The organism is Streptomyces sp. HUAS 31 (assembly GCF_028198125.1).
Classification (GTDB): Bacteria; Actinomycetota; Actinomycetes; order Streptomycetales; family Streptomycetaceae; genus Streptomyces; species Streptomyces chartreusis.
Window position 1 is genome coordinate 689,703 of record NZ_CP116353.1, and the last position, 54,929, is coordinate 744,631.

56 protein-coding genes (2 of these 56 cut by a window edge) are annotated in these 54,929 nt (G+C 72.4%); 21 read left to right on the forward strand and 35 right to left on the reverse strand.

Going from position 1 to position 54,929, the window contains the following annotated elements; all coding sequences use genetic code 11:
• Positions 1-1,104, reverse strand: the 5' portion of a protein-coding gene (locus PGH47_RS02815; RefSeq protein WP_271662050.1) for a DUF6777 domain-containing protein. The gene continues 39 nt to the left of window position 1, outside the view; 1,104 of the gene's 1,143 nt are visible here — the first part of the coding sequence; it begins with the start codon at positions 1,102-1,104; its stop codon lies beyond the left edge, outside the window.
• A gap of 222 nt (positions 1,105-1,326) precedes the next feature.
• Here PGH47_RS02815 and PGH47_RS02820 point away from each other — a divergent pair, with 222 nt between their 5' ends.
• A complete protein-coding gene (locus PGH47_RS02820) occupies positions 1,327-2,613 on the forward strand; it encodes a streptophobe family protein (protein ID WP_271662051.1) in 1,287 nt (428 codons plus the stop codon).
• 12 nt (positions 2,614-2,625) lie between these two features.
• Here PGH47_RS02820 and PGH47_RS02825 read toward each other — a convergent pair whose 3' ends face one another.
• The 4 genes from PGH47_RS02825 to PGH47_RS02840 form a co-directional block, all read right to left on the reverse strand.
• Positions 2,626-3,753, reverse strand: a complete 1,128-nt coding sequence (locus PGH47_RS02825) for a serine/threonine-protein kinase (protein WP_271662052.1) — start codon at positions 3,751-3,753, stop codon at positions 2,626-2,628.
• The gene (locus PGH47_RS02830) at positions 3,743-4,288 is read right to left on the reverse strand and encodes a hypothetical protein (RefSeq protein ID WP_271662053.1); all 546 of its coding nucleotides are present in this window, start codon (positions 4,286-4,288) and stop codon (positions 3,743-3,745) included. The genes PGH47_RS02825 and PGH47_RS02830 overlap by 11 nt, the downstream gene beginning before the upstream one ends.
• Positions 4,289-4,297: 9 nt before the next feature.
• On the reverse strand, positions 4,298-6,646 hold the full coding sequence (locus PGH47_RS02835) for an FHA domain-containing protein (RefSeq protein ID WP_271662054.1): 2,349 nt from the start codon (positions 6,644-6,646) through the stop codon (positions 4,298-4,300).
• An 82-nt stretch (positions 6,647-6,728) separates the two neighbouring features.
• Positions 6,729-7,139, reverse strand: a complete 411-nt coding sequence (locus PGH47_RS02840; RefSeq protein ID WP_126901473.1) for a hypothetical protein — start codon at positions 7,137-7,139, stop codon at positions 6,729-6,731.
• Positions 7,140-7,485: 346 nt separating this feature from the next.
• On the opposite strand from PGH47_RS02840, the gene PGH47_RS02845 reads away from it, so the two are divergent.
• Positions 7,486-7,869, forward strand: coding sequence for a nuclear transport factor 2 family protein (locus tag PGH47_RS02845; RefSeq protein ID WP_271662055.1), 384 nt, complete (start codon positions 7,486-7,488; stop codon positions 7,867-7,869).
• A gap of 73 nt (positions 7,870-7,942) precedes the next feature.
• Positions 7,943-8,230, forward strand: a complete 288-nt coding sequence (locus PGH47_RS02850; RefSeq protein WP_271662056.1) for a DUF1905 domain-containing protein — start codon at positions 7,943-7,945, stop codon at positions 8,228-8,230.
• Here the strand turns inward: PGH47_RS02850 and mgrA are convergent.
• Positions 8,220-9,212 (reverse strand): L-glyceraldehyde 3-phosphate reductase, encoded by a 993-nt coding sequence (gene mgrA, locus PGH47_RS02855; protein WP_030952354.1) that lies wholly within the window; start codon positions 9,210-9,212, stop codon positions 8,220-8,222. The two genes, PGH47_RS02850 and mgrA, sit on opposite strands and share 11 nt — an antisense overlap.
• Positions 9,213-9,349: 137 nt before the next feature.
• Between mgrA and PGH47_RS02860 the strand changes: the two genes are divergently transcribed.
• Positions 9,350-10,237 (forward strand): LysR substrate-binding domain-containing protein, encoded by an 888-nt coding sequence (locus PGH47_RS02860; protein WP_269643564.1) that lies wholly within the window; start codon positions 9,350-9,352, stop codon positions 10,235-10,237.
• A gap of 25 nt (positions 10,238-10,262) precedes the next feature.
• Positions 10,263-10,772, forward strand: coding sequence for a mycothiol transferase (locus tag PGH47_RS02865; RefSeq protein WP_271662057.1), 510 nt, complete (start codon positions 10,263-10,265; stop codon positions 10,770-10,772).
• A gap of 30 nt (positions 10,773-10,802) precedes the next feature.
• Here PGH47_RS02865 and PGH47_RS02870 read toward each other — a convergent pair whose 3' ends face one another.
• Entirely contained in the window at positions 10,803-11,873 is a 1,071-nt protein-coding gene (locus PGH47_RS02870) for an adenosine deaminase (protein ID WP_271662058.1), read from the reverse strand.
• 56 nt (positions 11,874-11,929) lie between these two features.
• Positions 11,930-12,316 carry a VOC family protein gene (locus PGH47_RS02875; protein ID WP_093867453.1) on the reverse strand — a complete coding sequence of 129 codons (387 nt, stop codon included), beginning with the start codon at positions 12,314-12,316 and terminating at the stop codon, positions 11,930-11,932.
• A gap of 134 nt (positions 12,317-12,450) precedes the next feature.
• Between PGH47_RS02875 and PGH47_RS02880 the strand changes: the two genes are divergently transcribed.
• Positions 12,451-12,909 (forward strand): pyridoxamine 5'-phosphate oxidase family protein, encoded by a 459-nt coding sequence (locus PGH47_RS02880; RefSeq protein ID WP_271662059.1) that lies wholly within the window; start codon positions 12,451-12,453, stop codon positions 12,907-12,909.
• A 121-nt stretch (positions 12,910-13,030) separates the two neighbouring features.
• Positions 13,031-14,017, forward strand: a complete 987-nt coding sequence (gene sph / locus PGH47_RS02885) for a sphingomyelin phosphodiesterase (RefSeq protein WP_271662060.1) — start codon at positions 13,031-13,033, stop codon at positions 14,015-14,017.
• Between the two features lie 19 nt (positions 14,018-14,036).
• Here the strand turns inward: sph and PGH47_RS02890 are convergent, their stop codons facing one another.
• From PGH47_RS02890 to PGH47_RS02935, 10 genes are all read right to left on the reverse strand, one after another.
• Positions 14,037-14,942 (reverse strand): oxidoreductase, encoded by a 906-nt coding sequence (locus tag PGH47_RS02890; RefSeq protein WP_271662061.1) that lies wholly within the window; start codon positions 14,940-14,942, stop codon positions 14,037-14,039.
• A gap of 37 nt (positions 14,943-14,979) precedes the next feature.
• On the reverse strand, positions 14,980-15,690 hold the full coding sequence (locus tag PGH47_RS02895; RefSeq protein ID WP_030961923.1) for a chitinase: 711 nt from the start codon (positions 15,688-15,690) through the stop codon (positions 14,980-14,982).
• Positions 15,691-15,920: 230 nt separating this feature from the next.
• A complete protein-coding gene (locus PGH47_RS02900; RefSeq protein ID WP_271662062.1) occupies positions 15,921-18,668 on the reverse strand; it encodes a fumarate reductase/succinate dehydrogenase flavoprotein subunit in 2,748 nt (915 codons plus the stop codon).
• A 253-nt stretch (positions 18,669-18,921) separates the two neighbouring features.
• Positions 18,922-19,716, reverse strand: coding sequence for an ABC transporter ATP-binding protein (locus PGH47_RS02905; protein WP_271662063.1), 795 nt, complete (start codon positions 19,714-19,716; stop codon positions 18,922-18,924).
• Positions 19,713-20,555, reverse strand: coding sequence for an ABC transporter permease (locus PGH47_RS02910; RefSeq protein ID WP_271662064.1), 843 nt, complete (start codon positions 20,553-20,555; stop codon positions 19,713-19,715). Before PGH47_RS02910 ends, PGH47_RS02905 begins: the two co-directional genes overlap by 4 nt.
• Positions 20,552-21,925 (reverse strand): ABC transporter substrate-binding protein, encoded by a 1,374-nt coding sequence (locus PGH47_RS02915; RefSeq protein ID WP_271662065.1) that lies wholly within the window; start codon positions 21,923-21,925, stop codon positions 20,552-20,554. The genes PGH47_RS02910 and PGH47_RS02915 overlap by 4 nt, the downstream gene beginning before the upstream one ends.
• Positions 21,926-21,938: 13 nt before the next feature.
• Positions 21,939-22,166 carry a 4Fe-4S dicluster domain-containing protein gene (locus tag PGH47_RS02920; RefSeq protein ID WP_031480193.1) on the reverse strand — a complete coding sequence of 76 codons (228 nt, stop codon included), beginning with the start codon at positions 22,164-22,166 and terminating at the stop codon, positions 21,939-21,941.
• Between the two features lie 87 nt (positions 22,167-22,253).
• On the reverse strand, positions 22,254-23,024 hold the full coding sequence (locus tag PGH47_RS02925) for a GntR family transcriptional regulator (protein ID WP_271662066.1): 771 nt from the start codon (positions 23,022-23,024) through the stop codon (positions 22,254-22,256).
• 131 nt (positions 23,025-23,155) lie between these two features.
• The gene (locus tag PGH47_RS02930; protein ID WP_271662067.1) at positions 23,156-24,349 is read right to left on the reverse strand and encodes an RNA polymerase sigma factor; all 1,194 of its coding nucleotides are present in this window, start codon (positions 24,347-24,349) and stop codon (positions 23,156-23,158) included.
• Positions 24,349-24,717: a YciI family protein gene (locus PGH47_RS02935; protein ID WP_107909841.1), complete on the reverse strand. Its 369-nt coding sequence runs from the start codon at positions 24,715-24,717 to the stop codon at positions 24,349-24,351. The genes PGH47_RS02930 and PGH47_RS02935 overlap by 1 nt, the downstream gene beginning before the upstream one ends.
• Before the next feature lie 99 nt (positions 24,718-24,816).
• On the opposite strand from PGH47_RS02935, the gene PGH47_RS02940 reads away from it, so the two are divergent.
• On the forward strand, positions 24,817-25,857 hold the full coding sequence (locus PGH47_RS02940) for an acyl-CoA dehydrogenase family protein (RefSeq protein WP_271662068.1): 1,041 nt from the start codon (positions 24,817-24,819) through the stop codon (positions 25,855-25,857).
• A 60-nt stretch (positions 25,858-25,917) separates the two neighbouring features.
• Here the strand turns inward: PGH47_RS02940 and PGH47_RS02945 are convergent, their stop codons facing one another.
• The 3 genes from PGH47_RS02945 to PGH47_RS02955 form a co-directional block, all read right to left on the reverse strand.
• The gene (locus PGH47_RS02945) at positions 25,918-26,085 is read right to left on the reverse strand and encodes a hypothetical protein (protein ID WP_271662069.1); all 168 of its coding nucleotides are present in this window, start codon (positions 26,083-26,085) and stop codon (positions 25,918-25,920) included.
• Between the two features lie 90 nt (positions 26,086-26,175).
• Complete coding sequence (locus tag PGH47_RS02950; protein ID WP_271662070.1) at positions 26,176-28,251, reverse strand: MMPL family transporter; 2,076 nt, start codon at positions 28,249-28,251, stop codon at positions 26,176-26,178.
• Between the two features lie 162 nt (positions 28,252-28,413).
• On the reverse strand, positions 28,414-28,920 hold the full coding sequence (locus tag PGH47_RS02955; RefSeq protein WP_271662071.1) for a MarR family winged helix-turn-helix transcriptional regulator: 507 nt from the start codon (positions 28,918-28,920) through the stop codon (positions 28,414-28,416).
• A 115-nt stretch (positions 28,921-29,035) separates the two neighbouring features.
• Here PGH47_RS02955 and PGH47_RS02960 point away from each other — a divergent pair, with 115 nt between their 5' ends.
• Positions 29,036-30,562: an SDR family oxidoreductase gene (locus PGH47_RS02960; RefSeq protein ID WP_271662072.1), complete on the forward strand. Its 1,527-nt coding sequence runs from the start codon at positions 29,036-29,038 to the stop codon at positions 30,560-30,562.
• 69 nt (positions 30,563-30,631) lie between these two features.
• Complete coding sequence (locus PGH47_RS02965) at positions 30,632-32,002, forward strand: cryptochrome/photolyase family protein (protein ID WP_271662073.1); 1,371 nt, start codon at positions 30,632-30,634, stop codon at positions 32,000-32,002.
• Positions 32,003-32,020: 18 nt separating this feature from the next.
• On the opposite strand, the gene PGH47_RS02970 is transcribed toward PGH47_RS02965, so the two are convergent.
• Positions 32,021-33,064, reverse strand: coding sequence for a MerR family transcriptional regulator (locus PGH47_RS02970; protein ID WP_271662074.1), 1,044 nt, complete (start codon positions 33,062-33,064; stop codon positions 32,021-32,023).
• Positions 33,065-33,244: 180 nt separating this feature from the next.
• Here PGH47_RS02970 and PGH47_RS02975 point away from each other — a divergent pair, with 180 nt between their 5' ends.
• The 3 genes from PGH47_RS02975 (at position 33,245) to PGH47_RS02985 (ending at position 35,440) form a co-directional block, all read left to right on the forward strand.
• Positions 33,245-33,862, forward strand: coding sequence for a sigma-70 family RNA polymerase sigma factor (locus tag PGH47_RS02975; protein ID WP_271662075.1), 618 nt, complete (start codon positions 33,245-33,247; stop codon positions 33,860-33,862).
• Positions 33,863-34,109: 247 nt separating this feature from the next.
• Complete coding sequence (locus PGH47_RS02980; RefSeq protein ID WP_271662076.1) at positions 34,110-34,694, forward strand: sigma-70 family RNA polymerase sigma factor; 585 nt, start codon at positions 34,110-34,112, stop codon at positions 34,692-34,694.
• Complete coding sequence (locus tag PGH47_RS02985; protein WP_271662077.1) at positions 34,691-35,440, forward strand: anti-sigma factor; 750 nt, start codon at positions 34,691-34,693, stop codon at positions 35,438-35,440. The genes PGH47_RS02980 and PGH47_RS02985 overlap by 4 nt, the downstream gene beginning before the upstream one ends.
• A 25-nt stretch (positions 35,441-35,465) precedes the next feature.
• Here PGH47_RS02985 and PGH47_RS02990 read toward each other — a convergent pair whose 3' ends face one another.
• From PGH47_RS02990 to PGH47_RS03010, 5 genes are read right to left on the reverse strand one after another with little or no spacing between them, the layout of a single operon-like run.
• Entirely contained in the window at positions 35,466-36,272 is an 807-nt protein-coding gene (locus tag PGH47_RS02990) for a DUF1295 domain-containing protein (protein WP_271662078.1), read from the reverse strand.
• Positions 36,269-37,630, reverse strand: coding sequence for an SAM-dependent methyltransferase (locus PGH47_RS02995; protein WP_271662079.1), 1,362 nt, complete (start codon positions 37,628-37,630; stop codon positions 36,269-36,271). Before PGH47_RS02995 ends, PGH47_RS02990 begins: the two co-directional genes overlap by 4 nt.
• A complete protein-coding gene (locus tag PGH47_RS03000; RefSeq protein WP_271662080.1) occupies positions 37,627-38,961 on the reverse strand; it encodes a class I SAM-dependent methyltransferase in 1,335 nt (444 codons plus the stop codon). Before PGH47_RS03000 ends, PGH47_RS02995 begins: the two co-directional genes overlap by 4 nt.
• Positions 38,958-39,692 (reverse strand): DUF1365 domain-containing protein, encoded by a 735-nt coding sequence (locus PGH47_RS03005; RefSeq protein ID WP_271662081.1) that lies wholly within the window; start codon positions 39,690-39,692, stop codon positions 38,958-38,960. Before PGH47_RS03005 ends, PGH47_RS03000 begins: the two co-directional genes overlap by 4 nt.
• Positions 39,686-40,993, reverse strand: coding sequence for an NAD(P)/FAD-dependent oxidoreductase (locus tag PGH47_RS03010; RefSeq protein WP_271662082.1), 1,308 nt, complete (start codon positions 40,991-40,993; stop codon positions 39,686-39,688). The genes PGH47_RS03005 and PGH47_RS03010 overlap by 7 nt, the downstream gene beginning before the upstream one ends.
• Before the next feature lie 228 nt (positions 40,994-41,221).
• Between PGH47_RS03010 and PGH47_RS03015 the strand changes: the two genes are divergently transcribed.
• On the forward strand, positions 41,222-41,662 hold the full coding sequence (locus PGH47_RS03015) for an SPW repeat protein (protein ID WP_271662083.1): 441 nt from the start codon (positions 41,222-41,224) through the stop codon (positions 41,660-41,662).
• A 79-nt stretch (positions 41,663-41,741) separates the two neighbouring features.
• Here the strand turns inward: PGH47_RS03015 and PGH47_RS03020 are convergent, their stop codons facing one another.
• Positions 41,742-42,509, reverse strand: a complete 768-nt coding sequence (locus PGH47_RS03020; protein ID WP_271667965.1) for an ArsR/SmtB family transcription factor — start codon at positions 42,507-42,509, stop codon at positions 41,742-41,744.
• A gap of 188 nt (positions 42,510-42,697) precedes the next feature.
• On the opposite strand from PGH47_RS03020, the gene PGH47_RS03025 reads away from it, so the two are divergent.
• On the forward strand, positions 42,698-43,285 hold the full coding sequence (locus PGH47_RS03025; protein WP_271662084.1) for a hypothetical protein: 588 nt from the start codon (positions 42,698-42,700) through the stop codon (positions 43,283-43,285).
• Positions 43,286-43,306: 21 nt separating this feature from the next.
• On the opposite strand, the gene PGH47_RS03030 is transcribed toward PGH47_RS03025, so the two are convergent.
• Complete coding sequence (locus tag PGH47_RS03030) at positions 43,307-44,047, reverse strand: phosphotransferase family protein (protein ID WP_271662085.1); 741 nt, start codon at positions 44,045-44,047, stop codon at positions 43,307-43,309.
• 79 nt (positions 44,048-44,126) lie between these two features.
• Here PGH47_RS03030 and PGH47_RS03035 point away from each other — a divergent pair, with 79 nt between their 5' ends.
• Positions 44,127-44,702, forward strand: a complete 576-nt coding sequence (locus PGH47_RS03035; RefSeq protein WP_271662086.1) for a hypothetical protein — start codon at positions 44,127-44,129, stop codon at positions 44,700-44,702.
• A 70-nt stretch (positions 44,703-44,772) separates the two neighbouring features.
• Complete coding sequence (locus PGH47_RS03040; RefSeq protein ID WP_271662087.1) at positions 44,773-45,036, forward strand: GlsB/YeaQ/YmgE family stress response membrane protein; 264 nt, start codon at positions 44,773-44,775, stop codon at positions 45,034-45,036.
• Positions 45,037-45,116: 80 nt separating this feature from the next.
• On the opposite strand, the gene PGH47_RS03045 is transcribed toward PGH47_RS03040, so the two are convergent.
• Together PGH47_RS03045 and PGH47_RS03050 are read right to left on the reverse strand one after the other, a co-directional pair.
• Complete coding sequence (locus PGH47_RS03045; RefSeq protein WP_271662088.1) at positions 45,117-46,061, reverse strand: NAD-dependent epimerase/dehydratase family protein; 945 nt, start codon at positions 46,059-46,061, stop codon at positions 45,117-45,119.
• Positions 46,062-46,171: 110 nt separating this feature from the next.
• Positions 46,172-46,948, reverse strand: coding sequence for a GNAT family N-acetyltransferase (locus PGH47_RS03050; RefSeq protein ID WP_271662089.1), 777 nt, complete (start codon positions 46,946-46,948; stop codon positions 46,172-46,174).
• A gap of 135 nt (positions 46,949-47,083) precedes the next feature.
• Here PGH47_RS03050 and PGH47_RS03055 point away from each other — a divergent pair, with 135 nt between their 5' ends.
• Positions 47,084-47,569, forward strand: coding sequence for a nucleoside deaminase (locus tag PGH47_RS03055; protein WP_271667966.1), 486 nt, complete (start codon positions 47,084-47,086; stop codon positions 47,567-47,569).
• A gap of 37 nt (positions 47,570-47,606) precedes the next feature.
• Here PGH47_RS03055 and PGH47_RS03060 read toward each other — a convergent pair whose 3' ends face one another.
• Together PGH47_RS03060 and PGH47_RS03065 are read right to left on the reverse strand one after the other, a co-directional pair.
• Positions 47,607-48,461 (reverse strand): GNAT family N-acetyltransferase, encoded by an 855-nt coding sequence (locus tag PGH47_RS03060; RefSeq protein WP_271662090.1) that lies wholly within the window; start codon positions 48,459-48,461, stop codon positions 47,607-47,609.
• Between the two features lie 248 nt (positions 48,462-48,709).
• The gene (locus tag PGH47_RS03065) at positions 48,710-49,366 is read right to left on the reverse strand and encodes a chaplin family protein (RefSeq protein WP_271662091.1); all 657 of its coding nucleotides are present in this window, start codon (positions 49,364-49,366) and stop codon (positions 48,710-48,712) included.
• A gap of 270 nt (positions 49,367-49,636) precedes the next feature.
• Here PGH47_RS03065 and PGH47_RS03070 point away from each other — a divergent pair, with 270 nt between their 5' ends.
• Both PGH47_RS03070 and PGH47_RS03075 read left to right on the forward strand, forming a co-directional pair.
• Positions 49,637-51,220: an alpha/beta hydrolase gene (locus tag PGH47_RS03070; RefSeq protein WP_271662092.1), complete on the forward strand. Its 1,584-nt coding sequence runs from the start codon at positions 49,637-49,639 to the stop codon at positions 51,218-51,220.
• A gap of 65 nt (positions 51,221-51,285) precedes the next feature.
• The gene (locus tag PGH47_RS03075) at positions 51,286-52,383 is read left to right on the forward strand and encodes a baeRF3 domain-containing protein (RefSeq protein WP_271662093.1); all 1,098 of its coding nucleotides are present in this window, start codon (positions 51,286-51,288) and stop codon (positions 52,381-52,383) included.
• A gap of 66 nt (positions 52,384-52,449) precedes the next feature.
• On the opposite strand, the gene PGH47_RS03080 is transcribed toward PGH47_RS03075, so the two are convergent.
• Positions 52,450-52,863 carry an SsgA family sporulation/cell division regulator gene (locus PGH47_RS03080; protein ID WP_030951434.1) on the reverse strand — a complete coding sequence of 138 codons (414 nt, stop codon included), beginning with the start codon at positions 52,861-52,863 and terminating at the stop codon, positions 52,450-52,452.
• A 430-nt stretch (positions 52,864-53,293) separates the two neighbouring features.
• On the opposite strand from PGH47_RS03080, the gene PGH47_RS03085 reads away from it, so the two are divergent.
• Positions 53,294-54,691 (forward strand): PP2C family protein-serine/threonine phosphatase, encoded by a 1,398-nt coding sequence (locus tag PGH47_RS03085; protein ID WP_271662094.1) that lies wholly within the window; start codon positions 53,294-53,296, stop codon positions 54,689-54,691.
• An 88-nt stretch (positions 54,692-54,779) separates the two neighbouring features.
• Here PGH47_RS03085 and PGH47_RS03090 read toward each other — a convergent pair whose 3' ends face one another.
• On the reverse strand, positions 54,780-54,929 hold the final stretch of the coding sequence (locus PGH47_RS03090; RefSeq protein WP_271662095.1) for a DNA-binding protein NsdB. 1,344 nt of this gene lie beyond the right edge of the window; the window shows 150 of its 1,494 coding nt (coding positions 1,345-1,494); its start codon lies off the right edge, out of view — the gene reads right to left on this strand; it ends in the stop codon at positions 54,780-54,782.

Genomic DNA, 54,929 nt, shown 5'->3' on the forward strand with positions numbered 1-54,929 from the left:
CGACTGCGAGGTGGTGGTCGTGTCTTCTTCCGGAGGGGGCGGCGGGGTGGACGTGTCGGGCGTTTCGGGCTCGGTGGTCGGGGGTTCGCTCGTGGTGGGCTCGCTGGTCGCGGTCTCGGGCGTGGAGGTCTCCGCAGTGGTCGGCGTGGTCGGCGTCGAGGCGCTCACCGACGGGGTGGGCTTCGCCGGGCGGTGGGTCCTGCGGTCCTTGTCGCCGTCGTCGCCCCGGTGGCGGGCGACCCACTCGTCGCCGGCGGCGTCGTAGATGACGAACACGTTGATGATCGTCTGCGAGGGGGTCACGACCACGACGTCCGAGGAGCGGTACGACGGCCAGGAGTCGCCGGTCCGCTTCAGCGTGCCCTGCTGGGGGACGGGCTGGGTCAGCGGATTGCCGCAGGCGCACCGGACCCGGGGCTCCCCTCGGTCGTCGACCAGGACCGCGGTGCCCGCCTGGAGGACGGCCTGGTAGCTGGTGGCGGCTCCGTCGACGTAGCCGTGGTTGGTGACGCGGGTGTCCAGGCGGAGCTGGACGGGGGTGAGCGAGCGCAGGTAGGCGGGGACGTCGGCGGCTTCCACTCGGGCGACCGAGGCGAACGCCTTGTTCTTGTCCGGGGCCGAGCGGAGGTAGTCGACCTGCTTCTCCACGTCGCAGGCGGAGGTGTTGCGGGTGCCGCCGTACAGGCCGGGGGCACCGCCTTCGACGCCGCGCAGCTCGTTCGAAGACGTCGACCCGGTGGGCGGGGACGGGGTGGCGGGCGGGGCGGAGCTGTCGTTGGCGGTGGAGTCCGTGAAGGGATCGGGGCCCGGCTTGTCCGCGGCCTGGAGGAAGACCTCGCCGCTCCGTCCGGTGCCGCCGTCGCCGTCGCCGCGGGAGAGGACGACGGCGAGGACCACGCCTGCCACGGCCACGGCGGTGAGTGCCGCGATGCGGGGCGCCGACTGCCACCAGGGGCGTCGCGGTCCGGGGCCGCCGGGCGCCGGCGTACCGCCGCCGCCGGACGGGGGCTGCGAGGGCGGACCGGACGGCGGCTGGGAGGGGCCCGACAGAGGGCCCGAGGGCGGTCCTGTGGGCCGGTCGGACGACGGAGGTTCGACGCTCACGAAGCCTTCTTCCCGACGGGGGGCTCCTGCGAGTCCCCTGCTGCGGGAACCACTTCCGCTGTACGGAGCTCCCGCGACGCCTGATCCGATTTCTCCGCGTATGCGACTTCTACGGCATTCGCGACGCTCCCATTCTGTGTTCCGATCCCGCGCCGCCCGCAAGCCGACGCATACGGACCTTCCGGCGGGCGCACCGCGCAGGCGCTGCTTAGCGTGGGCAGGGTGAGTGTCGCGCCCCCTTCCCGTCCGGCCGTGGCCGCCCACGGCTGGGTGCAGGCCCTCGCCGTGGTGCTGGCCGGGCTGCTCGCGATGGCGGTCGTCGCGGCGCTCGGCCTGTGGGCGGCCGGCGCGACGGACCTCCCCGACGGCGCCTTCCCCCGGGTCGTCGCGGCGACCGTGGTCACGGCGGTGGGCGGCACGGTCGAGCTCACGGGGAACGCGGGAGGGCTCGCGGAGTCCGATGCCGGGCTGACCGTGATGCCGCTGTCCGTCACCCTCACCGGCGCTCTCGTGCTGGCCGCCGGTTTCCTGTGGCCGCTGCGGCACCGGGCGGTCGCCGGTGCCCGGGAGCTGGCGGGGTGGGCCGCCCGGATCGCCGTACTGTGGCTGGTCGCCCTGCTGGTGCTGGCCTTCACCGCCCGCCAGACCTTCACCCTGTCCCTCAGCGACCTCGGGCAGGACGTGCTCGGCGACCTCGGTGACCTGTTCGGCATCTCGCCCGAGATCGGCTTCACCACGGACGTCGTGGCGACCGTGTTCTTCGGGCTGCTGTGGCTGGCGGGCGTGCTGGTGCTGGCCCTGCTCGTCTCACGCGGGGCGCCGTTGCCGGGGCGGCTGCTGCGCTTCCAGGAGTCGGTGCGGCCGGCCGCGTACGCCATGGTGGTGCTGTTGCTGGTGTACGTCGGGCTGGGCGTGGTGATCGGGCTGGTCGTCGCGGCGACGCGCGGGCACGCGGCCGAGACGTTCGCGGTGATCCTGCTCGGGATGCCGAACCTGGTGTGGTTCGCCCTCACGATCGGGCTCGGCGCGACCTGGAACGGACGGGTGGACGGGCCCTTCGGGCTGCCCATGCCGCATGTGCTGGACGAGGTGCTGCGCGGCAAGGAGGTGGCCGAGGTGAACCTCGGGACGCTCGCCGAGCAGGACGGGCGGGTGTGGTGGCTGATCGTCGTGGACGCGGTGCTGCTGCTGGCCGCCGCGTTCGTGATGGCGCGGCGTTCACCGGCCCGGATCCGTGCCTGGCAGCACGCCGTGCACATGGCGGTCGCGCTGGCGCTGACGGTGCTGATGATCTGCCTCGTCGGCCGGATCTCCGCGCACTACGGCCTGTCGGTTCTCGGCATCGGCGACCTCGGCGGTGATCTGGCCGGCGAGCTGTTCCTGAAGCCCGAGGTGTGGGGCGCCTTCGGGCTGGCGCTGCTGTGGGGGCTGGTCACCGGGTTCCTCGGCGGGCTGCTGGCGCGGCCGCTGCGGCACCGGGGCGAGGTCGCGGCGCGGACCGAGGGCTGAACGGGTCGCCGTTCAGCGCCGGAAGACCGGCTCGGCCCAGCGGGGCGGCGGCTTCGGCTCGTACCGCCCTGACCCCCTTGACGGCTCCGCGGTGGCCCGTCCCGCCGACTCCTTCGACGACGGCTCCGCGGTGGCACGCCCCTTCGACCCCTTCGACGGCTGTGCGGCGGCACGTCCCCTCGGCTCCCCCGCGTCGGCGGGCTCCACCCGCGCTCCCGCGACCCGGAGGTCCACCTCCGTCGGGGCGTGTCCCGCCCCGGTGCCACCGGCGACGGCGGCACGCAGTTCGGCGACGAAGGCGAGGCAGGAGTCCTGCCGCCGGTCGGGGCTCTTGGCCAGCGCGTCGGCGAACACGGCGTCGACCGCCGCGGCGAGGTCCGGGCGGGCCTGGGTCAGGGGCGGCGGCTCGTCGTACTGGTGGGCCCACAGCAGGGCCATGTCGTCGTCGCGACGGAACGGCGGATGGCCCGCCAGGCACTCGTAGACCACACAGGCGAACCCGTAGACGTCGCAGCGTGCGTCGACGGGCTTGCCGGAGATCTGCTCGGGGGCCACGTAGTCGAGGGTGCCGACGAACTGGCCGACGGTGGTGAAGCCGGTCAGGGACAGCGACTTCTTCGTCAGGCCGAAGTCGGTGAGGTAGACGTGCTCGGGGTGGTCGCTGTCGGTGCCGCGCGCGACGAGGATGTTGCCGGGTTTGACGTCCCGGTGGACCAGCCCGTGCTCGTGCGCCGCGTCGAGGGCGGAGGCGACCTGGGCGGCGATGCGCAGGGCGGTCCCGGGCGGCAGCGGGCCCTCGCGGTCCAGGAGGTGGCGCAGGTCGCTGCCGGCGACGTAGCGCATGGCGATGTACAGGACGCCGTCGGTCTCGCCCGCCTCGAAGACGGGCACGATGTGCGGGTGGTCGATCGCGGCGGCGGCCCGGGACTCATGGGTGAAGCGGCGGCGGAAGGTGTCGTTGCGGGCGAGCTCGGGGGCGAGCAGCTTCAGCGCGACGGTGCGCTCCAGGCGCAGGTCCCGCGCCCGGTAGACCACCGCCATGCCGCCCCGGCCGATCTCGCGCTCGATGCGGTAGCCGGCGACCTGCCGGCCGATCAGCTCGGAGGGGCGGCCGGAGAACAGGCTCGTGTCACGGGCCATCGGGCGTCACGACCTGGGTCGGGGCGGGGCCGGGCTCCGCTTCGGCGCGGGGCGCGTCCTCCGTCGCGTAGGTGCTCAGCCGGGTGCCGTCCGCGTACACCCACCGCCCGTGCTCGGCGTCGTACAGCCACGCCGACTCACCGTCGACGACGACCCCGACCCGCACGCCGTGCGTACGGCCGTGGAAGGACTCGCCGTCCAGGCCGCCTGCCGCCAGGTCCTCGACCGCTGACCGGTACCCGGAGAGTGCCCGCTCGGTCCGGGCGAGCAGCGGGCGCGGGTCGGCGGTGCGGGCCAGCGGGCCGTCGTCGGCGGTGGGCGGGTCCTGCGGTACGGCGACCAGGAAGCGGCCGTCGACCCAGGCCGACCAGCCGTTGGCGCACAGGATGTGCCCCCAGTCGCCGCGTCGTTCGACGAGCTGGACCGGCAGGTACGCGTCGAGGGGCACGGTGGGCCGGGCGGGGTCCGGTGTCTCCCAGGCGGGCATGCCGCGGCCGGGGACGACGTGGGTGGGCCGGAAGCCGGGGGTAGCCATCACGTGCGCCTACTTCCGCATCACGACGGGTTCGCGTCGGCGCAGCAGCCGGGAGACGAGGAAGCCGAAGACCAGCGACAGCACGACGAGCATGGCGATGTTGAGCAGCCACACCCCGGCCGAGTGCTCGAACAGCGGGTCGCCCGTCAGGTCGCCGGGCACGATCCGGGACAGTTCGACGGTGCCGGCCATCGCGCCGAGCGCCCACCGCGAGGGCACCAGCCAGGACAGCTGCTCCAGACCGGGGACGCCGTGCAGCTTGAGCAGGGCGCCGCAGAAGACGACCTGCACGATGGCGAGCAGCACCAGCAGCGGCATGGTCACCTCCTCCTTGCGCACCAGCGCGGAGACGACCAGGCCGAGCATCATCGCCGTGAAGGCCAGCAGGGCCACGGCGACGGTGATCTCGACGAGGGGCGGCATCAACACGCCCTCACCGCCGGGGGCGTTGAGATCGACGCCGAGCAGGGCGACCAGGGTCAGCACGACGGCCTGGAGCACGGTGATCGTCCCGAGGACCACCACCTTGGACATCAGGTACGCCGATCTGGACAGGCCGACCGCGCGCTCGCGCCGGTAGATGACGCGCTCCTTGACGAGCTCGCGGACCGCGTTGGCCGCGCCGGTCAGGACGCCGCCGACGCACAGGATCAGCAGCGCGTTCATCGCCGTCTCCTGGGTCAGCCGGCCGCCCGCCAGGGCGCGGGCCATCGCGCCCATCACGAAGGGCAGGGCGATCATGATGATCAGGAAGGTGCGGTCCGCGCCCAGCGCCGCGGAGTAGCGGCGGATCAGCGTGCCGAGCTGGGCGGCCCGCCCGCGCGGCCTGGGCGGGCGGCCGACGACGACCGGGTCGGTGCGGGCCCGGCGGGGCTGCGCGGTGGCGTCGGCGATGTACTGCTGCTGGAAGAGGGAGGTGCGGTAGTCGCCCGCCCAGTCCCGGTCCTGGTCGCGCTCGAAAGCCTCGAAGGCCTCGGGCCAGTTCTCGAAGCCGAAGTAGGCCAGCGCCTCCTCGGGCGGTCCGTAGTAGGCGATGCGTCCGCCGGGCGCGAGGACGAGGAGCCGGTCGCAGACGTCGAGGCTCAGCACGCTGTGGGTGACGACGATGACGGTGCGCCCGTCGTCGGCGAGGCCCCGCAGCATGTGCATCACCGAGCGGTCCATGCCGGGGTCGAGCCCGGAGGTCGGCTCGTCGAGGAACAGCAGGGACGGCTTGGTCAGCAGTTCAAGGGCGACGCTGACGCGCTTGCGCTGCCCGCCGGAGAGGCTGTGCACGGGCTGCCCGGCCCGCTGCTGAAGGCCCAGCTCGTGGATGACCTCGTCGACCCGGGCCCGGCGCTCGGCCTTGGCGGTGTCCTGGGGGAAGCGCAGCTCGGCGGCGTAGGACAGGGCGCTGCGGACGGTGAGCTGGGCGTGCAGGATGTCGTCCTGCGGGACCAGGCCGATGCGCTGGCGCAGCTCGGCGTAGTCGCGGTAGAGGTCACGGCCGTCGTAGAGCACGGTGCCGTGGTCGGCGGGGCGCTGTCCGGTGAGGGCGTTGAGGAGCGTGGACTTGCCGGCGCCGCTCGGCCCGACGACGGCGAGCAGGCACTTCTCCCCCACCGGGAAGGAGACGTGGTCGAGCAAGGTCCTCGCGCCCCGGTCGACGGTGACCGCGAGGTCCTGCACCTCCAGCGAGATCTCGCCGGTGTCGACGTACTCCTGGAGCTCGTCCCCGATCAGGCAGAAGGCGGAGTGGCCGATGCCGACGATGTCGCCGGCGCCGATCGGGGCGGTGCCGGTGACCCGGCCGCCGCCCAGGTAAGTGCCGTTGTGGCTGCCCAAGTCGGCGATCTCGTAGCCGCCGTCCGGCAGGGCGCGCAGCTCGGCATGGTGGCGGGAGACGACCAGGTCGTCGATGACGAGGTCGTTGCCGGGGGCTCGGCCGATGCGGACGGTTCGGGTGGGCAGCGGGCGGACGTTGGTGGGCTGCCGGAAGGTTCCGGTGCGGGCCGGCATGGAGACGGCTGAGGGACGCCCCTGCGCAAGGGTCGGGGCGGGGCGGTCCAGCAGGGTCGCGCGGGGGCCGTCGGAAGGGTTGCCGAAGCGGATGACGGTGCCGGGGCCCACGTCCCACTCCTGGACGCGGTGGCCGTCGGTGTAGGTGCCGTTGGTGCTGTCCTCGTCGGCGAGGGTCCAGTGGTCGGCCTCGGGCCGCAGCACCGCGTGGTGCCAGGAGACGCGGGCGTCGTCGATGACGATGTCGCTCAGCGGGTCGCGTCCGACGTGGTAGTCGCGGCCCGGGGTCATCACGGTCGAGCCCGAGTCGGTCTCCAGGACGAGTACGGGCGCAGTCGGTGCGAACGAACGCTCCGCCATGCCAGGATTCTATCGATCTGCCCCTGTATGCGCCTGCGTGGGCGAGGGGCTTCAGCGGGCCGGGACCACTTCGGTACGAGGGTCAGGCGACGGGGACGACCAGGGCCGGGAGGGTCCGCTGCATACGCAGCGCGTCCACCGACTCGGCGAGCAGCTCGTATTCCGTGGTCTCGTCGCTCACGGCGATCCGAACCAGTCGGCCGGCAGCCAACTCGTCGGCGACCAGCTCCTGCCGGACGACGTCGCCGCACCAGTCGCGCAGGGCGGCGGGGACGTCGGGAACGGTGTCGGCGACCGGGACGAGCGAGCTGGGCGGGAAGTGCTCGGCCTCCGGTCGCGGGTCTAATCGCTCGGCCATCCAGGACGCCCGGTCGCGTAACCACCACAGGGCGAGCGCGAGGGTGGGTGCCCGGTAGGTTCCCAGGGGCACCCCGATACGCCGCCCGCCGCAGACGCCGTACGCGGTGACATGGCAAAGGAACTCGTCGTGCACGTAGCCTCCCCCGTGGTGCCGTGTTCGCCTGTCGGCGGACCTCGCTTTCGGTGCGGCTCGTGAGCGGTGCGTGAGGGCGCCGTCGCCCCATGTGACGCGCCCACGTAGTTGAGTATGTTCACTACTGAAACACTGTCACCACGGAATTCCGGCCACTCTCCTGGCATATTCACAGGCCCTGTTGGCCGAAATGCGACGGGGACACGTCAAGCTTTGATCGCCGGCGGGCATTACCTCGGGCGTAATCGAGCTTTCCCGCGCGGGCGGGCATCGTTGCGGTACCGGGTCACCGAGACGGATCCGGGTCCTGAGCAGCAGTTACGACCTCGATGGAGGCTGATCACCCATGCCCGCGAACACCGATCGCCACATGACCGCCGTCGCCCGCTACTTCGAGGCGTGGAACGCCACCGGGCCAGAGGAGTTGACCAATGCGGTCGCCGCGGCCTGGACCGAGGACGGCACCTACACCGACCCCCTCGCGGACGTCCGCGGTCACGCGCAGCTGGCCGCGGTGATATCGGCGGCCCACGAGCAGTTCCCCGGCTTCGCCTTCCGGCTCACCGGCTCGGTGGACGGCCACCACGACACGGCACGCTTCTCGTGGGAGCTGGTGAGCCAAACCGACGGGGCCGCCCCGGTGGCGGGATCGGATGTGATCACGCTGGACGCCGAGGGGCGGATCACCTCGGTCCTCGGCTTCCTGGACCGGGTGCCCGCCGGAGCCTGACCGATGAGTTCCACGCGCCGTGGCGGTCATTCCCGGTGCAGCCAGGAGAGACCGCCACGGTACGGAGGACATCATGACCACGAGCACGCACGTGGACGCGGAATTCACCGCCGTCCTGCGCAAGAGCCCGAACAAGGGTGGTTGGACCTATGTCGTGTGGCCGGAGTCCGTCGACTTCTTCGGCACCCGCGGACTGGTCAGGATCGGCGGGACGATCGACGGACATCCGTTCCGCAGTTCGTTCATGGCCCTCGGGGACGGCACCCACAAGCTCCCCGTCAAGGCCGATGTCCGCAAGGCCATCGGGAAGGGGGAGGGCGACTCCGTCACCGTCCGTCTGACCGAACGGCTCAGCCGTTGAGCACTGCCTCGATCCGCGCCAGCTCCTCCGCGTCGAAGTCGAGGTTGCGGGTCGCGGCGACGCTGTCCTCGATCTGCTGCGCACTGCTCGCGCCGACCAGCGCGGAGGTCACCCGGCCGCCGCGCAGCACCCACGCCAGGGCCAGCTGGGCCAGCGTCTGGCCACGGGACTTGGCGATCTCGTCGAGCGCGCGCAGCTTGCCGAGCAGCTCGTCGGTGATCGCGTCGGCGTTCAGGAACGGGCTGCCGCTCGCGGCCCGCGAGTCCTTCGGGATGCCGTCGAGGTAGCGGGAGGTCAGCTGGCCCTGCGCCAGCGGGGAGAAGACGATGGAGCCGACCTGGAGCTCGTCCAGGGCGTCGAGCAGTCCCTCCTCCTCCGGGCGGCGGTTCAGCATCGAGTAGGCGGGCTGGTGGATGAGCAGCGGGGTCCCCAGCTCGCCCAGGATGCGGGCGGCCTCCCGGGTCTGCTCGGGCGAGTAGTTGGAGACGCCGACGTAGAGCGCCTTGCCCTGCTGCACCGCCGAGTGCAGGGCGCCCATCGTCTCCTCCAGCGGAGTCTCCGGGTCCGGGCGGTGCGAGTAGAAGATGTCGACGTAGTCCAGGCCCATCCGCTTCAGGCTCTGGTCGAGCGAGGACAGCACGTACTTGCGCGAGCCCCACTCGCCGTACGGGCCGGGCCACATCAGATAGCCGGCCTTGGTGGAGATGATCATCTCGTCCCGGTACGGCGCGAAGTCCGTCCGCAGGGCCTCGCCGAACGCCGACTCGGCGGCGCCGGGCGGCGGGCCGTAGTTGTTGGCCAGGTCGAAGTGCGTGACGCCGAGGTCGAAGGCGCGGCGCAGGATGGCCCGCTGGGTCTCCACCGGGCGGTCCGGGCCGAAGTTGTGCCACAGTCCGAGGGACAGCGCGGGGAGCTTCAGGCCGCTGCGGCCGGTGCGCCGGTAGGGCATGTCCGCGTAACGGTCGGTGTGTGCGGTGTACAACGCGACTCCAGAGGGGTTGGCACACGGATGACGGCTCCGCAGAGCCGGTGTTCCAGTCGGCGTCCATGCTGTCGCGACCTGCGGGCAGTGGTCCAACAGGTAAATCAGATGGGATTCAGCGGCTAGGCTGCTCAATCATGGAACTGCGCCACCTCCAGCACTTCGTCGCGGTCGCCGAGGACCAGCACTTCACCCGGGCGGCCGAGCGTCTGATGGTGTCCCAGTCGGGCCTCTCGGCCTCGATCCGGGCACTGGAGCGGGAGTTGCAGACCCCGCTGTTCGTGCGCACCACCCGCCGGGTGACGCTCACCCCGGCCGGCCGTGCCCTGCTGTGCGAGGCCGAGCGGATCCTGGCACAGGTGCGGTCCGCCCACGAGGCGGTGGCCGCGGTGCAGGGCGTGCTGCGCGGGATGCTGGCGCTCGGGTCCGAGCAGTGCATCGCCGGGGTGCATGTGGCCGGGCTGCTCGCGGCCTTCCGGCGGGAGCACCCGGACGTGGAGATCTGTCTTCGGCAGGCGGGCTCGGGGGCGCTGGCGGAGGAGGTGGCGGCCGGCCGCCTCGATCTGGCCTTCGCGGTGCGGACGGCTCAGGAGGACACCGACCAGCTGCGGGTCGTACCGCTGACCAGCGAGCCGATGACGGTCCTGTGCCATCCGAGCCACCGGCTGGCCGTGGCCGGGGCCGCGGTCACCCCGGAGGACCTGGGCGGGGAGGTCTTCGTCGACTTCCACCCGGACTGGGGGCCGCGCCGCGCCACCGACGCGGTGTTCGCCGCGGCGGGCGTACGGCGGACCGTGTCCCTGGAGGTGAACGACGTGCACAGCCTGTTGGACCTGGTGGACGAGGACCTCGGCGTCGCCGTCGTGCCGCGCCACTTCCGGCACAAGCGGCCGTCGCTGACCGCCCTGCCGGTGAAGGACGCGGGCGAGACGGTCTACCAGACGGTGGCCCTGCTCCCGCCCGCGCAGGCCACCAGCCCGGCGGCCCGGGCGCTGATGGCGCTGCTGGAAACGGAAGGCGCCTGAGCGAGGGGTGCGCGATGGTGGAGCCATGCATGCGAAGGACATCCTCATCGACGGGTACAACCGCATCCGGGAAGAGGTCCACGCCGCCGTCGGGGGCCTCGCCCCGGACCAGCTCGGCGCCCGCCCCGCCCCCGGCGCCAACTCCGTCGCCTGGCTGATCTGGCATCTGACCCGGATCCAGGACGATCACATCGCCGGCGCCTTCGAACTCGACCAGGTGTGGCTGGCGCAGGACTGGCAGAAGACCTTCGGCCTCGACCTGCCCCGCCGCGACACCGGCTACGGCCACACCCCGGCGAAGGTCGCCAAGGTGCAGGTCGACTCCGGTGACCTGCTGACCGGCTACTACGACGCCGTGCACGCCCGGACGCTCGACCGGCTGCGGGACGTCGCCGCCAAGGATCTGGAGCGGGTCGTGGACGAGCGCTGGGATCCGCCGGTCACCCTGGGAGTGCGGCTGGTCAGCGTCCTGTCCGACGATCTTCAGCACGTCGGACAGGCCGCCTATGTGCGGGGGCTGGTGCTGGGCTCGTAGCCCGGCACCAGCCGTCCCGGCACCGCCGGTTCAGAGCGCGGCCGCGTACCCCGGCAGGACGACGTCCTCGATGAGGGCGTTGCGCTCGTCGAACGGGATGAACGCGCTCTTCAGGGCGTTCAGCGTGACCGTGCGCAGGTCCTCGACCGTCCAGCCGGCCTCCTCGACCAGCAGCGACATCTCGCGGGTCATCGTCGTCCCCGACACCAGACGGTTGTCGGTGTTGAGGGTGACCCGGAAGCCCAGGTCCCTCAGCGCGGTGATCGGGTGCTCGGCGATGGACGTGGCGGCGCCGGTCTGGAGGTTGGACGTCGGGCACATCTCCAGGGCGACACGGCGGTCGCGCACCCAGCTCGCGAGGCGGCCGAGCTTGCCGTCGACGATGTCGTCGGTGATGCGGACACCGTGCCCGATGCGCTGGGCGCCGCAGATCTGCAGGGCCTGGTGGATGCTCGACAGGCCGTCGGCCTCACCGGCGTGGATGGTGAACGGCACGTTCTCGCGGCGCAGGTGCTCGAAGGCGTCCCGGTGGTCGGCGGCGGGGAACCCGGCCTCGGCACCGGCGATGTCGAAGCCGACGACCCCGGCGTCCCGGAAGGCCACGGCCGCGTCGGCCGCCTCGCGCACCCGGTCGAACATCCGCATCCCGCACAGCAGGGTGCCCACGCGCACCGGGGTGCCCGCGGCGGCGGCCTTCGCCATACCGGCGGCGAGGCCCTCCTGGACGGTCTCGACGACCTCGGGGACGGTCAGCCCGCCGTTGGTGTTCAGCTCGGGCGCGTAGCGCACCTCGCCGTACACGACACCGTCCGCGGCCAGGTCGAGGACGTACTCCTCGGCGGTGCGCAGCAGGCCCTCGCGGGTCTGCATCACGGCGAGGGTGTGCTCGAAGGTGGCTATGTAGCGGACCAGGTCGCCGGAGTTCGCGGCCTCGAAGTACCAGGCGGCGAGCTCGTCCGGGTCGGTGGTGGGCAGGGTGTGGCCGACCTCGGCCGCGAGCTCCACCACGGTGGCGGGGCGCAGGCCGCCGTCGAGGTGGTCGTGCAGGACGGCCTTGGGGAGGCGGCGGATCACATCGGCGTCTACGCGCGTAGCGGTCATGGTGCGGTCTTTCCTTGAGCGGGGCGGTTCGAAGCGGCGGGAGGAGCGAAGAGGGATCAGTCGGCGGGCTGGAGCAGGTCCCAGCGGTTGCCGTACAGGTCCTGGAAGACGGCGACCGAACCGTACGGCTCGTGGCGCGGCTCCTCCAGGAAGGTCACGCCGGCGGCGAGCATCCGGGCGTGGTCGCGGGCGAAGTCGTCGGTGTGCAGGAAGAACCCGACCCGCCCGCCGGTCTGGTCGCCGATCCGGGAGCGCTGCCCGTCCCCCTTGGCCCGGGCCAGCACCAGCGCGGTGCCGTGGTCGCCGGGCTGGACGACGACCCAGCGGGAGCCGTCCGGGCGCGGGGTGTCCTCCACGAGCCGGAAGCCGAGGGCTTCGGTGTAGAAGCGGATCGCCTCGTCGTAGTCGTCGACGACGAGGGTGACCAGGGCGATGCGTCTCATCGGGGCCTTCCGGGAGGTTCGATAGACGGGAGAGGTTATACGTAAAACGTTCGCGGCGCCAGTCACCACCGAGACCTCGGTCCTAAGCCTCTCGCCCGAGGCGCGGCACGCGGCCGATCGCTAGCGTTCCCGGCATGACGATCATGGATGGACCCCGCAGCCCCGAGCGCCGCAAGCAGGACGTTCTCGACCGGCTGGAACGGGAGACGGACATCTGGGTGGCGTCGGCGGACGGCGACGGGGTGCCCTGTCTGGTCGCGCTGTGGTTCGTCTGGGACGGCGAGGCGCTCTGGCTGGCCACCCGTCCGGGCAACCCCACGGGCCGCAACCTCGCCGCCGGCCGCCGGACCCGGCTGGCCTTCGGTGACACGCGTGACGTCGTCCTCATCGACGGCGAGGTCGAGGTCCACACCCGCGAGCAGGTGCCGGCCGGGGCGGCCGAGGCGTTCCGCGTGAAGACCGGCTGGGACCCGCGCGGCGACTCCGCCACGTACGCCTACTACCGGGTCCGGCCGCACGCGGTGCAGGCCTGGCACGAGGTGCGCGAGCTGCCGCAGCGGCATCTGATGCGAAACGGAATCTGGCTTGTCTGAACAAGTTCCGACGCGTACTCCCCCGCGACATTCAATGCCTGCACGGGTGTTACCTGAGGGTAATCCCTGATGGTTTGATGTGCGGCGCCACTCAACCCCCCTTCGATCACAGGGAGATCCAGTGACGCTCTTCGCACATCGCCGTGCACAGGGCTCGGCCGTGCTCGCGCTCTCGCTCGCCACCGCCGGCCTGGTCGGCTCGGCGCCCGCCGCGTCCGCCGCCGAGCAGACGCCGCCGCTCAAGGTGCTGACGTACAACGTCTTCCTGTTCAGCAAGACCCTGTACCCGAACTGGGGCCAGGACCACCGGGCTGCGGAGATCGCCAGGGCGCCGTTCGTGCAGGGGAACGACGTCGTCGTGCTCCAGGAGGCGTTCGACAACTCCTCCTCGGACGCGCTGAAGAGCTCGCTCGCCGGCCGCTACCCGTACCAGACCCCGGTGGTCGGGCGCACCAAGAGCGGCTGGGACGCCACCGGCGGCGCCTATTCGGCGACCACGCCGGAGGACGGCGGGGTCACGGTCCTCAGCAAGTGGCCGATCCTGCGCAAGGAACAGTGGGTCTACAAGGACGCGTGCGGCGCGGACTGGTGGTCCAACAAGGGCTTCGCGTACGTCGTGCTGAACGTGAACGGCACCAAGGTGCACGTCGTCGGCACGCACGCCCAGTCGACGGACCCGGGCTGCGGCGCGGGCGAGGCGGCGGCCATGCGCAGCCGGCAGTTCAGGACGATCGACGCGTTCCTGGACGGCAAGAACATCCCGGCGAACGAGCAGGTGATCCTCGCCGGTGACCTGAACGTCGACTCGCGCACGCCGGAGTACGCCTCGATGCTCGCCGACGCCGGCCTGGTGGGCGCCGACGCGCGCACCGGGCATCCGTACTCGTTCGACACGGCGGAGAACTCCATAGCCCGCGACCGCTACCCCGACGACCCGCGCGAGGACCTGGACCACGTCCTGCACCGCGCGGGCCATGCCCGTCCCACGGTCTGGAAGAACGAGGTCGTCAAGGAGCAGAGCGCGCCCTGGACGGTGACTAGCTGGGGCACCGACTACACGTACACGAACCTGTCGGACCACTACCCGGTGACCGGGTACGCGGGCTGAGCGATCGGGGCGGTCCGGCTCAACCGGTGTGTTCTCGCGCCGCGTCGAGCCGGGCCGCCTCTTCGGCGGTCAGGCGGAGGGCTCCCGCCGCCACGTTCTCGCTCAGGTGGCCGGGGTTGCCGGTGCCCGGGATGGCGAGGACGTGCGGGCCTCGGTGCAGTGTCCAGGCGAGGCGCACCTGGGCGGGGCTCGCGCCGTGCGACCGTGCCACGGTGTGCACCTCGTCGTCGTGGGCGGCGGTCGCGCCCTGCTCCCCCGCGCCCCCGGCCACCGCGTAGAACGGCACGAACGCGATGCCCTGCTCGCCGCACAGGCGCAGCAGTTCGTCGGCCTCGGGGTCGGGCCGGTCGAGGGCGTACCGATTCTGCACGCTCACCACGGGCGCGATGGCCTGCGCCTCGGCGAGATGGCGCGGCTGCACGGCGGAGATGCCGAGGTGCCGGATCAGGCCCGCCTCGCGAAGTTCGGCCAGCGCGCCGAAGTGCTCGGCGATGGAGTCCTGCCGCATGCGGCGCAGGTAGACGACGTCCAAGTGGTCGCGGCCGAGCTGGCGCAGGTTCTCCTCGACGTGGCCGCGCAGTTGGTCGGGGCGGGCCGAGGTGCCCCACTCCCCGTCGTAGCCGCGGAAGGGCCCGACCTTGGTGGCGATGACCAGGTCGTCGGGGTACGGCGCCAGTGCGGTGTTGATCAGTTCGTTGGCGGAGCGGGTGGCGGAGAAGTAGAAGGCCGCCGTGTCGATGTGGTCGACGCCGAGGTCGATCGCCTTGCGCAGTACGGCGATCGAGCGCTCACGGTCGCTCGGCGTCCCGTGGTGGAAGGCGGCGCTGCCGGTGAGCCGCATCGCGCCGAAGCCGACGCGGCTCACGGACAGGTCGCCGAGTTTCCAGGTGCCCGCGGCGTCCGCGTTGATCGTTTCCGAGGTCATCGGCGGAGTCTCGCACACGCCTCGGGCACTCGGGGCGTCAGCAGTAGAGGTTGCCGCCCGGGGAGACGCCGAGGACCGAGGTGAACCGGTTGTAGGCGTCGACGCGGCTCTGCACCTGCGCCGGGTTCTTGCCGTCGCACTCCAGGGAGCCGTTGATGGAGCGGATGGTCTGGCCGAAGCCGGCCTGGTTCACCATGGCGTTGTGGGGGGTCATGGTGCCGGGGCCGGTCTGTGTGTTCCAGTACCACAGGCCGGTCTTCCAGGCGACGGCCGACTCGTTCTGGACGCGCCAGGGGTTGTTGAGCAGGTCGATGCCGAGGGCGTCGCCCGCGGCCTTGTAGTTGAAGTTCCAGCTGAGCTGGATCGGACCGCGGCCGTAGTACGCGTCCTGGCCGGCGGGGCAGCCGTAGGGCTGGCTCCGGTCGCAGTAGTGGGGGTAGTTGGCGGTGTTCTGCTCGACGATGTGGACCAGACCGCCGGTCTCGTGGTTGACGTTGGCGAGGAAGGCCGCGGCCTCCTGCTTCTTCACGGTGTCGCTGCCCGTGTTCGCGAAGCCCGGGTAGGCGCTCAGCGCGGCGGTCAGGCCGCTGTACGTATAGAAGGGATTCCGGTTCGGGAACATCTGGTTGAACTGGGCCTCGCTGACCACGAAGCCGGCGGCGGACGCACTCGGGGCCGGCTGGAGCAGCAGCGCTGCGCTGCCCAGGGCCAGTGAGGAGACAAGTGCGGCGATACGGCGCCTCTTCACAGGTTCAACTCCTTTGCGGAGCACGGCCGCACCCGGACGAGGGCCGGGGGAAATCGGCACCTCGTGCGCACGCACCGACGGAGTCGGTCACGGCGTGGGGGCGGCCGTGGTGGGGGGTGTGGTGACACACTCAACCGCTTTGGTATGTACCAGTCAAGGGTGTAGACCAGAAAAGGTATAGACCAAGCAACCCGCCCTGCCGCGCCGGGAGTCGAGGAGTCAGGGTCGGATCACCGCATCGCCCGCCCCGCGTACGCGCGCACATCGGCGTCGGGGTCGTCGACCGCACCGGCCAGCGCCGCGCGGGCGTCGTCGTGCGCGGAGTGCCGCAGCAGACCGAGCACCGCGGCCTTGCGCACGTCGGCGTCGGTGTCGCTCAACAGCCCGGCGAGCGCGGGCACCGCACCCGCCGGCGCCGCCCCGCCGAAAGCCTTCGCGGCACCCGCGCGGACCTGCCAGGCCGGGTCTTCGAGTGCCGCCGTCACGATGGCGAGGAGCTCCTCCGGGCAGCCGAGGACGCCGAGGGTCTCCAGGGCGGCGGCACGCACCAGGACGTCCGGGTCCCGGATCAGGCGTTGCACGGCGGTCGGCGTGCCGTGGTCCGCCCGCGTGAAGTGCGGGGCCAGCGCGGCGAATCCGCGTGCGACGGCGACCCGTACCTCACGCGCGGCGTCCCCGGCCGCCTCGGTCAGGGCGTCGGCCGCGTCCACCGACACCAGGGCGCGTACGGCGGCCAGGCGCACCTCGATGTCCGGGTCGGCCGTGTGCCCGGCGAACAGTGCCGCGTCCCCGAGGCGCAGAGCCCGCAGCACGTCCAGGGCGGCGGCCCGTGCCGTCGGGTCCGCCGCCGCGAGCGCGGACAGCAGGGGCGCCCTCAACTCCGGCTCGGCCGACAGGACTTCGGCCAGCTCACGCAGCGAGGCGGCGGCCGCGGCCCGTACCTCGCCGTCGCCGTCGAGCAGCGCGTGGGCCAGCGCGGGGCCCGCTCCCGCGGGGGCCGTCTCGGTCAGTGCCGCCACGGCGCCGAGTCGTACGGCGGGGTCCGGGTCCTTCAGATAGGGCTCCAGGGCCTGGAGGTCGGGTTCCTCCTCGGTGAGCGCGACGAGTTCGAGGAGACGTTCCCGGGAGGGTGCGGAGGTGCCGTGGGTCGTACCGGGGACGGAGACGGCGACGGTGGGCACCGCAGGGGGCACCTCCGCGCCTCCCGCCGTCGCCGTGGGCAGCGCGTGCACCTCACCCAGGTCCCGGGCCGCGCCGCCGGTGGGAGTGAACTCGGACACGGGGACGAGGTAGGGCTCGACGGGGCGGGCCGTGAACTCCATGGCGCCGGTCGGGCCCTTGCGCAGGTCGAGGTGGTGCAGCCAGTCCGTGTCGTCCCGCCGAGGGTGGTCGAGCCGCTCGTGGTAGAGGCCCCAGCGGGACTCGGTGCGGGCGAGGGAGGACCGGGCCGCCATCTCCGCGCAGTCGCGGATGAACGACACCTCCGCGCACCTCATCAGCTCGTGGGGCGTGCTCGCCCCCATGCCCGCGATCTCGTCCCGCATCCGCTCGAAGTGCTCCAGCGCCAGGGAGAGCCGGGCACCGCTCTTGGGCGGGGCGACGTAGTCGTTGACGAATCGGCGCAGCTTGTACTCGACCTGGGGCTGCGGAGGGCCGGCGGGGTTGCGCAGCGGCCGGTAGATGAGCTCGTGTGCCTCGGCCAGCTGCTCACGCGGCAACTCACCCTCGTAGGCGCTGTACTGAGCGGCGTCCTCGCCCGCGAGGTCACCGAAGACGAACGCGCCGATCATGTAGTTGTGCGGTACGCAGGCCAGGTCGCCGGCCGCGTACAGGCGGGGCACGGTCGTACGGGCGTGGTCGTCGACCCGGACTCCGGAGGCGGAGTGGCCGCCGCACAGGCCGATCTCGGAGATGTGCATCTCCACGTCGTGGGTGCGGTAGTCGTGGCCGCGTCCGGCGTGGAAGGTGCCGCGGGTGGGGCGTTCGGTGGAGTGGAGGATGGACTCCAGCGCCGCGACCGACTCCTCCGGCAGATGGCTGAGCTTGAGGTAGACCGGGCCGCGGTCGGAGGCGACCTCGGCGGCGAACTCCGCCATCATCTGCCCCGACCAGTAGTCGGAGTCGACGAACCGCTGCCCGTGCCGGTTGACCTGGTAGCCGCCGAACGGGTTGGCGACGTAGGCGCAGGCCGGGCCGTTGTAGTCCTTGATGAGCGGGTTGATCTGGAAGCACTCGATGCCGGTGAGCTCGGCGCCCGCGTGGTAGGCCATGGCGTAGCCGTCGCCCGCGTTCGTCGGGTTCTCGTACGTGCCGTACAGATAGCCGCTCGCGGGCAGCCCGAGGCGGCCGCAGGCGCCGGTCGCGAGGATCACGGCGCCGGCGCGCACGGTCACGAAGGCGCCGGTGCGGGTGTTGAAGGCGGCGGCGCCGACGGCCTTTCCGCCGGCGGTCAGGACGCGCACCGGCATCAGCCGGTTCTCGATCCGGATCCGCTCACGGTTCTCCCGTCTGCGCAGCTGCCGGTAGAGGACCTTCTTCACGTCCTTGCCCTCGGGCATCGGCAGCACGTACGACCCCGAGCGGTGCACCTGGCGGACCGCGTACTCACCGTGCTCGTCCTTCTCGAACTTCACCCCGTACGACTCCAGCCGCCGGACCATCTCGAAGCCGCGGACGGCGGTCTGACGGACCGTCGACTGGTCGACGATGCCGTCGTTGGCGCGGGTGATCTCGGCGACGTAGTCGTCGGGTTCGGCACGGCCGGGGATGACGGCGTTGTTGACGCCGTCCATACCCATGGCCAGCGCTCCGGAGTGCCGTACGTGGGCCTTCTCCAGCAGCAGCACGGAGGCGCCGCGCCCGGCGGCGGTCAGCGCGGCCATGGTGCCGGCGGTGCCGCCGCCGATCACCAGGACGTCACAGCTCAGCTCCTCGGCCGAGTCGAGGGCGGGGATCCGGGTCAGGGGGGCCGGGGTCATGGTGGGTGGCCTTTCGAGCTTGCGGGAGGGCGGGAGGGCGGCCCTGCCGGGGCGTGGCGGACGGGTCCTGATCTGCCTGACGGATCGGGGTCCGGTTGTCGGCCGGCGGGCCGTGTGTGGCTGGCCGCGCAGTTCCCCCCGCGCCTGAGTCGACGGCCGTCAGGCCGACTCAGGGGCGCGGGGAACTGCGCGAAGGGGCCTCACGGACCCGCAGCCGCCGACGGACCCGAGGACCCGAGCTGTTGGGCGATCGTCAGAGCGTCCTGGCGCCGAGGGAATCCAGAACCTCGCGGCGCAGCGCCACGGTCGCGGGGTCATCGCGGGCGTCGCGGTCGCGGGGCCGCGGCACGGTACGGACCCCGGTGAGGCCGCCCGATCCGAGCAGCGCGACGCGGTCGCCGAGGAACAGCGCCTCGTCCACGTCGTGCGTGACGAAGACGACCGTGGCGCCGGTGCCGTGCAGGGCCTCCACCAGCAGCTGCTGCATCCCGGCCCGGGTCTGGGCGTCGAGCGCGCCGAAGGGCTCGTCCATGAGCACGGCGCGCGGCTGCCCGGCGAGCGCCCGGGCGAGCTGGACCCGTTGACGCTGCCCGCCGGAGAGCCGATGCGGCAACTGCCGTTCCAGGCCGGTGAGTCCGACCCGGTCGAGCCACTCCTGCGCCCTGGCGGTACGTTCGCCGCGGCCCAGTCCCCTGATGGCGAGGGGCAGTTCGACGTTGGCGCGGGCCGTGCGCCACGGCAGCAGGGCGTCCTCCTGGAAGATCAGCGCCCGGTCGGCGCCCGGCCCGGTGACGGGCCGCCCGTCCTGGACGACTTGTCCGGCCAGCGCGGGCAGCAGTCCGGCCAGGGTCCGCAGCAGGGTCGACTTGCCGCACCCGGACGGGCCGACGACGGTCAGGATCTCGCCCGGGGCCGCTTCGAGGTCCAGGTCGTGCAGTACGGCGGCGCCGGGCCGCCCGAGCCGCGCTCCGGTCAGGCCGAGCCGTGCCCCGGGGGCGGGCCGGTCGACCGGCGGCGCGGTGGTCGCGATGTCCGTTTCCGTGCTCATGACCCGGCCTTCCCCTCACGTCGCGGCAGCCAGTGCGTCAGCCTGCGTCCCAGGAGCTCAACCAGGGTGGACGTCAGCCAGCCCAGCAGGCCGATGCTGACGATGCCGGTGAAGACGCCCGCGTAGTCGATGACGGTGTAGTCCTGCCAGGTGCGGTAGCCGATGCCGTACTCGCCGGAGATCATCTCCGCGGAGATCACACAGATCCACGAGACGCCGATCCCGACCGACAGACCGCCGAAGATCCCAGGCAGCGCGCCGGGCAGCACCACGGAGGCGAGCACCCGCCACCGTCCGCCGCCCATGGTGAGCACCGCCTCCTCCCACACCGGGGCGAGCGCGCGCACCGCGTGCCGGGTGGCGACCAGCACCGGGAAGAACGCGGCGGTGAAGGTGATGAAGACGATCCCCTGCTCGTTGCTGGGGAAGAGCAGGATCGCCACGGGGACCAGCGCGATGGCCGGCACCGGCCGCAGCACCTCGAGGACCGGTCCGATCAGGTCCGCGGCCCAGCGGGAGCGTCCGACGGCGACGCCCGCCGCGACACCGAGCCCGGCCGCGAGCAGGAAGCCGGTGACGATCCGGCGCAGACTGTCCGTCACGTCCTGCCAGTACGCGCCGTCGCCGAGCCGCTCCCCGAATTTCCCGGCCACGTCGGTGACGGACGGGAACTGGTCGAAGCGCAGCCACAGTTGGACGTCGAGCGTGGTGAGCAGCTGCCACAGCCCGAGCGCCGCGAGCAGCGACAGGGCGCGTACGACGGGCCGGAGACGGTGTGTGCGCCGGGCGGGTGCCGGCTCCGGCGAGGCTTTCCTCGCCGGAGCGGTCAGCACGCTCATGACGCCTGCTCCAGTGCGGCGGAGTAGGAGACGGTACGGGCGCCGGGGTGGGCCTGGGCGTAGGCGCGGGCCGCGGACGCGGTGACGAAGGGGCTCAGCTCCTTGCCGTACCGCACCCAGACGGCCTTGTCGGCGTACCAGCGGGTGCCGGTCGTGGTGTCCGGGACGTAGGCGGCCCGCACCTGGTCCTCGTGGCCCGCGACGAACTTCAGCAGCGCGGAGGGCGAGTCGAAGGCCCGGGTGCGGTCCTCGCCCTTGAGCCAGACCTCGCTGTGTGAGGGGTCCGGCGTGGTGGCGAGGTGCTCGGCGTACCCGCCGCCGTACACCCGCTTGATCGCGCTGTCGTCGACGAACGAGTCCACGTCGACGTCGCCCACGAGCTTCGCCGACCGCAGCACGGGGACGTCCTTCTTCAGCGCGGCGACGAGCTCGGGCCTGACGGCCGGGTCGAACGTGGCGATGCCGCCGCTGCCGTTGTACAGGTAGACGACCTCGGGCGGCAGGCCGGTGGCCTCGGCGACCTTCTCCGCGGCCTGCACGGGGTGGTCGTTCAGGTATCGCGTGGCGTCGATCTGGGCCGCGAGGAAGGCGTCGAGCACCTTCGGCCGCTGCTCGGCGAAGTCCTGGCGGACCGTCACGCCGTGGAAGGTCGGCAGGTTCAGCTCGGCACCGTCGTACAGGGCCTTCGCCCTGCCCTGGAAGGCGAGCAGTCCGGGCCAGGCCACGAACTGCGAGAGCGCGTCGGCGCTGCCTGCCTGGAGCGCCGAAGCACCCACCGACGGCTGCTGGTTGAGCTTGCGGATGTCCTCGTTCGGGTCCAGCCCGGCTTCCTGGAGGGCCCGTACGAGGGTCCCGTCGGCCGCCGATCCGACGCTGGTGGAGACGGTCCTGCCCTTGAGGTCCTTGAGCGAGCCGAGCTTCGACTGCGGCGCCGTGACCACGGTGTTGAGGGCGCCGCGCAGGTTGTAGCCGGTGACCGAGACGAGCCGGGTGGGACGGTTCAGCTGCTTGCCGCGGGCTGCGTTGATGAGCAGCGGGAAGTCGCCCATGGACCCGATGTCGATCTTCCCGGCGGTCATCTGCGCGGTGATGGGCGCGCCCGTGGCGTAGTCCTGCCACTCGACCTTGTAGGTGATGCCGTCGCGCTTGCCCTGGGCTTTGAGTTCGCGTTCGAAGTAGCCGAGGGAGCGCAGCAGGGTGCCGGCGGTGACCGTGTTGATGGTCTTGGACTGGTAACCGACGGTGACGGTGACGTGGGTGGCGTCGCCGGCGGACGCGTCGCCGCCGCAGCCGGTGACGAGGGTGCCGAGGAGGGCGGCCGTGAGCAGGGCGGCGGTCGTCGTGCGCTTCTTGCGGGCCGGGGAGTTCATCGAGGTGCGCCTTTCACCGAAGCAGGTAGGGCATGTTGACCGTGACGGCCCCCGTGGGGCAGCGGGCGGCGCAGGGGCCGCAGTACCAGCACTCGTCGACGTGCATGTACGCCTTGCCGCTGTCGGGGTTGATCGCCAGGGAGTCCAACGGACACATGTCGACGCAGAGCGTGCAGCCGTCGATGCACTTCGACTCGTCGACGGTCACGGGCACGTCGGCCCGCTGGGGCACCAAGGGCATGGCTGTCTCCAGTGAGGTCCTGCTACGGGTGAGGGAAGGTCCGCGCTCGTCGCGCGGGTTGACGGGCCCGGTGGGGCCGCGGCCGGTTCACACGGTGCGGCGCAGCAGCCCGCTCATCGCGATCCGGTCGCCGCGGAACCGGATGAACTCCAGGTCCACGGGCCTGCCGTCGCACAGGTGGGTGAGGCGCTCCAGCATGAGTACGGCGGTGCCGCGCGGCGCCTGGAGCACGGTGGCGGAGTGCGCGTCGGCGTTGACGGCCTCCAGGGTGATCTCGGCGTGCCCGAGTGCCTGCCCGGTGATCTGCTCCAGCAGCCGGAAGACGTCGGTGTTCTCCAGGTCGGCGCCGAGCAGCTCGCCGCCGATGTCCAGGGGCAGATAGGTGAGGTCGAGGGAGAGCGGCAGCCCGTTCAGCCGGCGCAGCCGCTCGATGTAGAGCACGTCGGTGCCGGTGGGCAGCCGCAGTCGCTCGGCCACGGGTGCGGGCGCGGCGACGGGTCCCATGGTGCGTACCTCGTTGGTGACCCGGCCGTGTTCCCGCAGGGTTTCCGCGAGTCCCATGAGCCGGTCGAGGCCGTGCGGGTACTTCTCGGCGACGACGACGGTGCCGACGCCGGGCAGCCGTTCGACGAGCTGTTCGGCGCGCAGCAGGTCGAGTGCGTGCCGGACGGTGTTGCGCGAGACCTGGTAGTCGGCGGCGAGCACGTCCTCGTGGGGCAGTGCGCCGCTGGGAAATCCTCCGGTCAGGACCAGGTGCCGCAGCAGGTCCGCGAGCTGGCGCGCACGGTCCGCACGCAGCCGCCGGCGACGGGCGGCGGCGAGCGGCGCGGTGTGCTCGCGGGTTCGTTCGGCTGGCATGCGGTGACCATACCGACGGTGTCGGCGCAGTGGTGTTGCTGAATCATTGCGCCACCTGAGTACCCTTCACCCGGCCGCTGACCTGCACCTTCTTCGGCGGTGGAGACACATTCGCCACCGCCTTGCCGGTATCAGGTGCGGACGAGTTCGCGGCGCCGGCGTTCGAGGTACGCGCGCTCGGCAGGGTTCTCGGAGAGCTCGACGGCTCTCTCGTACTCGCGCACTGCTTCGGTGGCGCGGCCCAGGCGGCGCAGCAGGTCGGCGCGGACGGCGTGCAGGACGTGGTAGCCGTCGAGGTCCAGCGCGTCCACGAGGCCGAGGGCGCGGGCCGGGCCTTCGGTCTCGGCGACGGCGACCGCCCGGTTGAGAGCCACGACGGGGCTCGGCGCGACGGCCATGAGCTGGTCGTAGAGCTGCCGGATCTGTCCCCAGTCCGTGTCCCGTCCGCGCGGGGCGTCGCTGTGCACGGCCTGGATCGCGGCCTGGATCTGGTACGGCCCCGGACGGCCGAGGCGCAGACAGCGGCGGACGAGCGACTGTCCCTCGGCGATCAGGTCCCGGTCCCACAGTCCCCGGTCCTGTTCCGGCAAGGGCACGAGTTCGCGATGCTCGTCCTGCCGGGCGCCTCGGCGCGACTCGACGAGGAGCATCAGCGCGAGCAGTCCGGCGACCTCGGGCTCGTCCGGCATGAGCTCGGCGAGGAGACGGCCGAGCCGTACGGCCTCCGCGCACAGGGCCGCCTCACCCTCGTACCCCTGGTTGAAGATCAGGTAGATGACGGCCAGGACTCCGGTGAGCCGGTCGGGCAGGTCGGCGTCGCGCGGCACGCGGTAGGGGATGCCGGCGTTGCGGATCTTCGCCTTGGCCCGCACCAGGCGCTGGGCCATCGTCGGCTCGGGCACCAGGAAGGCCCGCGCGATCTGCGCGGTGGTGAGCCCGCCGAGCAGGCGCAGGGTCAGGGCGACCCGCGCCTGGACGGCGAGGGCGGGGTGGCAGCAGGTGAAGACGAGCCGGAGCCGTTCGTCGCGCACGGGACCCTCCTCGCGCGGTGCGTCGGGGGCGTGCAACAGGGCCGCCTGGGCGTGGCGTTCGCCCCGGCCGGCCTCGCGGCGCAGCCGGTCGACGGCACGGTTGCGGGCGGTGGTGATGATCCAGCCGGCCGGGCTCGGCGGCACTCCGGTCTCCGGCCAGCGCCGCAGGGCCGTGGTGAACGCGTCCTGCACCGCTTCCTCGGCGAGGTCGATGTCGCCGAGTGCGCGTACGAGGACGGCGACCGCGCGGCCGTACTCCGCGCGGAAGACCGCCTCGACGTCGGGGTGCGTCATCAGGCGCCGGCTTCGTGGTCCCCGGCCTCGCCCATGAACGGCCGCACCTCGATCGGCAGCGTCGTCGCCAGGGCCAGCCTGCGGCCCCACTCCAGAGCCGCGTCCAGGTCGGGCGCCTTGATGAGGCTGATGCCGCCGAGCATCTCCTTGCCCTCGGCGTAGGGGCCGTCGGTGATCAGGACGTCGCCGTCGCGGGGCCGCAGCACGGTGGAGGACTCCGGGCCGTGCAGTCCGCCGGCGAACACCCAGGCGCCCGCCTCACGCAGCTCGCGGTTGAGGGCGTCGAGGTTCTTCTCGATCCCGGCGAGCACCTCGGGCGCCGGGCGCTCCCCCACCGGCTGCATCACATTGAGCAGGTAGTACTTCATGACGGCCTCCTCGGGCGTCGTCGTGTTCTCTCACCTCCTACACGAACGACACACCTCCGAATCGACACCTCGCACGACCGCGCCGGAAGAATTTCGTCCATGACCACGAAAGACCATCCCCTCGTCGGCCGCGCCCACCGTCTCGCCCACGACCTGCTCGCCCCACTGGCCGAACGCGTCGACCAGGAGGGCGTGCCGACCAGTCACATCGACGCGATCAGGAACTCGGGACTGCTCGGGGTGAGCGCGCCAGAGTCGTACGGCGGGTGGGCGGCCCCCGCGGCGGTGGCCCGGCGCACCGGGGAGATCCTGGCCGGGGCCTGCTGCTCGACCTGGTTCGTGCAGACGCAGCACCACACGCCGGTCGCGACACTGACCGGGTGCGAGGGGCCGGTGCGGGAACGGCTGCTGGGTCCGCTGGCCCGCGGCGAGCTGCTGTCGGGGGTGGCGTACGCCCATCTGCGGTCCTATCCGCGCATGCCGGTGCGGGTCACCCGGGAGGGCGACGGGTGGCGGTTCGACGGGAGGGTGCCCTGGTACACCGGCTGGGGTCTGAACGACGTGATGCTGCTCGCGGGTGTCACGGAGGGCGGCGAGGTGGTGTTCGCGTTCACCGGGGCCAGGGAGCAGCCGGGGCTCCGGGCCTCGGAGCCGATGCGGCTCGCGGCGCTCACCGCGTCCCGCACGGTGTCGCTGGAGCTGGACGGGCTGTGGCTGCCACAGGACTCGGTGGCGCTGCGGAAGCCGTACGAGGAGTGGGCCCGCACGGACCGCGCGAAGACGGTCGAGGCGTCCCCGGCAGTGTTCGGGGTGACCGAGGCGGCGCTGGCCCTCCTCGACGAGGGGACCGCCGGGCCGCTGCGCACCCGGCTGGAGGAAGTGCGCCGTGGTGCCTACGACTTGGCCGACCGGTCGGCCGCGGGCGAGCATCTGGCGGAGCGCCTGGCGCTGCGCATCCGGGCGGCCGAGCTGATGCGTACGGCCACCACCGCTGCGGTGGTGGCCGGGGGCGGCCGGTCGCTGTCGCTGACCGGCACGGCGCAACGCCTGGCCCGGGAGGCCCTGTTCCTGCTGGTGCAGGGGCAGACCGCACGGTCGCGCGCGGCCCATCTGGAGGCACTCGTGGCGGACGCCTCCTGAGGCCGCCGAAGGACCGCGCGCCGGGCGGGCCCTGATCCCGCCCGGCGTGCGGAGGCCCGCTCAGTCCTCTTCGCGCGTGGGGACGACGACGAGGAAGGCGTCCGCCTTCAGGTCCATCACGACGGTCGCCGCTTCACCATGGGCGCGGCGTTCGGCCGCGTACTCCTCCGCCGGCCACGATCCGCGCGGAGCACCCGCGGGAAACCGCTCCAACACCTTCGCGCCCATACCGGCAGACACCTCCAGAATCGGACTTCGCCTCGTGGGCCGAGTAATTGCCTCGTACACTCCGCCTGCCCGCCTTCGGCGTGAGCATGTTCACCCCTTCGTGTTTTCTCCGACGGACGTCGGCCACCACACGCGCGGCCCGATGTCCCGCACCAGCGCGGGCACCAGCAGCGACCGCACGACGAGGGTGTCGAGCAGGACGCCGAAGGCGACGATGAAGGCGATCTGCACGAGGAACGCCAGCGGGATGACGCCGAGGGCGGCGAAGGTGGCGGCGAGCACCACACCGGCGGAGGTGATGACCCCGCCGGTGCTGACGAGGCCGCGGGAGATGCCCTGCGCGGGCCCGTGCCGCAGCGTCTCCTCCCGTACCCGGGACATGAGGAAGATGTTGTAGTCGACCCCGAGGGCGACGAGGAACACGAACCCGTACAGCGGCACCGACGCGTCGGTCCCCTCGAAGCCGAGGACATGACGGAACACCAGCGCCGAGACGCCCAGTGTGGTGAGGAAGTTGAGCGCCACGGTCACCACCAGCAGCACCGGCAGCAGGAGCGAGCGCAGCAGCGCGATCAGGATGACCAGGATGATCGCGAGGACCACGGGGACGATGACGGCGCGGTCGTCCCGGGCGGTGTGCAGGGTGTCGTACTGCTGGGCCGTGTAGCCGCCGACGAGGGCGTCGGCGTCCGGCACGTCGTGCACGGCGGCCCGCAGTCGGGCGACGGTGTCCTTGGCGGCGTCGCTGTCGGGGGCGGAGGTGAGGGTGACGTCGAGGCGCACCCGGCCGTCGACGACGAGGGGTTCGTCGCCGGGCCGGCCAGAGGCGCCGGCCGCGGCGGCGGAGGCGACGCCCTCGGTGTCCTCGGCCGCGCGGACGACGTCGGTGAGCCGGCCGGCGTCGGCGACGACCACGGCTGGGTTGCCGGAACCGGCCGGGAAGTGCCGGCTCAGGGTCTGCTGCGCGGCGACCGAGGGCGCGTCGTTGACGAAGGTCTCGTCGAGCGGGACTCCCTCGGAGGTGAGGAGGGGCGCGCAGGCGGCGCCGGCCAGCAGGACGGCGAGGGTGACCGCCCACACCTTGCGCGGCGCCCGGTCGACCAGGGCGGCGACCCGGTGCCAGATGCCTTCCCGGTCCACGTCCACGGGGCGCGGCCGTGCGGGCCAGTAGGCGGCGCGGCCGAGGAGGACGAGCGTGGCGGGCAGGAAGGTCAGCGAGGTCAGGACGGCGCAGGCGATGCCGATGGCGCCGACCGGGCCGAGGGCGCGGTTGTTGGTGAGGTCGCTGAGCAGCAGGGCGAGCAGTCCGAGCGCGACGGTGGCGGCGCTGGCGGTGATCGCCGCCCAGGACTGCCGCAGCGCGGCCGCCATGGCGGTGAACCGGTCGGCACGCCGGGCGAGTTCCTCGCGGTAGCGGGCCGTGAGCAGCAGGGCGTAGTCGGTGGCCGCGCCGATCACGAGGATCGAGAGGATGCCCTGCACCTGCCCGTCGACGCGGACGACGTCGTGGTCGGCCAGGACGTACACCACGGCGCAGGCCACGCCGAGGGCGAAGACCGAGCCGACGATGATCACCAGGGGCAGCAGCAGGCTGCGGTAGACGAGCAGCAGGATGACCAGGACGACGGCCAGCGCGACCGCGAGGAGCAGCCCGTCGATGCCGGCGAAGGCTTCGGACAAGTCGGCCTGGGTGGCGGCGGGACCCGCGAGCTGGACCGTGGCGCCCGGGACGCGCTCGGCGGCGGCCCGGACGCGGTCCAAGGTGCCGGCGAGTTCGTCGCCGAGGTCGGGGCGCAGCGGGACCACGGCCTCCAGCGCCTGTCCGTCCTCGGAGGGGATCGCCGGTGAGACCTCGCCGGCGACTCCGGGCGAGCCGGTGAGGGAGGCGAGGGCCTGGGTGGCGGCGGTCCGCCGTTCGGTGGTCCCGGTGCCTTCCTCGCCGGTCCAGACGACGATCACGGGCAGGGTCTCGTCCTGCCGGAACGCGCGCTGCTGCGCTATGACTTCGGTCGACTCGGCGCTGCGCGGCAGGAACGCGGCCTGGTCGTTTGTCGCGACCTCGCCGAGACGTCCGGCGTAGGGGCCGAGGACACCTCCGGCGACGAGCCAGCCGACCAGCAGGAGCAGGGGGACGAGCACACGGGCGCGTCGGATGGGGGAGGACATCGGTCTCCAGAGCTGTTCGTACGGCGGGAGGGCTGCCCGGGACGGCAGATACCTCAACAACAAACAATCTCAATCATTGAGATATTTGCTGTCCGTGATCGTAGACGACACCCGTTCTTCCGTGGCCGCCCGGGGGTCGGATGCACCCGCGGGCCGGCGAATTCAGCGGGCGCCCGGCCCGACCGTGCCGAGTTCCTCGTTCATCGCGGTGAGGAAGCGCAGCACCACGGCCAGCTCCGCCTCGCTGAACCGTGCGCGGGCGGCCTCCGTCGCCGCGGCGAGCGGACGGAAGTAGGACCGGGCCGCGGACCGCGCGTCGGGGGCGTAGTGCAGATGGACGACCCGGCGGTCGGCGCTCTCCCGGACCCTGCGGATGTGCCCCGCCCGCTCCAGGCGGTCCACGCACGCCGTGACCGCCCCCGAGGTGAGGCCGAGGTGCTGCCGCAGGCGGCCGGGGGTCATCGGTTCGTCCGCGTCCATGATCGCCGCGAGGGCCTGGATGTCCGTGGGGTGCAGACCGTGCTCGGCCGCGAAGCCATGGACCAGACGGTTGATCTCTCCGTTCATGCGCCGCAGCCGCACCGCGAAGGAGTACAGGTCGGTCGGCGTCCCGTCCGCGCCGGACTCCGGTCCCGCCGCACGCTGTTGCCCGTCGTTCGCTGTGCCCACGCGATCACCCTATAGACCCGCCGCCGTTCCCTCGCCCGACGGTGGCCGCATCCGAAACCGCCCCGGGCGGGGAAGTGATCACCAGGGGGTTCCGACACGTGAGGACCGATGCCAGATGGAGCAGGACGAGGAGCGTGAGGGACCGCGGTGCCTGGTGACCGGCGCCACGGGATACATCGGCGGGCGCCTCGTGCCCGAGCTGCTGGACGCCGGGTTCCGGGTGCGCTGCCTGGCCCGCTCCCCCGACCGGCTGCGTGATCACCCCTGGGCGAAGGAGGCCGAGGTGGTGCGCGGCGACGTCACCGACGCCGCGTCCGTCCGCCGGGCGCTGGAGGGCGTCGACGTGGCGTACTACCTGGTGCACGCCCTGGGCACCGGGAAGGACTTCGAGGAGACCGACCGCAGGGCCGCGCGGATCTTCGCCGAGCAGGCACGGGCCGCGGGCGTACGGCGGATCGTCTACCTCGGTGGTCTCACCCCCGCGGGCGTGCCCGAGCGGGAGCTCTCCCCGCATCTGCGCTCGCGGGCCGAGGTCGGCCGGATCCTGCTGGACTCCGGGGTGCCGACGACCGTCCTGCGGGCGGCCGTCATCCTCGGCTCGGGCTCGGCCTCCTTCGAGATGCTGCGCTATCTGACCGAACGCCTGCCGGTGATGGTCACTCCCGGCTGGGTGCACACCCGTATCCAGCCAGTGGCCGTCCGGGACGTGCTGCGCGCCCTCGTGGGCAGCGCCCGGATGCCCGAGGAAGTCGACCGGACCTTCGACATCGGCGGGCCGGACGTGCTGACGTACCGGGAGATGATGGTCCGCTACGCGGCGGTCGCCGGGCTGCCGCGCCGGGTCATCCTCACCGTGCCGATGCTCACCCCCGGCCTGTCCAGCCTCTGGGTCGGCCTGGTCACCCCGGTCCCCTCCTCGATCGCGCGCCCGCTCACCGAGTCGCTGCGGCACGAGGTGGTGTGCGCCGAGCACGACATCGCCGAACACGTCCCCGACCCGCCGGGGCATCCGATCGGCTTCGACGAGGCCGTACGGCTGGCCCTGCGGCGGGTTCGGGACGCGCGGGTGACGACCCGCTGGTCGTCGGCGTCCGTGCCCGGCGCCCCGAGCGACCCCCTGCCGACCGACCCCGACTGGGCGGGCGGAAGCCTGTACAGCGACGACCGGGAGCGCCGGGTCGACGCCTCGCCCGGGGCGCTGTGGCGGGTGATCGAGGGGATCGGCGGCGAGAACGGCTGGTACTCCTTCCCGCTCGCGTGGGCGGTGCGCGGCTGGCTCGACCGGCTGGTCGGTGGGGTGGGACTGCGCCGGGGACGCCGCGACGCGTCCCGGCTGCGGGTCGGCGACTCGCTGGACTTCTGGCGGGTCGAGGCGATCGAGCCCGGCCGGCTGCTGCGGCTGCGCGCCGAGATGCGGCTGCCGGGGCTGGCCTGGCTGGAGATGCGGGTCCTCACCGACGGGGACGGCCGCACCCGGTACCGGCAGCGCGCCCTGTTCCATCCGCACGGGCTGCTCGGCCAGGCGTACTGGTGGAGCGTCTCCCCCTTCCACGCGATCGTGTTCGGCGGCATGGCCCGCAACATCGCCCGGGCCGCGGCGAGCGCATCCGTCCCCGCGCCTGACGGCGCCCGCGTTCCCTGACCTTCCCGCCCCCGCCGACCGCGTAGACCGGGCAGCGGATCACCTCCCCGACTCCACGGAGCACCCGACATGAGCATCTCGGTCGTCCTGTTCACCGCCGATCTGCGGCTGTACGACCACCCGCCGCTGCGCGCCGCCCTCGACGGCACCGAGCTGACGGTCCCGCTGTTCGTGCGGGACCGGGCGGTGGACGGCGCCGGGTTCGCCGTACCGAACCGGCTGGCCTTCCTCGCCGACTGTCTGCGTGACCTGGACGCCGGGCTGCGCGAGCGGGGCGGCCGGCTCGTCGTGCGCGTGGGCGACCTCGTGGACCAGGTCTGCAAGGTGGTCACGGAGGCGGACGCCGACGAGGTGCACATGGCGTCCGACGTCAGCGCCCACGCCCAGCGGCGCGAGGAGCAGCTGCGGCGGGCCCTGGAGGCGGAAGGGGTACGGCTGCACGTCCACGACACCGTGACCACCGCCGTCGCCCCGGGGGCGGTGACCCCGGCCGGCTCGGACCACTTCGCCGTCTTCACGCCGTACTTCCGCCGCTGGTCCGACGAGCTGGTGCGGGACGCGCTGGGCGCGCCGCGCCAGGTACGGGTCCCGGACGGCGTCGGCTCCGAGCCGCTGCCCTCCCGAGACGCTGTGCGGGGCATGTCGGAGGGGCTCGCCGCGGGAGGCGAGCAGGAGGGCCGCAAACGGCTCACCGCGTGGCTGCGCGGCCCGGTGTCCGCCTACGAGGAGCGCCACGACGATCTCGCCGGCGACGCCACCTCCCACCTCTCCCCGCATCTGCACTTCGGCACCCTGTCCCCCGTCGAGCTGGTCCACCGCGCGCGGCGGGCCGGCGGGCCGGGTGCCGACGCCTTCGTACGGCAGCTCGCATGGCGCGACTTCCACCGGCAGGTCCTCGCCGCACGGCCGGACGCGGGCGGCGCCGACTACCGCCCCCGGCACGACCGTTGGCGCTCAGAGCGGGAGGCGCGTGCCGACATCGAGGCGTGGAAGGAGGGCCGCACCGGCTACCCCGTCGTCGACGCCGCGATGCGCCAGCTGCGGCACGAGGGCTGGATGCACAACCGCGGCCGCCTGCTGACGGCGAGCTTCCTGGCCAAGACCCTGTACGTCGACTGGCGCATCGGCGCCCGGCACTTCCTCGATCTGCTGGTCGACGGCGATGTCGCCAACAACCAGCTGAACTGGCAGTGGGTCGCCGGGACGGGCACCGACACCCGGCCCAACCGTGTCCTCAACCCGGTCACGCAGGCCAAGCGCTACGACCCCGACGGCGGCTATGTCCGGCGCTGGGTACCGGAGTTGGCGGGGATCGAGGGACGTAGCGTGCACGAGCCGTGGCGGCTGCCCGACGGTGAGCGTGCCGCGCTGGACTACCCGGACCCGATCATCGACCTGTCGGACGGGCTGGCCCGCTTCAAGCAGGCCCGTGGGAGATGACCTCCCCCTGCCCCCGGGTCACGAGGAACCCGCGGGCGTCCCTTGCGAGTACAGCCCCGAGAGCACGTCCAGCGCCTCCTTCAGGCTGGTGGGCCGCAGCATCCCCGGCCCGGGGCGGCCCAGCCAGCCGGGGCCGCCCAGCATCACCACGGGCCGGCCGCGTGCACCGCGCACGCCCCACTGCGCGCCCGCGATGTGCTGGGCCAGCGGCAGGCTCGCGGCCGACCGGGTCTGGGCCCACAGCACCACGACCGCCGGACCGATCCGGGTCACCGCGGCCGTGAGCGCCTCCACGGGGACGGCGCCGCCGAACATCCGCGTGGGCAGGCCCAGTTCGCACAACCCGGCGTTGAGTGCCTCCAGCGGCAGGCTGTGCTGCTCGCCCGGCACGCAGGCCAGCAGCACGGGTCCGGGAGCGTGGGCCGGGCCCGGTGTCCCCAGGGGGCGGGTGCACCGGCGCAGCGCGCTGGAGACGTGCCAGGACAGCAGGTGTTCCACCTCGACGTAACGGTCGCCGGAGGAGGCCCACTTGCGGCCCACCGCGTGCAGCGTCGGCACCATCACCTCCTGCCAGGCGACGACGATGCCGTGGTCGTCCACCGCCGAGGCCAACTGCTGCTCCACGGCGGGCGCGTCGAGCCGCACGGCGGCCCGGGCGAGCCCACGGCACTCCTGACGCACATCGCCCAGCGGCAGCGTGCCGCTCGCACGGGACCGGGCGCCGCCCGTCGGCGCGGCCTCGGCGTCGTCCGCGAGCGCGACGGCATCGTCCGCTCCCCGGCTCGCGGTGCGGGCGGCCTCCGCGGGCGGTACTCCGGCGGACGTCAGCCGGCACATCGCCTCCAGCACGGCGACGTCCCGCGGCGTCCACCGCCGGTGCCGGCCCTCGCCGCGGACCTCCGGCCCGATGCCGTAGCGGCGGTCCCAGGAACGCAGCGTGGTGGGCGACACCCCGAGCCGGCGGGCCAGCGCACCGGTCGTGAGACCCGCGCCCGCCTCCCGGGAGGCCGTCTCCGGCCGGGGCCCGGTCTCGACGTCCGCCTCGCTCGCCGTCTTCTCCATGGTCCCGACGATACGACGCACAACCGATGCGTGTTGTTGTCCTCCCGCCCCGGATCACACGATGGCGTTACGCAGCGCGGCCGGACCGGCGGAGGTCCCCCCGACCGACCCGAGGACCTGATCCGTCCGTCGCGAACGGACCGCAGCACCGAGCCGTCCCTCAGGAGAGGAGCCACCGACATGACACCGCCTCCGAGCGCCGTGCCCCCGGCCCGCTCGGCTGCCGAGTACGCCGATCAGCGCCCGGCACCGACCGGCGAGGAAGAGCTGGAGCGTGGCCTGGTCTCGGGCGACGAGGCGTGTCTGGCCGCCCTGTACCGGCGCTGGTCGCCCCTGGTGCACACGCTCGCCTGGCGGGCACTCGGCGACGCGCGGGAGGCGGAGGACGTCACCCAGCAGGTCTTCCTCGGCGTGTGGCGGGGCCGGCAGGGCTACCGGCCCGAGCGCGGCACGGTCGCCGGCTGGATCTCGGGCATCACCCGGCGCAAGATCGCCGACGCCCTGTCCGCACGGACGCGGCGCAGTGACCTCGTCGCCTCGGCCGGCACCCGCCTCTCCCCCGACCTGGTCGGCAGCGACCGGTTCGCGGAGGCCGCCCTGGACCGGGTGGTCGTCCGCGACGCGCTCGCCGGGCTGCCGGACGCCCAGCAGCGGGTGCTGCGGCTGACCTTCTACGAGGACCTCACCCAGACCCAGATCGCCGAACGCACCGGCTGGCCCCTGGGGACGGTCAAGAGCCACGCCCGGCGCGGCCTGCACCGGCTGCACCACCGTCTGCGGGAGGACGTCCAGGTCTGAACGGCACGCCGGCACGCCGGCGGCGCGCACGACAACACAAAGCCATATCGAGCGGCGCATCCCCTCGCGCCGCACCCGGGGAGCAGGCCCCGCTCCCCCGCTCGCCCCCGGGGAGAATCGGCGCTCCTCGGGGGCGGGCCTGCCGTCGCACGTCCGCCGGCCGCCGCTGCGTCGTTCGGCCCGACCGCCGAACCGGCGGCCGGGCAGGCCACCGCCTCGGACATGTCCCACTCCCGGAGGACCCCCCGTGAAAGAAGCCGTGTACATCGGCCCGAACCCGTCGTCGCAGCCCGATCTGGCGGAACTGGTGCAGCGCGTGGCCCTGGGCGACCAGGACGCGTTCGCCGCGCTGTACGACTCCGTGGCGAGCCCCGTCCACGGGGTGGTCCGCAGCGTGTTGCGCGACCGGGCCCAGTCGGAGGAGGTGGCCCAGGAAGTGCTGGTGGAGGTGTGGCGGACGGCTCCCCGGTACCGGCCGGACCGCGGCACCCCCGTGAACTGGATCCTCACGCTGGCGCACCGGCGGGCGGTGGACCGGGTGCGGTCAGTGGAGGCCGCCGCGGCGCGGGAGCACAAGGCCGCGCTGCTTGACCGGTTGCCCGAGTACGACCAAGTGACCGAGCAGGTCGAGGCACGTCTGGAGAGGGAGCAGGTGCGGCGCTGTCTGCGGACCCTCACGGACGTCCAGAAGCAGGCCGTCACGCTCGCGTACTACCGGGGGCTGACGTACCGCCAGGTCGCCGAGACGCTCGCGCTGCCGCTCGGCACCGTCAAGACGCGGCTGCGCGACGGCCTCGTCCGGCTGCGTGACTGTCTGGGGGTGACCGTGTGATCACCGCCGATCTGCACACGCTGTCCGGCGCCTACGCCCTGCACGCCCTCCCCCACGACGAGCGGGCCGCCTTCGAGCGGCATCTCGCGGACTGCGAGGCCTGCGCGCAGGAGGTCGCCGAGTTCACCGCGACCGCGGCGAGGCTCGGCCTCGCGACGGCCGGGCCGCTGCCGCCGGAGATGCGGGAGCAGGTACTGCACCGCATAGCCGCCGTACGGCAGGAGAGGCCGGTGTCGGCCTCCATCGCCCGCGCCGGCCGGTTCGGGACGCGGGCGCGCCGGTCGTCCCGGTGGGCGCTGGCCGCCTGTGTCGCCGCCGCCGGGCTGGGCGGCGTCGCCGTGTGGCAGCACGATCGTGCCGGGAACGCGCGGGCCGAGGCCCGCCAGGCACGGGCGAGCGCCGACGAGCTGGCCGCCGTGCTCACCGCCCCCGACGCGCGCACCGGTACGGCCCGGCTGGCGGGCGGTGCGACCGGTGCTGTGGTGGTGTCCCGGAGCCTGGACAAGGCCGTGTTCGTCAGTTCCGGCATGGCGGAGCCGCCGCGCGGCAAGGTCTACCAGCTGTGGTTCGACGACCACGGCACCATGCGGCCCGCCGGCCTGATGGACCCGCGCCGCGCCGACCAGTCGGTGCTGCTCCAGGGCGCCCTGGACGGGGCGTACGGCATGGGCATCACGGTGGAGCCGGCGGGCGGCTCGGCGGAACCCACCTCGCCACCGGTCGCCGTGATGGACTTCCCGACCTGACACGCCGGTCGTCGCGGGCGGTCCGTCATGCACGGCGACGCGGCGGCCAAGGGAAGAACCCGCTCGTACGGGCGACGTACTCGGCGTATCCCGGACGTCCGCTCATGTGCCGCTCCAGCAGCGGCTTCCCGCTCCCGCGGACGAGCAGGAAGGTCATCACCAGCGGGGAGACGACGGACACCAGGGCCGCAGCGCCCGAGTCGCAGGCGATCAGGAACAGCCCCCACCAGACGCAGAAGTCCCCGAAGTAGTTGGGGTGCCGGGTGTAGCGCCACAGCCCCCGGTCCATGATCCTGCCGCGGTGGGCGGGATCCGCCTTGAAGCCGGCCAGCTGGGCGTCCCCGACGGCTTCGAAGAACACGCCCACCGCCCAGAGCGCCGTGCCGGCCCAGGCGAAGGCCGTCATGTCCGCCGGTACGTACTGGGCGGCCTGGACCGGGAGCGACACGAGCAGCACCAGTGCGCCCTGGAGCAGGTACACGACGCGCAGCGCGTACAGGTCGCGGTTCCCGGGCGCCTTGGCCAGCAGGGCGTCGTAGCGCGGGTCCTCGCCGTCGCCGTGCCCCCGGCGGGCGATGTGGACGGCGAGCCGCAGCCCCCACACCACCGTCAGGGCGGTGACCAGGACCCGGCGCCCCAGGTCCCCCTCCCCGGCCGACGCCACGAAGGTCACGACGGCGACCGCGCTGAACGCGACGCCCCAGGCGATGTCGACCACGCGGTGGACGCCTCGGCGTACGGCGACGGCGAAGGTGGCCAGCATGACGGCGAGGACGGCGGCCGCGGCCCAGAGCAGGTTGAGGGCGAAGGCGCCCCAGTCGAGGCCGTTCACGACCGGTCCAGCCCCGAGTACCAGTGCTCCGGCGACAGCGGCATGCCACTGCCGCCGCGCGGGGTCGGGCGAACGCTCAGGATCTGGTCGACACCCATACGCCCCTCCTCGAAGGCGAGTGCCCCGCCGGCCAGGTACAGCCGCCATACGCGTGCCGTCTCCTCGCCGGTCATCCGTACGACGTCGTCCCAGCGTTCCTCCAGGGTGCGCCGCCATGCCGCGACCGTGCGCACGTAGTGCTCGCGCAGCGATTCGACGTGCCGCACCTCCAGCCCGGCGCGCTCCAGGAGCCCGGCGGTGTCGCCGAGCGGTCGCATGTGCATGTCGGGGGCGATGTACGCCTCGATGAAGGCGCCGCCGCCCGGTGCGGTGCCCGCGCGCGACATCTGCTGCACCAGCACGCGCCCCTGGGGTCGGACGAGCCGGTGCAGGGCGGCGGCGAAGGCCGGGTACTCGGCGTCGCCGACGTGCTCGCCCATCTCGACGGTGGCGACCGCGTCGTAGTCGCCGCCCGTGATGTCCCGGTAGTCCTGGCACACCACCTCGACCCGGTGTTCCAGGCGGCGTTCGCGCACCTGTTCCCGTACGTACGCGGCCTGCTCGGCGGCCAGAGTGACGGCGGTGACCTGCGCCTGGTGCCGTTCGGCCGCGTGCAGCGTGAGGGAGCCCCAGCCGCAGCCGATGTCGAGGAGCCGGGAGCCGGGCACGACGGCCAGCTTGCGGCAGATCAGCTCCAGCTTGGCCCGCTGGGCGTCGGCGGGACCGAAGCCGGGGTCGTCGCTCGCCCAGTAGCCGCAGGAGTAGGCCATGGTGTCGTCGAGGAGGAGCCGGTAGAAGTCGTTGGACAGGTCGTAGTGATGACTGATGGCGTCCCGGTCGCGGGACTTGCTGTGCAGACGGCCGCGCAGGCGTGCCTGGGACGGCGGCGCGGCCGGGCGGGGACCGACGGCACCCAGCCGTACGGCCGTGCCGACCGCCCGGGCCCGGCCGGCGAGGGTGAGCCGTGGGGCGTGCGAGCCGTGGTCCCGGGCCGCCGCCCACATGATGCGCAGCGCCTTCGCCAGGTCGCCCTCGACGTCGAGGTCACCGGTCACGTACGCCTGGGCCAGGCCCAGTTCGCCGGGTGCCCACAGCAGTCGTCGCAGGGCGCGCCGTGAGCGTACGACGGCCACCGGTCCGTCGGCCGGGCCGGCCTCGCTGCCGTCCCAGGCGCGCAGCCGCACCGGCAGCGGGCCGCCGAGCGCTTCTCCGGCCAGGGCGGCGAGCCGGTGGGCGACACCCGGCCGGTCGCCCGGGGCGGGGCGCGGCCGGTCCGTTCGGGGGGTCAGCTCGTCTCGGTCGGTTCCGGCGGTGGTCATCGGGCGAGGTCCTCCTTCGTGCACAGGTACTGCTGGACGTCGAGGTAGCCGGAGCGGAAACCGGCCTCGGAGTAGGCCAGGTAGAAGGTCCACATGCGCCGGAAGGTCTCGTCGAAGCCGAGGCCGGCCACCTCGTCCGCCCGCTCGGTGAACCGTTCGCGCCACAGGCGCAGCGTCTCGGCGTAGTGCGCGCCGAAGCCCTCGCGGCGGGTGACGGCGAGCCGGGTGTGGTCCCGGACGGTCCGTTCGATGGCCTTCACGGAGGGCAGCAGGCCGCCGGGGAAGATGTACTTCTGGATCCAGGTGTGGGTGTTCCGGCTGGCCAGCATCCGCTCGTGCGGCATGGTGATGACCTGGAACGCGGCACGTCCGCCGGGCACGAGTCGCTCGTCCAGGGTGCGGAAGTACACCGGCCAGAACTCCTCGCCGACCGCCTCCAGCATCTCGACGCTCACCACGGCGTCGTAGGTGCCGAGTGCTTCCCGGTAGTCGCACAGCTCTATCGCGACCCGGTCACTCAGGCCCACCTCGCGGACCCGCTCACGGGCCAGGTCGCGCTGTTCCCGGGACAGGGTCAGCGAGGTGACGTGCGCGCCACGGGCCGCGGCCCGGATCGCCAGTTCGCCCCAGCCGGTGCCGATCTCCAGCAGTCGGGTGCCGTCGCCGACCTCGGCGAGGTCGAGCAGCCGGTCGATCTTGCGGTGCTGGGCGGCGGCGAGCAGGTCCCAGTGGGCGGGGAAGCCGCGGAAGAGCGCCGAGGAGTAGGTGAGGGTGTCGTCCAGGAAGAGGGCGAACAGTTCGTTGGACAGGTCGTAGTGGTGGCTGATGTTGTCCCGGGCGTGATCGGGTGTGTTGCGGCGGCTCGGCGGCTGGCGCAGGGCCCACAGGCCGCGCAGGCGCTGCAACGGGGCCGGGACCAGTTCGGCCGCGTGGGCTGCCAGCACGGTGAGTACGCCGACCGGGTCGGGGGCGTCCCACTCCCCCGCCATGTAGGACTCGCCGAACCCGATCAGCCCCTGGGATCCGATGCGTCGGTGGAAGGCGTCCGGATCGTGGACGTCCAGCAGGGGCCCGCCTTTGCCGACACTGCGCGTTCCGGCGAAGCGGGCTTGCAGGGGCAGCTCGCGCAGGGCCCGGCGCACCACGGTCCGGGTCAGCGCGGTCCGGGGCCAGGTGGCGGTGGGAGGGGCCGGGGCGTCGAGTCGGGTGGTGGCGGCGGGCGTGGCGCCAGGGCGTTCCGCGTCGGCGTCGGCGCTGCTCTGTTCGGCGTCGAGGTCGCCCGTGGGGGCGTCCCCCTGCTCGGCGGCGGAGCGGGGCTCGGCGGCTCTCATTTCACATTCTCCGGAGTCCGGTGGCGGGGGCGGGGCTGGACGGGCAGTCCCCGCAGGTACAGGCGGATGCCGTGCATCCGGATGGCCGCCGACACCGCGGCCGTGGACCACGGGTGACGCAGCGCCAGCCGGAGCAGCGCGCCCGTCGTCACTTCCCGGCGCAGGCCGCGAACGGTTGCGGTGAAGGGCCGGCCGCCCGCACGGTCCAGGCGCACGGTGAGGTCGAGCCGGCGGTCGGGCGCCGGAACACGCATGCGGTAGCGGCCGTCGACGGGGAAGAACGGCGAGACGTAGAACTCCTTGCCGGTGTACGCGACGTCCTCCGCGTCCGGGCGGAGGAGGTAGCAGTGCCGTTCGCCGTACGTGTTGTGGACCTCGGCGACCACGCAGCGCGGCCGGCCGTCGGGGTCGTGGCACCAGTAGAGGGTGAGGGGGTTGAAGACGTACCCGAAGACGCGCGCGTGGGTGAGCATGACGACGCGTCCGCCGCGCAGGTCGACACCACGGTCGGCGAGGTACTTGTCGAGCCCGGCCCGGATGGAGGACTGTGTGCCGTCGAAGTGGTCGCGCGGGTCGAAGCGTGCCAACGCACGTACCGCGTACGGGAGTCGAGGCGGCCGGTCGGGGTCGATCAGCCACATGTAGGTGCGGTGCCGCAGCCCGTACCGGGTGGGCGTCGTACGCACATGCGTGATCGCGCAGGAGTACAGGGCCGGGGTCGCCGTCACCATCGCACCCCCAGTGCCGCGGCGGCCGTCGCTCCGGAGCGGCAGCCGTCCTCGTGGAAGCCCCAGCCGTGGTAGGCGCCGGCGAACGCGGTGACGGGGGTGTCCAGTTCGGGCAGCCGCTGCTGTGCGGCGACCGACTCGGGTGTGTAGACGGGGTGTTCGTAGACCATGCGGGCCCGGATCCGGGCCGGGTCGACGCGGTCCTCGCCGCCGAGGGTGACCACGTACGTCTCGGGGGTGTCGAGTCCCTGGAGGCGGTTCATGTCGTAGCTGACGCGGACCCGGTCGGCGGGTGCCCGGCACGAGGGCATCAGGTAGTTCCACGACGCGCGGGCCGCACGGGCACGCGGCAGCAGTGTCGTGTCGGTGTGCAGGAGCGTGGCGTTGCGCGAGTAACGGAAGGCCCCCAGCACCTCCTTCTCCGCCGGGGAGGCGTCGGCGAGGAGGGTGAGGGCCTGGTCGGGGTGTACGGCGATCACGACGGAGTCGTACGAGTCGGTGGTGCCGTCGCGTGTGGTGACGTCGGCCCCGTCGGCGTGCCGGCGCACGGCGTGTACGGGGGCGCCGGTGCGCACCTGCTGGAGGCGCTCGGAGATCCGGTCGACGTAGGTCCGCGAGCCGCCGGTCACCGTGCGCCACTGGGGTGAGCCGCCGATCGAGAGCATGCCGTGGTGGTCGAGGAAGCGGAACAGGTAGGCGGCGGGGTAGCGTCCGGCGGTCGCGGCGTCGCAGGACCAGACCGCGGAGACGAGGGGTGTCATGAAGTGGCTGCGGAAATAGGGCGAGAAGCCCTCCCGGTCCAGGAACTCGCCGAGGGTGAAGGTGTCCCCGGCCTGGCGGGCGAGGAGCCGGCGGGCCGCGCGGTGGAAGGCGGGGACCTCGGCGAGCATCCGCAGATAGGTGCCGCGCAGGGCGTCGCGGGGCCGGGCCAGCAGTCCGGCGGGGCCGCGGGCACCCGCGTACTCCAGGCCGCAGCCCTCGCACCGCACGGACATGCTCATCTCCGACTCCCGTGTGCCGACGTCGAGTTCGCCGAAGAGCCGCAGCAACTGCGGGTAGGTGCGCCGGTTGTGCACGATGAAGCCGGAGTCGACCCGGTGGACGGTGCCGTCACTCGACGTCAGTTCATGGGTGTGGGCGTGCCCGCCGAGCCGGTCGTCGGCCTCGTACAGCGTGACGTGATGGGCGCGGGCCAGCACATGTGCCGCGGTCAGTCCCGCGATCCCGCTGCCCACGACGGCCGTACGCCGACGCGCACCGGACCCGCCCCCCGCCGCATCCTCCGGCCGTGACGCTGGCGCCATCGTTGCTCCTCCCACCCGCTGCGATCGGCTTGTCCCGCGTAATCCGAAGCTGCGGGCGGGCCGGATTGGCCGGTGGGGGAACTTCCTGCGATCAGGTGCGAGGCACAGCCTTCCGCAGCCCTCTCACCACTACACATAAGGAAGAAATAAGCGCAGAATGGGCTGAGGCGGCGCTTACCGCACACCGCACCAGTAGCGGTCAGGCCTGCGAGTCAAAGGAGACGAGTCATGGCCAACGTCTCGCCCACCAGAGGTGACATATCCAGCCACCCCGATGTGTCGGAGATGCGGGAGCGCTATGCCCGCATGCTCGGCGGTCGTGATGTGACGCTCTTGGACGGACCGGTGTTCCTGCTCGGTCTGTACTGCGCCGTATCCCCCTGGATACTCCACTACACGGCGAGCCAGCCACCGCTCGTGACCCACAACCTGATCGTGGGGATAGCGATCGGCCTGCTGGCCCTCGGGTTCACCCGGGCCCCGGAACGCATGTACGGCCTCAGCTGGGCCTGCTGCGCGATCGGCGTCTGGATGATCATCGCGCCGTGGGTGGTTGGTGACAGCCCGGACACCGGTGTCATAGTGAACAACATCATCATCGGCGCGCTGGCCGTGCTCCTGGGGCTGATGTGCGCCGGCGCGGCGGCAAAGAGCACTCCGAGGCCGTAGCCGCGCACGGGAGAGTCAGACACGAAGGCCGGACCGCACTCGCGGACCGGCCTTCTCACGTTCTCGGCCTTCGGCGCGCTCAGTGCGCCGGCATCAGCCACGGCTCCTGCGGCAGGACGTGGCCGGTCTCCAGCAGCGACTTGAGGTTGGACAGCACCGCCGGCCAGCCGGAGGACACGTCGGCACGCTCGCTCTCGTCCGCGAGGTCCTCGTGGGTCACGGTGAGCCGGACGATCTCGGCGTGCTGCCGGATGTCGAAGGTGACCCGGGAGTGCCTGTCCTGCTGCCCCTCCTCGTCCGGCGCCGCCCAGGTGGTGACCAGCCGGGTCGGACGCTCGCTCTCCACGACGGTGCCGACCACGTCGGCGATGCCCGAGCCGTCGGTGCGGACATGCTCCCAGCGGGAACCGGGCCGCCAGTCCGAGACATTGCTGTGTCCCCAGTAGGCGGCGGTCAGGTCGGCGTCGGTGAGGGCGTCCCAGACCTTCTCGGGTGTGCTCTCGATGTAGGTGACGTAGACGAATGTGGGCTTGTCGGTCATGGCTTCCTCGGCTCGTCGTTTCACGGCCCCGAGCACGCGCAGGCGCGGGCTCTCGAACTTGTCGATCCACCGCTCCTGGATCTCGTGGAGCGGGACCGGATTGAGGTAGTGCAGCTTCTCCCGCCCCCGCCACACCGTGCTGACCAGATTGGCGGCCTCCAGGACGCCCAGGTGCTGGGTCACCGACTGACGAGTCATGGCGATGCGCGCGCACAGCTCGCCCAGCGTCTGGCCGTTGTCCTCGTGCAGCCGGTCCAGGAGCCGTCTGCGCGTGTCGTCGGCCAGCGCCTTGAAGACCTTGTCCATCGCGGGGTCGCTCTCTGATCGCACACTCAACGTTATGCAGGCAATCACCTGCATGTCAATCGAAGAGTTTTGCCCGCTCTGAGAAGCATGTGTCGAATGGCTGTTACATGACGTATGGGGTCCCTTGATGGACGGTCCGTAGCTTCGAACGCGTCGGAACGAACCCCACCGAAGGAAACGACTCCCTGATGCGTGCTTCCCGCACCCTGCGCACCGCCCTCGTCGCCGCCGGTGTCACCACGGCACTCGGCATCTCGGCCGCCGGCGCGCTCGCCGCCCCCGCGCACATCCCGTCCATGTCCCAGCCCACCAAGGCAAAGCGCGTGTACGTGACGACGGTGAAGCTCGCGGACGAGGCCGGCCGGGCCAAGGTCTACAGGACCGGCAAGGACCGCTACGAGGCGGAGATCTGGGCCGAGGGAGCGAAGTACGGCACCTTGTACACCCAGGGCATGCCCACGCACGCCCAGCACAACGGGCTGCACGTCACGCTCCGCCCGGACGGCCGGGTCTCGTCCTGGGTCGAGCGTGCCGAGCCGAAGCCCGAGCCGGCCGCCGAGCGCGTCCTGATCGGCACGTCGACGCTGGCGGACGGGTCGACGACGGCCAGGATCTACCGGCTGACGGCCGACCACTACGAGGCTGACGTCTACGCGGGCGGCAAGCGGCTCGACACACTCGTCGCCGACGGCCGAGCCGCGTACGGCGAGAACGACGGACTGCACGTCGCTCTCCACCCGGACGGCAGACTGGCGTCCTGGGGCGACGCGGCCTAGAGCCCGCGCCCGTGCGCCGCGTCAGCGCAGCAACGCCCCCAGCGCGCCCCGGTGTTCGGCCGTCCAGGCATAGGCGTCGCGCACCTCGACCAGGACGCCGCGCTGCCGCAGCGCCACCATGGCCGGCTCACCGCGCTGCGCACCCGCCTCGATGCCCTGCCGGCAGCGGTCCTGCCACCACAGGATCGTGTCCACGAGGTCCTCGCCGCCGTCGCACGGACCGTACGCGTCACGTACGAGGGCGATCCGCCGGGCCGCCTCGGGCACATCCGTGACACGCGGCCCGAGATCCAGGTACTGCCAGCACACGTGCGCGAGGTCGTGCACCCGCTCGCCGGGTGCGGCCAGGTCCCAGTCGACGAGGGCGGTCGGCCACCATTCGCCGTCCTCGACCGTGTAGACCGTGTTCTTCGGGGCGAGGTCGTTGTGGCACACGACGTCCCGGTCGCCGGCCAGTGCGGTTCCGTGCGTCATGTCGTGGACGGCGCGCACGAGTCGGGCCACCCGCACGAGCGCGGTGTCCGTGCGGGCCACGGCCCGCTCCTCGGCGGTGACGGCCGCCCGCCCCTCCAGGTAGCCGAACACCTCCCGCCCCTGCTTGTCCGTCCCGATGTAGGGCGGGGCGCCCGCCCACTCCCGTGACTCGAAGAGCGCCAGCAACTCCCGCACATAGCCCGACCGTTCGTGCGGTGGACGCCGCACCGTGGTCCCGACCCGCACGACCTCGTTGACGGCTCCGCCGCCGAGCACCCGCTCCGTCATTCGCACCTCCGCCGATCAGACGATCATCTGCCCACAAAACCACTCGCGAAGCAAGCCCGCACCCGGGCACGCTGCCGGTATGGATCACGCCGAGGTACTACTGATCGGGGGGCGGGCCGGGGTCGGGAAGACCACGGTCGGCTGGGAGGTCTCGGCCCGGCTGCGGGCCGCGCGGGTCGCGCACGCGGTGATCGACGGCGACTTCATGGGGGCCGTTCATCCGGCGCCGCCGGCCGACGCGCACCGCTCGGACATCACGGCACGGAACCTGGCCGCGGTGTGGGCGAACTACACCGAGCTCGGTTACCGGCGGCTCGTCTACACCAACACCACGAGCGTGCTCGACATGGCGGCGCCCATGTTCCGCCGCGCCATGGGGGACGACGTACGGCTCGTGCGGGTGCTGCTGACCGCGACCGACGAGACGGCCGCACAGCGCCTGACCGGGCGTGAGCTGGGCTCCGAGCTGGAGCACGAGATGCGCGGCAGCCGGCGCAAGGCCCGGCTCCTGGACGAACACGCACCCGATGACGTGCGGCGCGTACCGACGGACGGCCGCACGGTGATCGACATCGCCGCGGAGGTGGTGGCGGCGACGGGCTGGACCGTGGACGTCCCCTCGGCGGCGACCGGTCGGACACCTACCGCCGGCTGAAGCGGAACGGACTGTCCCTCTCTCCACGGGGAACTCGCATTACTGCGGGGACAGGAGGAAGAGGGGCGAAATGGAGATCTCGGGCATCATCAGTGCCATCGTGATCGGCATCGTCATCGGTGTGCTCGGCCGGCTCGTCGTTCCGGGTCGGCAGCGCATCGGTGTCCTGTGGACGATCCTCGTCGGCATCGTGGCCGCGCTGCTGGGCTCGGCACTCGCGGCCGGCCTGGACGTGGCCGACACCGACGGAGTCGACTGGATCGAGTGGCTCATCCAGATCGGCCTCGCCGCGATCGGCGTGGCGGCACTGGACCGGGCGAAGGCACGCCGCTGACACCACACCGGGAGAACGAGCGGGCGCCGCGCCGGCGACACGGGCTCCACGGCGCCCGGCTCCGCACGGCACCCCCCACGTCAGGCGACCGCCCCGGCGGCCCGCATCGCGGCCAGGCCGTCGCGGGCCGCCGGATGGACCGGCGTCCAGCCGAGTTCCCGCTCGGCCTTCGCCGTGGACACCCGCAGCGTCGCCGACATCACCGTGTGCGCGTACGACATGGGCCGCATCAGCCACAGCGGTACGGTCATCGGCTTCGGCAGCCCGAACTCCTCGGCCACGCACCGGACATGGCTCCCGCACCCCATCGGCGTCCGGTCGGCGATGTTGTACGCCTGGCCGGGCCGCCCGCGTTCGACGGCGGCGGCCACCGCACGGGCCGCGTCGGTGAGCTCGATCCAGGGCAGGACCCGGCCGTGGTCTGCGGGCAAGGGCAGTTGCCGTTTGCGCAGCATGGGCAGGAGCGCGTCGGTGCCGCCGGGGCCGTAGAAGAGTCCGAAGCGCAGGGCGATGCCGTCAAGCCCCGGGGTTTCGAGGGTGAGTCGTTCCTTCACACGCATCGCCTCGATGTGCCGTTCCCGCTCCGGGGAACGGCCGCTCGGCCCGAAGAGATCGTCCTCGGTGAGCACATGGTCGCCGTGGTCGCCGTAGCCGTATCCGAAGACCATCGACTCGGCCACGAGACGCCGGGCACCGGTGGCCCGCGCGGCCTCGACGAGGTGGGCGGTTCCGTCGGTGCGCAGCGCGTTGGTGGCGTGCATGTCGCGGTGGCGCATGGGCGGCTTGCTCAGCACGGTCGCCGCGTGGATCACCGTGTCGAAGCGGTGTCCGTCGACGGCGCGCAGCAGAGCGTCCCGGTCCATCAGGTCGGCCCGGATGTCGTTGCGTGCGCCGCGGCCGAGACCGGTGACCTCGTGGCCCGCCTCGGTCAGGGCACGGGTGATGTGCCGGCCGAGGACGCCGCCGGCGCCCGCGAGGAGGATCGCCCGGCCGGTGCTCCTGTCGTCGCTGTGGTTCGTCGTCATGACCTTGCGACGAACCGGCGGGGCCCGGATGTGACATCCGGACCGGGTGCGACCGTCATCACGTCACGAAGCGAGCCGTCGCAGCAGGTCACGGACCGTGGCGATCGGCCCTACGGCGTGTGGACGTACGGCGTCGTGGTCGTCAGCGGTTCGAAGCCCAGCCTCTCCAGGATGGGACGGCTGCTGCTCATGGCGTCGACCTGGAGATACCGGTAGCCGCGGTCCACGGCGGCACGGGCACGGTGGGCGACCAGCGCACGGTAGATGCCGCGGCCCCGCCAGTCCTCGACGGTCCCGCCGCCCCACAGCCCGGCGAACCGCGTGCCCGGCACCAGCTCCATCCGGGCCGCGCTCACCGGGGTGTCACCGGCCAGGGCGACGACCGCGACCACGGTGTCCGCGTCGGCCGTGAGCCGGGCGAGCAACTGATGCCTGAGCCGGGAGCCGTCGGTGCCGAACGCCTTCTCGTGGACCTGGGCGACGAGGTCGACGCCGGCACTGTCGGTCACCGGCAGTATGCGGATGCCTTCCGGTGGCTCGGCGTCCAGATTCAGGTCGGCGACCTCCCCGATCATCAGGGTCTCCTCGGGCCGGCCCACGAAGCCGGCGGCCCTGAGCCGCTGACCGAGGTCCACCGGGAGGTCGTGGCCGTAGAGCTTCCACTCGAACTCGCGGCCGAGTCCGGAGAAGTGGGCGATCTGTTCGGCGATCGCCGCGTCGGCGCCGGCCGCGTCCAGGTCGGACCACACGACGCCGTTCCAGCCGTGCTCGGACGACACCTGGCGGACGATGCGGCCCACCCGTTCGACGCGTGCGTCGGGGCCGTCCGGTTGTGCGCCTTCACGCATGTCCCGGTCGAACAGGGCGAGTACCGCGGCATGATCCATGAGGCCACTCCAGCACCGCGCCGCCGCCGCGGCAAGACCTTTCCGGATCGGACGGCCCCGCCTCTCCTTCCGGCCCGGCGTGGGCGACCATGGAAGGCGCAGGGAGAAGTCGTGCCGCTTGGAGGGCCGGAAGCCATGGTCGTGAAGGACACCGAACTGCCGCACCTGCGTCGCTGCGTCGAGCTCGCGGCAGAGGCGCTGGAGACCGGGGACGAGCCGTTCGGTTCGGTTCTGGTGGGGGCGGACGGAAAGGTGCTCGCCGAGGACCACAACCGGGTGGCCTCGGGCGACCACACCCGGCACCCCGAGTTCGAACTCGCGCGGTGGTCCGCGGCCCACATGTCGCCCGAGGAGCGTGCGGCCGCGACGGTTTACACCTCCGGCGAGCACTGCCCGATGTGCTCGGCCGCGCACGCGTGGGTGGGCCTGGGACGCATCGTGTACGTCGCCTCGTCGCAGCAACTCGGCGAATGGCTGGGCGAGTTGGGGGTGCCGGCCCCGCCGGTGCGGACGCTGTCGATCCAGGAGGTCGCGCCGGGCGTGGCCGTGGACGGCCCCGTGCCCGAGCTGACGGAGGACATCCGCGCACTGCACTTCCGGTTCCACCGGCGCACGGGCTGAGGCGGACGCCCTCGACCCGAGCACCGACGGGAGCCCGCTAGCCGAGTTCCAGCGTGGTGACGCCGAAGACGCGCTCCCGGGCGTACGGCCGTACCGGACCCGTGTACATGCGGGCCGTCTCGAAGGAGGGCGTGAAGCCGGCCTCCTCCGCGAGGGCGACGCCCGCCGGGTTGGTCTCCGGCACGTCGATCGCGACCTGGCCGCCGGCCGCCTCCGCGATCAGGGCGTCGAAGACGGCGCGTGCGTCCTCGGGGGTGTCGGCGAAGAGGGGACCGATGCGCGGGCAGTCGTGGCCGGGGCGGATCACGCCGTATCCGGTGACGCGGTCTCCGGCGCGGCGTACGACGGCGTGGTGTCCGGGGCCGGTGAGCCAGTGCGCGAGGAAGCCGGGCCGGTCGGCCGGCGTGCAGGTCGCGTCGTACTTGGTGATGTCCTCGACGTCCTCCGGCCGCACCGCCCGCACGTCCGCCGGGGTCGTGCGAGCGGGTGCGGTGCCGGTGTACCGGAAGGTGCGATGGGCGAGCTCGAAGCCGGAGCGGCGGTAGTTGTCCTGCTGCGCGACGACCCCGTCGAGGCCCACCGTGCGGTTCTCGGCGTGCGCCAGCGCCGTCTTCCAGGTGGTGAGCCCGTAGCCGTGGCCGCGGGCGTCGGGGCGGACCAGGTACCAGCCGAGGAAGGCGTAGTCGGAGCCGTAGTTGACGACGGAGATCGCCGAGACGGGCTCGCCGTCGATCCGGCCGATGAAGAAGCCCTCGGGATCCTGCGCGAAGAAGGCCGCGCTGTCCGATACTCCCGGGTTCCAGCCCTCGTCGACGGCCCAGCCGCGGACGACCGGCCAGTCGTCCGGGCCGGCCAGGGTGATGACGAGGTCTTCGGGGGCCGGAGAGGCCATGGATGCGCTCCGTTCCGTGGGGGGTGGGTACGCGCGGTGATCATCCGCGTACGCAGCATCCTCGCGGATCTCCGGGGAGGGCGTCACGGCATGATCAAGCCGTTGCGGCACCCCTCGGGGGACCTGCCGGGCAACAGTTCGCACGGCCGCGAGCGCCCGCCGTCGCACGCGACCTCTTGCCCGCGTACGACAAAGGCCCCACCGCTCGTGTGCCCGGTGGGGCCTGCCGTACCGCGACGCGGCGCAGGTCAGCGCATCGACCTCGGGCGGAAGCGGCGGTACAGGACGGCCCCGCCCAGGACGAGGGCCGCGGCGCCCGCCACGGTGGGGGCGGTGTGGTCCGCTCCGGTGTAGGCCAGCGTCGCCTCGGGCGCGTGCGGCACGTGCGCGGGCGGCACCGACCTCGGCGGATGCGACCTGGGCTCCGTGGCCGGCTTCGGAGCGGGCTTGGTGGTGCGCGGCGGGACGGAGGTGTTCACCGACTCGTTGTCCACCGCCGCGTTGCCGACGCCGACCACGTTCACGCTGTTGCCGGAGACGTTCACTGGGACGTGGACCGGCAGTTCCACGAGGTTCCCGGACACGACACCGGGTGAATCCTTTCCGCTTCCCTGGGCCGAGGCCCCGCCGCCGCCCGAGGGCGAGGGTGCCTTGGTCTTGTGCCCACCGTCCTCGTTGACGCACTTGTTGCCGGCGGTGGGGTTCAGCAGCCCCACCACGTTCACGGTGTTCCCGCACACGTTCACCGGCACGTGCACCGGGACCTGGATGGTGTTGCCGGCGAGCAGCCCCGGCGAGTCGGTCGCGGCACCGTCCGCCGCGGAATCGGCGAATGCCGGCACCGTCACAGCCATCGCCCCGGCAGAGGCGAAGGCGATCACACCGTTTCGGGTAACCCGTCTCATAGGTTCCCTGCCTTCCAGACTTGTTCACGAGCACTCGCCCGCATCGGATAAAACGCGGGCGAACCATTGGAGTTATGGCTTATCTGCCTTTCACCCCATCGAGTGTCACGTTTGTCGAACTAGCGGCAAAAACGCCCGATAGGAACACAAGGGGCGCAGGGTACGACCGCCCGGACGCCCCCGCATCCCGGGAGGCGTCCCTTCCGGGGCCCGCTTATCGTGATCGAGGACGCCGTTTCCCGGTCCGCGACGGGCGTCCTGGAGGCATCCATGCTGGCCAAGCTGTCAACGCGGCCCATGCTGCGACGCTGCACGGTCACCTGCGCGGTCGGTCTCGCCCTGTCCGCCACGGGCCTGTCCGCGAACACCGCCGACTCCGATCCCGACCTGGGCGGCTTCTACGGGCAGAAGGTCACCTGGTCGAAATGCCCGGGAGAGGGACTGCCCAAGGATCTTCAGTGCGGCAAGGTCACCGTCCCGCTCGACTACGCCCACCCCCGAAAGGGATCGCTGGACCTGGCACTCGCCCGCTATCGGGCCACGGGCGACAAGCGGGGCTCGGTACTGCTGAACTTCGGCGGGCCGGGCGGCCCCGGCATCCCCGAGTTCATGTCCGGCGGCAAGGAGTTCATGGAGCTCACCGACAACTACGACGTCGTGACCTTCGATCCGCGCGGCGTCGGCAGGTCCTCCCCGGTCAGCTGCGGCGACGGCCAGGAGCAGATCCAGCTGCCGGAGGACGGCACCGACCTCAGCCGTGATCCACAGGCCGTGCTGTCCCAGTTGCAGAAGGCGGCCGACGTGTGCGCCCGTCACTCCGGCCCCGTGCTGCCGTACATAGGCACGGTCAACGCCTCGCGCGACATGGACGTGATGCGCGCGGCACTCGGCGACGACAAGCTCAACTACCTGGGTTTCTCGTACGGAACGCGGCTCGGCGCGGTGTACGCGGCCCAGTTCCCGGACAAGGTCGGCCGGTTGGTGCTCGACGGCGTGGACACACTGACGGAGCCGCTGACCGAGCAGGGCGTGGCGGGCGCGCAGGGGCAGCAGAAGGCGCTGGACGAGTTCATCAACTGGTGTGTGAAGGACATCGCCTGTCCGTTCGGGCAGGACGCGCGCGAGGCCCGCAAGCAGGTCGTACGCCTCGTCGAGTCGCTGGACGCGGACCCGGTGCCGTCGGCCTTCGGCGATCCGTTCACGGGTCAGGACCTGGTCGGCGCGCTCGGACAGGCGCTGTACAGCGAAGAGTTGTGGCCCTCCCTCGAGCGGGCCCTGGCGGCCCTGGTCGAGGACGGCGACACGCACGCCATCGAGTCCTTCGCGGCCGGCGGGGCCGCGCCCCCGAGGCGCGAGGAGACCGACGATCCCGACGGCGGCCTGGTGGACGAGGAGGAAGTCCCCCTCGACAACATGCCCGCGGCGCTGATGGCGATCAACTGCGCGGACGACCCGGACCGGCCCACCGGCAGGCAGATCGTCGACAACCTCGACCGGCTGCGCGCCGAGTACTACCGGGCGTCGCCCGTCTTCGGCCCGTACCGGCTCAGCGGGGTGCTGATGTGCTACGGCCGCCCCCGGGGCACGGACTTCATCCGCGATGAGGTGAAGGACGTGGACACCTCGAAGATGCTCCTCGTGGGCACCCGCGGGGACCCCGCGACGCCGTACCGCTGGACCGTGGAGACGGCGAGGCGCCTCGGGCCCTCGGCCGTGGTCCTCGACAACAAGGGCGGCGGGCACACCGGTTACGCCTCCTCCAAGTGTGTGCACGCCAAGGTCGACACCTTCCTGCTGTACGGCACGCTGCCGGCCGACGGCAGTTCCTGCGGGACGGAGGAGGACAGGGAGTAGGCCCCGGGCGGGGTGATCGGATTGCCCCTAATGCCCGATCGGTGAATCGGTCCTATCGTGCTGTTATGGAGCACGCACTCAGTCCCACAACCCTCACCGAGCTGCGGCGCCCGCGCCCGTATCCGGCCGTGTCCGTGCTGACGCCGACGCATCCCCGCGAGCCCTATCGGGCCCAGGACCAGGTCCGGCTGCGCAATGTCGTGGCCGAGGCCAAGAAGCAGCTGGAGGCCGATCCCTCGGTCACCCGCGAGCGGCGCACGGACGTCGAGCGACAGCTCGACCAGGCGCTCGCGGAAGTCGATCTCACCTACGCCGAGGACGGCCTGGTCATCTTCGCCGCGCCGGGTGAGCACCAGGTGTGGTCGCTCGCCCGCACCGTGCCCGAGCGCGTGGTGCTCTCGGACACCTTCCTCACCCGCAACCTGGTCTCCGCGCAGGCCGCCGAACGCCCGTACTGGGTGCTGTCGGTCTCCGCCGACCGCGTCACCCTGTGGAACGGCAGCCTCGACCGCATCACCGAGGCCCGCCTCGGCGGCTTCCCGCTGACCCGGCGCGCCGAGAACTTCGACGCCGAACGCCGGGAGCAGATCGGGGACACGCCGAGCACGTTCCGCGACGAGGACACCCGCCACTTCCTCAAGGACGCCGACTCGGCCATGAGCACGATCCTGCGGCGCGATCCGCGGCCGCTCTACGTCACCGGCGAACAGGCGGCGCTGTCCCTGCTGACCGAGATCGGCGGCAGCACGAAGATCGCTGTGCACATCCCGCACGGCGGCCTCGCGCACGGCACCCGCGACGCGGTGTGGCAGGCGATCGAGCCACGGATCACCGCCGAGGCCCGCGAGAGCGCCGGCGCCGTCATGCGCGAGCTCGAGAACGCCCAGGGCCGCAAGTCGTTCGCGGCCGGCGTCGACGAGGTCTGGCGCAGCGCCCGCGAGGGCCGGGTACGTCTGCTGGCCGTCGAGGAGAACTACCGGGTGACGGTGCGCGACGAGGGCGGCGACCATCTGATCCCGGCCGCGAGCGGTGATCTCGACTCCCGCGAGGACATCGTGGACGAGATCGTCGAGCAGTGCCTGGAGACCGGGGCCGAGGTCCGCTTCGTGCCGGACGGCACCCTCGGCGAGGCCCGCGGGATCGCGGGGGTGCTGCGTTACTGACGCGGACGTGCCGAGGAGGCCGGCAGCAGCTCACCGGCCTCCTCGCGCGGCACCCGGCGCCCGGTCTCACACCCCGTCGAAGAGCGCGCTCAGACCGCGCTCCACGACCGCCTCCAGGTCCTCCTCGCCGGACGCGACCACCGCGTAGGTCCGCAGCAGGAAGCGTTGCAGCGCGCCGGTGTCGAACTGGAGCAGCGCCATGCCGTACGGCGAGTGCAGCTCCACGACGGTCCGCTCGTCGCCGCACGGCCAGATGTGCACGTCCCCGTCGCCCGCGGGGCCGCGCAGCCCCGTCTCCAGCAGACCGCGGGCGAAGGTCCAGGTGGCGCCCCGGCCGTCGAGGGAGACCTCGCCCGGGAAGTCGATGTACACCGCCAGCGGGTCGGTGGAGGCGTACCGCAGTGTGGCGGGCACGGGGACCTCGCGCTCCTCGCCCGTGATGAGGCGGGCGCGGGCGGGCTGCTCGAGGGCGATGTCCATGTGCGGTCTCCCCTGCGGTCGGCGGTCGGGACGGTTTTGCCGCTGTGTCTTTACGACTCCGCAGGCGCCCCCCGCAGTACACCCAGGAGCGCACCAATTTTGTGAGCTGCATCACTCCCTCGCCGAGGAGTCATCCGCCGCACCATGCCCGCCGCTCCACCTCTGGAACACGCGACCGTCGAACATGTGCGTGAGGGCCGTACGATCGTCCCTACAGACCATCAAAACCCGTATGTCACCTACGACTTGGACCCATCCGCGACGTACGCCGTTCGTACCGCACGAGCCCTCCGGAGGGACTCTGGCATATGCCGGACGCACCACCGAATCAGGTGTTGCCAAATCCCTTACAGCGCGTCGCGGGCTGTGCAACAGTCGTAACGGTCCTTCCGTCAGCCTTGGTCGTACCGTCCCCGCATCGGAGTGCGTCATGCCGCCCCATCTCTCTGCGGACCGCCCCGCCGCCCAGCCGCCAGGTCGTGGCTCCGTCGATGCGCTCATATCGCAGGCACGGCGGCTCAAGGGCGATGTCGACGCCGTGCGGCGGGACACGCAGAGCGACGGATCCGACCCGCAGGAGCGGTGGCAGCGAGCGCTGTGCGACCTCGCCCTGCACCAACTCGACGACCTCGACGAGCACTTGGGGCAGCTGCGCGACGGCCCGCTCCCGTCCCCGGCGGCCACCCCTCCCCCGCCCGAGCGCGACTCGCTGCTCAGCCGGGTCGGCAGCGCGGAGTGGAACCTGCTGACGGACGAGGCCAGTTGGTCCGGTGAGCTCTTCCAGATCCTGGGCCGCGACCCCGCCGCCGCGCCGCTCACCCTCGACGAGCTGCCGTCCGTCGTGCTCGACGAGGACCGGCGCCGGCTCACGGCGATGGTCACCGACTGCCTGGTCGACGCCAAGCCCATCGACGGGGAGTTCCGGATCGTACGGCCTGACGGCGAGGCCCGGACCGTGCACATGATGGGCGAGCCCGTGCTCGACTCCGACGGCAGCACCTCCTCGATGTGGGCCGTGCTGCGGGACGTCAGTGAACTGCGCCGGAGCCAGCGCGCCGTGAGCGAGACCCGTGACTCGCTCCAGCGCCACCGGGCGCACACCGAGCACCGGCTGGCGGTCGAGTTGCAGGAGGCCGTGCTGCCGCCGTGGCGTGGCTCCCTGCGGCTCCCGCACCAGGGCCCGCAGACGCTGGACCTCGCGGCCCGCTGCCTCCGGTCGTCGACGAGCGCGATGATCGGCGGCGACTGGTACGACGCACTCGAACTGGCCGACGGCGAGACGCTGTTGAGCGTCGGCGACCTCACCGGACACGGCGTGGCCGTGGCCTCCGGCATGGCGGCCCTGCTGGGCGCCGTACGCGGCATGGCGATGGCCGGCACCCAGCCGGGCCAACTGATGTCCTGGCTGAACCAGTTACTCGACGCCACCGTCCAGCCGGCCCTCGGTAGCGCCGTCTGCTGCCGCTACCGGCCCGACACCCGCACCCTGACCTGGGCGCAGGCCGGACACCCCGCCCCGTTGCTGTTCCGCGGCGGGACGGGGCGCAGGCTGATCGCGCCGGACGGCGTCCTGCTGGGCGCCACCCCGGGTGCCGTGTACGCGCAGGCCGAGGAGACCCTGGAGGTGGGCGACCTGCTGGTGCTGCACACCGACGGACTGGTGCCGGGGCACAACCCAGTGGACTCCGTGAACCTCCTCCTCGACCTGGGCCCCCGCCTGGGTGAGACGGACACGGCACAGGACTGCGTACGACTGGTCGTCGACGAGTTCGGTGAGAGTGAGCGCGAGGGCGACGCCTGCGTGCTCGTGGCCAGGGTGACGTACTAGAAGGTGACGCTCCTGAGGGAACTGCCCCGCAGGAACCTTGGCATCGGCGCCGCGGTCGGTCGCACAGTCCCCCTATGACTGTGCGCTGTCACGCCCGTGCGCTCTCGCCGCCCGGCCTCTTCGCCTTGGGCAGCGCCATCCGGATCTCCTCCCGCAGTTCGTGGATCCTCGGGTAGCTGGAGTACTCGGCGGTGAGCCGGTACATCTGCCGGAGCCGGTCCCAGGTGCGGCCTGAGGA

Coding starts and splice junctions, on each gene's coding strand:
- PGH47_RS02925 (WP_271662066.1), bottom strand. CDS start 23,024: ATGCCAGCCGAACGAACCCGCGAGCACACCGCGCCGCTCGCCGCCGCC.
- PGH47_RS03070 (WP_271662092.1), top strand. CDS start 49,637: ATGCTGGCCAAGCTGTCAACGCGGCCCATGCTGCGACGCTGCACGGTC.
- PGH47_RS02920 (WP_031480193.1), bottom strand. CDS start 22,166: ATGCCCTTGGTGCCCCAGCGGGCCGACGTGCCCGTGACCGTCGACGAG.
- PGH47_RS03050 (WP_271662089.1), bottom strand. CDS start 46,948: ATGGATCATGCCGCGGTACTCGCCCTGTTCGACCGGGACATGCGTGAA.
- PGH47_RS02900 (WP_271662062.1), bottom strand. CDS start 18,668: ATGACCCCGGCCCCCCTGACCCGGATCCCCGCCCTCGACTCGGCCGAG.
- PGH47_RS03035 (WP_271662086.1), top strand. CDS start 44,127: ATGGATCACGCCGAGGTACTACTGATCGGGGGGCGGGCCGGGGTCGGG.
- PGH47_RS02960 (WP_271662072.1), top strand. CDS start 29,036: ATGGAGCAGGACGAGGAGCGTGAGGGACCGCGGTGCCTGGTGACCGGC.
- PGH47_RS03065 (WP_271662091.1), bottom strand. CDS start 49,366: ATGAGACGGGTTACCCGAAACGGTGTGATCGCCTTCGCCTCTGCCGGG.
- PGH47_RS03010 (WP_271662082.1), bottom strand. CDS start 40,993: ATGGCGCCAGCGTCACGGCCGGAGGATGCGGCGGGGGGCGGGTCCGGT.
- PGH47_RS02860 (WP_269643564.1), top strand. CDS start 9,350: ATGGAACTGCGCCACCTCCAGCACTTCGTCGCGGTCGCCGAGGACCAG.
- PGH47_RS03080 (WP_030951434.1), bottom strand. CDS start 52,863: ATGGACATCGCCCTCGAGCAGCCCGCCCGCGCCCGCCTCATCACGGGC.
- PGH47_RS02910 (WP_271662064.1), bottom strand. CDS start 20,555: ATGAGCGTGCTGACCGCTCCGGCGAGGAAAGCCTCGCCGGAGCCGGCA.
- PGH47_RS02965 (WP_271662073.1), top strand. CDS start 30,632: ATGAGCATCTCGGTCGTCCTGTTCACCGCCGATCTGCGGCTGTACGAC.
- PGH47_RS02970 (WP_271662074.1), bottom strand. CDS start 33,064: ATGGAGAAGACGGCGAGCGAGGCGGACGTCGAGACCGGGCCCCGGCCG.
- PGH47_RS03015 (WP_271662083.1), top strand. CDS start 41,222: ATGGCCAACGTCTCGCCCACCAGAGGTGACATATCCAGCCACCCCGAT.
- PGH47_RS03075 (WP_271662093.1), top strand. CDS start 51,286: ATGGAGCACGCACTCAGTCCCACAACCCTCACCGAGCTGCGGCGCCCG.
- PGH47_RS02880 (WP_271662059.1), top strand. CDS start 12,451: ATGACGATCATGGATGGACCCCGCAGCCCCGAGCGCCGCAAGCAGGAC.
- PGH47_RS03060 (WP_271662090.1), bottom strand. CDS start 48,461: ATGGCCTCTCCGGCCCCCGAAGACCTCGTCATCACCCTGGCCGGCCCG.
- PGH47_RS02975 (WP_271662075.1), top strand. CDS start 33,245: ATGACACCGCCTCCGAGCGCCGTGCCCCCGGCCCGCTCGGCTGCCGAG.
- PGH47_RS03025 (WP_271662084.1), top strand. CDS start 42,698: ATGCGTGCTTCCCGCACCCTGCGCACCGCCCTCGTCGCCGCCGGTGTC.
- PGH47_RS03020 (WP_271667965.1), bottom strand. CDS start 42,509: ATGGACAAGGTCTTCAAGGCGCTGGCCGACGACACGCGCAGACGGCTC.
- PGH47_RS03055 (WP_271667966.1), top strand. CDS start 47,084: ATGGTCGTGAAGGACACCGAACTGCCGCACCTGCGTCGCTGCGTCGAG.
- PGH47_RS02945 (WP_271662069.1), bottom strand. CDS start 26,085: ATGGGCGCGAAGGTGTTGGAGCGGTTTCCCGCGGGTGCTCCGCGCGGA.
- PGH47_RS02940 (WP_271662068.1), top strand. CDS start 24,817: ATGACCACGAAAGACCATCCCCTCGTCGGCCGCGCCCACCGTCTCGCC.
- PGH47_RS03045 (WP_271662088.1), bottom strand. CDS start 46,061: ATGACGACGAACCACAGCGACGACAGGAGCACCGGCCGGGCGATCCTC.
- PGH47_RS03000 (WP_271662080.1), bottom strand. CDS start 38,961: ATGAGAGCCGCCGAGCCCCGCTCCGCCGCCGAGCAGGGGGACGCCCCC.
- PGH47_RS02995 (WP_271662079.1), bottom strand. CDS start 37,630: ATGACCACCGCCGGAACCGACCGAGACGAGCTGACCCCCCGAACGGAC.
- PGH47_RS02890 (WP_271662061.1), bottom strand. CDS start 14,942: ATGACCTCGGAAACGATCAACGCGGACGCCGCGGGCACCTGGAAACTC.
- PGH47_RS02865 (WP_271662057.1), top strand. CDS start 10,263: ATGCATGCGAAGGACATCCTCATCGACGGGTACAACCGCATCCGGGAA.
- PGH47_RS02835 (WP_271662054.1), bottom strand. CDS start 6,646: ATGGCGGAGCGTTCGTTCGCACCGACTGCGCCCGTACTCGTCCTGGAG.
- PGH47_RS02830 (WP_271662053.1), bottom strand. CDS start 4,288: ATGGCTACCCCCGGCTTCCGGCCCACCCACGTCGTCCCCGGCCGCGGC.
- PGH47_RS02905 (WP_271662063.1), bottom strand. CDS start 19,716: ATGAGCACGGAAACGGACATCGCGACCACCGCGCCGCCGGTCGACCGG.
- PGH47_RS03030 (WP_271662085.1), bottom strand. CDS start 44,047: ATGACGGAGCGGGTGCTCGGCGGCGGAGCCGTCAACGAGGTCGTGCGG.
- PGH47_RS02930 (WP_271662067.1), bottom strand. CDS start 24,349: ATGACGCACCCCGACGTCGAGGCGGTCTTCCGCGCGGAGTACGGCCGC.
- PGH47_RS03040 (WP_271662087.1), top strand. CDS start 44,773: ATGGAGATCTCGGGCATCATCAGTGCCATCGTGATCGGCATCGTCATC.
- PGH47_RS03085 (WP_271662094.1), top strand. CDS start 53,294: ATGCCGCCCCATCTCTCTGCGGACCGCCCCGCCGCCCAGCCGCCAGGT.
- PGH47_RS02915 (WP_271662065.1), bottom strand. CDS start 21,925: ATGAACTCCCCGGCCCGCAAGAAGCGCACGACGACCGCCGCCCTGCTC.
- PGH47_RS02845 (WP_271662055.1), top strand. CDS start 7,486: ATGCCCGCGAACACCGATCGCCACATGACCGCCGTCGCCCGCTACTTC.
- PGH47_RS03005 (WP_271662081.1), bottom strand. CDS start 39,692: ATGGTGACGGCGACCCCGGCCCTGTACTCCTGCGCGATCACGCATGTG.
- PGH47_RS02875 (WP_093867453.1), bottom strand. CDS start 12,316: ATGAGACGCATCGCCCTGGTCACCCTCGTCGTCGACGACTACGACGAG.
- PGH47_RS02870 (WP_271662058.1), bottom strand. CDS start 11,873: ATGACCGCTACGCGCGTAGACGCCGATGTGATCCGCCGCCTCCCCAAG.
- PGH47_RS02935 (WP_107909841.1), bottom strand. CDS start 24,717: ATGAAGTACTACCTGCTCAATGTGATGCAGCCGGTGGGGGAGCGCCCG.
- PGH47_RS02825 (WP_271662052.1), bottom strand. CDS start 3,753: ATGGCCCGTGACACGAGCCTGTTCTCCGGCCGCCCCTCCGAGCTGATC.
- PGH47_RS02850 (WP_271662056.1), top strand. CDS start 7,943: ATGACCACGAGCACGCACGTGGACGCGGAATTCACCGCCGTCCTGCGC.
- PGH47_RS02950 (WP_271662070.1), bottom strand. CDS start 28,251: ATGTCCTCCCCCATCCGACGCGCCCGTGTGCTCGTCCCCCTGCTCCTG.